The organism is Bacillus sp. CBEL-1 (genome assembly GCF_004348885.1).
Lineage (GTDB): Bacteria > Bacillota > Bacilli > Bacillales > Bacillaceae_H > Priestia > Priestia aryabhattai_A.
The window spans coordinates 173,015-228,045 of sequence record NZ_SBIM01000013.1 but is presented as its reverse complement, the minus strand read 5'-3'; the positions used below and the strand labels follow the sequence as shown (position 1 = coordinate 228,045).

At 38.2% G+C, this 55,031-nt stretch carries 73 protein-coding genes and 1 pseudogene (1 of these 74 cut by a window edge); 58 read left to right on the top strand and 16 right to left on the bottom strand.

Annotation, left to right across the window (positions count from 1 at the left end; all coding sequences use genetic code 11):
- The first annotated feature begins 161 nt into the window (after positions 1-161).
- Both EPL02_RS11270 and EPL02_RS11265 read left to right on the top strand, forming a co-directional pair.
- A complete protein-coding gene (locus EPL02_RS11270; RefSeq protein ID WP_131887751.1) occupies positions 162-791 on the top strand; it encodes a TetR/AcrR family transcriptional regulator in 630 nt (209 codons plus the stop codon).
- 79 nt (positions 792-870) lie between these two features.
- Positions 871-1,857: an aromatic ring-hydroxylating oxygenase subunit alpha gene (locus EPL02_RS11265; RefSeq protein ID WP_131887750.1), complete on the top strand. Its 987-nt coding sequence runs from the start codon at positions 871-873 to the stop codon at positions 1,855-1,857.
- 43 nt (positions 1,858-1,900) lie between these two features.
- Here the strand turns inward: EPL02_RS11265 and EPL02_RS11260 are convergent, their stop codons facing one another.
- From EPL02_RS11260 to EPL02_RS11245, 4 genes are read right to left on the bottom strand one after another with little or no spacing between them, the layout of a single operon-like run.
- Entirely contained in the window at positions 1,901-2,191 is a 291-nt protein-coding gene (locus EPL02_RS11260) for an antibiotic biosynthesis monooxygenase family protein (protein WP_131887749.1), read from the bottom strand.
- Positions 2,191-2,658, bottom strand: a complete 468-nt coding sequence (locus EPL02_RS11255; protein ID WP_131887748.1) for a heme-degrading domain-containing protein — start codon at positions 2,656-2,658, stop codon at positions 2,191-2,193. Before EPL02_RS11255 ends, EPL02_RS11260 begins: the two co-directional genes overlap by 1 nt.
- Before the next feature lie 14 nt (positions 2,659-2,672).
- Positions 2,673-3,851 (bottom strand): MFS transporter, encoded by a 1,179-nt coding sequence (locus tag EPL02_RS11250; protein ID WP_131887747.1) that lies wholly within the window; start codon positions 3,849-3,851, stop codon positions 2,673-2,675.
- A 22-nt stretch (positions 3,852-3,873) separates the two neighbouring features.
- Complete coding sequence (locus EPL02_RS11245; RefSeq protein ID WP_131887746.1) at positions 3,874-4,608, bottom strand: IclR family transcriptional regulator; 735 nt, start codon at positions 4,606-4,608, stop codon at positions 3,874-3,876.
- A 207-nt stretch (positions 4,609-4,815) separates the two neighbouring features.
- Between EPL02_RS11245 and EPL02_RS11240 the strand changes: the two genes are divergently transcribed.
- On the top strand, positions 4,816-5,262 hold the full coding sequence (locus EPL02_RS11240) for a PH domain-containing protein (RefSeq protein ID WP_131887745.1): 447 nt from the start codon (positions 4,816-4,818) through the stop codon (positions 5,260-5,262).
- A gap of 31 nt (positions 5,263-5,293) precedes the next feature.
- On the opposite strand, the gene EPL02_RS11235 is transcribed toward EPL02_RS11240, so the two are convergent.
- Together EPL02_RS11235 and EPL02_RS11230 are read right to left on the bottom strand one after the other, a co-directional pair.
- On the bottom strand, positions 5,294-5,524 hold the full coding sequence (locus tag EPL02_RS11235; RefSeq protein WP_247600339.1) for a hypothetical protein: 231 nt from the start codon (positions 5,522-5,524) through the stop codon (positions 5,294-5,296).
- A gap of 181 nt (positions 5,525-5,705) precedes the next feature.
- Positions 5,706-6,014 carry a winged helix-turn-helix transcriptional regulator gene (locus tag EPL02_RS11230; protein ID WP_131887743.1) on the bottom strand — a complete coding sequence of 103 codons (309 nt, stop codon included), beginning with the start codon at positions 6,012-6,014 and terminating at the stop codon, positions 5,706-5,708.
- 145 nt (positions 6,015-6,159) lie between these two features.
- Here EPL02_RS11230 and EPL02_RS11225 point away from each other — a divergent pair, with 145 nt between their 5' ends.
- The 4 genes from EPL02_RS11225 to EPL02_RS11210 all read left to right on the top strand — a co-directional run bounded on the left by EPL02_RS11225 (position 6,160) and on the right by EPL02_RS11210 (position 8,718).
- Positions 6,160-6,744, top strand: coding sequence for an NAD(P)H-dependent oxidoreductase (locus tag EPL02_RS11225; protein WP_094910202.1), 585 nt, complete (start codon positions 6,160-6,162; stop codon positions 6,742-6,744).
- Between the two features lie 109 nt (positions 6,745-6,853).
- The gene (locus EPL02_RS11220; RefSeq protein ID WP_131887742.1) at positions 6,854-7,633 is read left to right on the top strand and encodes a Cof-type HAD-IIB family hydrolase; all 780 of its coding nucleotides are present in this window, start codon (positions 6,854-6,856) and stop codon (positions 7,631-7,633) included.
- 22 nt (positions 7,634-7,655) lie between these two features.
- Complete coding sequence (locus tag EPL02_RS11215) at positions 7,656-8,111, top strand: GNAT family N-acetyltransferase (RefSeq protein ID WP_094910200.1); 456 nt, start codon at positions 7,656-7,658, stop codon at positions 8,109-8,111.
- Positions 8,112-8,340: 229 nt separating this feature from the next.
- Positions 8,341-8,718 (top strand): hypothetical protein, encoded by a 378-nt coding sequence (locus EPL02_RS11210; RefSeq protein ID WP_094910199.1) that lies wholly within the window; start codon positions 8,341-8,343, stop codon positions 8,716-8,718.
- Positions 8,719-9,044: 326 nt separating this feature from the next.
- Here EPL02_RS11210 and EPL02_RS11205 read toward each other — a convergent pair whose 3' ends face one another.
- The 3 genes from EPL02_RS11205 to EPL02_RS11195 are packed head-to-tail and all read right to left on the bottom strand — an operon-like array spanning position 9,045 to position 11,054.
- On the bottom strand, positions 9,045-9,491 hold the full coding sequence (locus tag EPL02_RS11205; protein ID WP_094910198.1) for an ASCH domain-containing protein: 447 nt from the start codon (positions 9,489-9,491) through the stop codon (positions 9,045-9,047).
- Between the two features lie 9 nt (positions 9,492-9,500).
- Positions 9,501-10,262, bottom strand: coding sequence for a GNAT family N-acetyltransferase (locus EPL02_RS11200; RefSeq protein WP_131887741.1), 762 nt, complete (start codon positions 10,260-10,262; stop codon positions 9,501-9,503).
- Positions 10,263-10,310: 48 nt separating this feature from the next.
- Positions 10,311-11,054: a VOC family protein gene (locus tag EPL02_RS11195; RefSeq protein ID WP_131887740.1), complete on the bottom strand. Its 744-nt coding sequence runs from the start codon at positions 11,052-11,054 to the stop codon at positions 10,311-10,313.
- Between the two features lie 179 nt (positions 11,055-11,233).
- On the opposite strand from EPL02_RS11195, the gene EPL02_RS11190 reads away from it, so the two are divergent.
- Genes EPL02_RS11190 through EPL02_RS11175 form a run of 4 tightly spaced genes read left to right on the top strand, consistent with a single transcriptional unit; the run spans position 11,234 to position 13,148 of the window.
- Entirely contained in the window at positions 11,234-11,710 is a 477-nt protein-coding gene (locus EPL02_RS11190; protein WP_131887739.1) for a GNAT family N-acetyltransferase, read from the top strand.
- Between the two features lie 21 nt (positions 11,711-11,731).
- Complete coding sequence (locus tag EPL02_RS11185; protein ID WP_025907998.1) at positions 11,732-12,151, top strand: NUDIX hydrolase; 420 nt, start codon at positions 11,732-11,734, stop codon at positions 12,149-12,151.
- Between the two features lie 15 nt (positions 12,152-12,166).
- Positions 12,167-12,547, top strand: coding sequence for a DUF5412 domain-containing protein (locus EPL02_RS11180; RefSeq protein WP_094910194.1), 381 nt, complete (start codon positions 12,167-12,169; stop codon positions 12,545-12,547).
- Between the two features lie 52 nt (positions 12,548-12,599).
- Positions 12,600-13,148, top strand: a complete 549-nt coding sequence (locus EPL02_RS11175) for a histidine phosphatase family protein (RefSeq protein ID WP_131887738.1) — start codon at positions 12,600-12,602, stop codon at positions 13,146-13,148.
- Positions 13,149-13,185: 37 nt separating this feature from the next.
- Here EPL02_RS11175 and EPL02_RS11170 read toward each other — a convergent pair whose 3' ends face one another.
- Complete coding sequence (locus EPL02_RS11170; protein WP_131887737.1) at positions 13,186-14,028, bottom strand: aldo/keto reductase; 843 nt, start codon at positions 14,026-14,028, stop codon at positions 13,186-13,188.
- Between the two features lie 107 nt (positions 14,029-14,135).
- The gene (locus tag EPL02_RS11165) at positions 14,136-14,555 is read right to left on the bottom strand and encodes a hypothetical protein (protein WP_094910192.1); all 420 of its coding nucleotides are present in this window, start codon (positions 14,553-14,555) and stop codon (positions 14,136-14,138) included.
- 224 nt (positions 14,556-14,779) lie between these two features.
- Between EPL02_RS11165 and EPL02_RS11160 the strand changes: the two genes are divergently transcribed.
- Both EPL02_RS11160 and EPL02_RS11155 read left to right on the top strand, forming a co-directional pair.
- Positions 14,780-15,664, top strand: a complete 885-nt coding sequence (locus tag EPL02_RS11160; RefSeq protein ID WP_131887736.1) for an alpha/beta fold hydrolase — start codon at positions 14,780-14,782, stop codon at positions 15,662-15,664.
- Positions 15,665-15,681: 17 nt separating this feature from the next.
- Positions 15,682-16,188, top strand: coding sequence for a GNAT family N-acetyltransferase (locus EPL02_RS11155; protein ID WP_131887735.1), 507 nt, complete (start codon positions 15,682-15,684; stop codon positions 16,186-16,188).
- A gap of 50 nt (positions 16,189-16,238) precedes the next feature.
- On the opposite strand, the gene EPL02_RS11150 is transcribed toward EPL02_RS11155, so the two are convergent.
- On the bottom strand, positions 16,239-16,619 hold the full coding sequence (locus EPL02_RS11150) for a hypothetical protein (RefSeq protein WP_025907991.1): 381 nt from the start codon (positions 16,617-16,619) through the stop codon (positions 16,239-16,241).
- A gap of 87 nt (positions 16,620-16,706) precedes the next feature.
- Positions 16,707-17,564, bottom strand: a complete 858-nt coding sequence (locus EPL02_RS11145) for an aminoglycoside 6-adenylyltransferase (RefSeq protein ID WP_157803607.1) — start codon at positions 17,562-17,564, stop codon at positions 16,707-16,709.
- Between the two features lie 107 nt (positions 17,565-17,671).
- Between EPL02_RS11145 and EPL02_RS11140 the strand changes: the two genes are divergently transcribed.
- Positions 17,672-18,103 carry a GNAT family N-acetyltransferase gene (locus tag EPL02_RS11140; RefSeq protein WP_062686879.1) on the top strand — a complete coding sequence of 144 codons (432 nt, stop codon included), beginning with the start codon at positions 17,672-17,674 and terminating at the stop codon, positions 18,101-18,103.
- Here EPL02_RS11140 and EPL02_RS11135 read toward each other — a convergent pair.
- Positions 18,100-18,540, bottom strand: a complete 441-nt coding sequence (locus EPL02_RS11135; protein ID WP_094910189.1) for a PH domain-containing protein — start codon at positions 18,538-18,540, stop codon at positions 18,100-18,102. The two genes, EPL02_RS11140 and EPL02_RS11135, sit on opposite strands and share 4 nt — an antisense overlap.
- A gap of 136 nt (positions 18,541-18,676) precedes the next feature.
- On the opposite strand from EPL02_RS11135, the gene EPL02_RS11130 reads away from it, so the two are divergent.
- The 23 genes and pseudogenes from EPL02_RS11130 to EPL02_RS11025 all read left to right on the top strand — a co-directional run bounded on the left by EPL02_RS11130 (position 18,677) and on the right by EPL02_RS11025 (position 36,910).
- Complete coding sequence (locus EPL02_RS11130) at positions 18,677-19,231, top strand: GNAT family N-acetyltransferase (protein WP_131887734.1); 555 nt, start codon at positions 18,677-18,679, stop codon at positions 19,229-19,231.
- A gap of 159 nt (positions 19,232-19,390) precedes the next feature.
- Entirely contained in the window at positions 19,391-19,816 is a 426-nt protein-coding gene (locus EPL02_RS11125; RefSeq protein WP_131887733.1) for a YwqH-like family protein, read from the top strand.
- The gene (locus tag EPL02_RS11120; protein ID WP_094910186.1) at positions 19,816-20,076 is read left to right on the top strand and encodes a DUF5344 family protein; all 261 of its coding nucleotides are present in this window, start codon (positions 19,816-19,818) and stop codon (positions 20,074-20,076) included. Before EPL02_RS11125 ends, EPL02_RS11120 begins: the two co-directional genes overlap by 1 nt.
- Positions 20,077-20,094: 18 nt before the next feature.
- Complete coding sequence (locus EPL02_RS11115; RefSeq protein WP_131887732.1) at positions 20,095-22,206, top strand: ribonuclease YeeF family protein; 2,112 nt, start codon at positions 20,095-20,097, stop codon at positions 22,204-22,206.
- A 5-nt stretch (positions 22,207-22,211) separates the two neighbouring features.
- A complete protein-coding gene (locus EPL02_RS11110; RefSeq protein WP_131887731.1) occupies positions 22,212-22,649 on the top strand; it encodes an SMI1/KNR4 family protein in 438 nt (145 codons plus the stop codon).
- Positions 22,650-22,965: 316 nt separating this feature from the next.
- A complete protein-coding gene (locus tag EPL02_RS21170) occupies positions 22,966-23,805 on the top strand; it encodes a hypothetical protein (RefSeq protein WP_286175410.1) in 840 nt (279 codons plus the stop codon).
- Positions 23,806-23,818: 13 nt separating this feature from the next.
- A complete protein-coding gene (locus EPL02_RS11100; RefSeq protein WP_131887730.1) occupies positions 23,819-24,196 on the top strand; it encodes an immunity 22 family protein in 378 nt (125 codons plus the stop codon).
- A 551-nt stretch (positions 24,197-24,747) separates the two neighbouring features.
- Positions 24,748-25,183 (top strand): annotated as a pseudogene (locus EPL02_RS21165) (recombinase family protein); the annotation flags it as partial.
- A gap of 175 nt (positions 25,184-25,358) precedes the next feature.
- Entirely contained in the window at positions 25,359-25,610 is a 252-nt protein-coding gene (locus EPL02_RS11090; RefSeq protein WP_286175409.1) for a hypothetical protein, read from the top strand.
- Positions 25,597-25,701, top strand: coding sequence for an HNH endonuclease (locus tag EPL02_RS21160; RefSeq protein ID WP_353653412.1), 105 nt, complete (start codon positions 25,597-25,599; stop codon positions 25,699-25,701). Before EPL02_RS11090 ends, EPL02_RS21160 begins: the two co-directional genes overlap by 14 nt.
- 21 nt (positions 25,702-25,722) lie before the next feature.
- Positions 25,723-26,196 carry an SMI1/KNR4 family protein gene (locus EPL02_RS11085; protein WP_131887729.1) on the top strand — a complete coding sequence of 158 codons (474 nt, stop codon included), beginning with the start codon at positions 25,723-25,725 and terminating at the stop codon, positions 26,194-26,196.
- Between the two features lie 271 nt (positions 26,197-26,467).
- Positions 26,468-27,139, top strand: a complete 672-nt coding sequence (locus EPL02_RS21040; protein ID WP_205687712.1) for a hypothetical protein — start codon at positions 26,468-26,470, stop codon at positions 27,137-27,139.
- Complete coding sequence (locus EPL02_RS11075; RefSeq protein WP_094912891.1) at positions 27,136-27,744, top strand: immunity protein Imm33 domain-containing protein; 609 nt, start codon at positions 27,136-27,138, stop codon at positions 27,742-27,744. Before EPL02_RS21040 ends, EPL02_RS11075 begins: the two co-directional genes overlap by 4 nt.
- Before the next feature lie 156 nt (positions 27,745-27,900).
- On the top strand, positions 27,901-28,752 hold the full coding sequence (locus EPL02_RS21155) for an HNH/ENDO VII family nuclease (protein ID WP_286175408.1): 852 nt from the start codon (positions 27,901-27,903) through the stop codon (positions 28,750-28,752).
- Position 28,753: 1 nt separating this feature from the next.
- The gene (locus EPL02_RS11065) at positions 28,754-29,182 is read left to right on the top strand and encodes an SMI1/KNR4 family protein (RefSeq protein WP_131887728.1); all 429 of its coding nucleotides are present in this window, start codon (positions 28,754-28,756) and stop codon (positions 29,180-29,182) included.
- A gap of 447 nt (positions 29,183-29,629) precedes the next feature.
- The gene (locus EPL02_RS11060) at positions 29,630-30,247 is read left to right on the top strand and encodes a DNA/RNA non-specific endonuclease (protein ID WP_286175407.1); all 618 of its coding nucleotides are present in this window, start codon (positions 29,630-29,632) and stop codon (positions 30,245-30,247) included.
- A 20-nt stretch (positions 30,248-30,267) separates the two neighbouring features.
- On the top strand, positions 30,268-30,723 hold the full coding sequence (locus tag EPL02_RS11055) for an immunity protein YezG family protein (RefSeq protein WP_131887726.1): 456 nt from the start codon (positions 30,268-30,270) through the stop codon (positions 30,721-30,723).
- 454 nt (positions 30,724-31,177) lie between these two features.
- Positions 31,178-32,092 (top strand): hypothetical protein, encoded by a 915-nt coding sequence (locus tag EPL02_RS21150; protein WP_286175406.1) that lies wholly within the window; start codon positions 31,178-31,180, stop codon positions 32,090-32,092.
- An 18-nt stretch (positions 32,093-32,110) separates the two neighbouring features.
- Positions 32,111-32,467 carry a hypothetical protein gene (locus tag EPL02_RS11045; protein WP_094913391.1) on the top strand — a complete coding sequence of 119 codons (357 nt, stop codon included), beginning with the start codon at positions 32,111-32,113 and terminating at the stop codon, positions 32,465-32,467.
- 630 nt (positions 32,468-33,097) lie between these two features.
- Positions 33,098-33,895, top strand: coding sequence for a DNA/RNA non-specific endonuclease (locus EPL02_RS11040; RefSeq protein ID WP_286175405.1), 798 nt, complete (start codon positions 33,098-33,100; stop codon positions 33,893-33,895).
- Positions 33,896-33,900: 5 nt separating this feature from the next.
- Positions 33,901-34,380, top strand: coding sequence for an immunity protein YezG family protein (locus tag EPL02_RS11035; protein ID WP_131887725.1), 480 nt, complete (start codon positions 33,901-33,903; stop codon positions 34,378-34,380).
- A gap of 318 nt (positions 34,381-34,698) precedes the next feature.
- The gene (locus EPL02_RS11030) at positions 34,699-35,916 is read left to right on the top strand and encodes an RNA ligase (RefSeq protein WP_131887724.1); all 1,218 of its coding nucleotides are present in this window, start codon (positions 34,699-34,701) and stop codon (positions 35,914-35,916) included.
- A 1-nt stretch (position 35,917) separates the two neighbouring features.
- Positions 35,918-36,910 (top strand): ATP-binding protein, encoded by a 993-nt coding sequence (locus EPL02_RS11025; RefSeq protein ID WP_131887723.1) that lies wholly within the window; start codon positions 35,918-35,920, stop codon positions 36,908-36,910.
- Between the two features lie 38 nt (positions 36,911-36,948).
- Here EPL02_RS11025 and EPL02_RS11020 read toward each other — a convergent pair whose 3' ends face one another.
- Together EPL02_RS11020 and EPL02_RS11015 are read right to left on the bottom strand one after the other, a co-directional pair.
- The gene (locus tag EPL02_RS11020; protein ID WP_076513629.1) at positions 36,949-37,317 is read right to left on the bottom strand and encodes a hypothetical protein; all 369 of its coding nucleotides are present in this window, start codon (positions 37,315-37,317) and stop codon (positions 36,949-36,951) included.
- A gap of 73 nt (positions 37,318-37,390) precedes the next feature.
- The gene (locus tag EPL02_RS11015) at positions 37,391-38,275 is read right to left on the bottom strand and encodes an EamA family transporter (RefSeq protein ID WP_094912895.1); all 885 of its coding nucleotides are present in this window, start codon (positions 38,273-38,275) and stop codon (positions 37,391-37,393) included.
- 268 nt (positions 38,276-38,543) lie between these two features.
- On the opposite strand from EPL02_RS11015, the gene EPL02_RS11010 reads away from it, so the two are divergent.
- The 21 genes from EPL02_RS11010 to EPL02_RS10910 all read left to right on the top strand — a co-directional run.
- Entirely contained in the window at positions 38,544-39,740 is a 1,197-nt protein-coding gene (locus EPL02_RS11010) for a GTP-binding protein (RefSeq protein ID WP_131887722.1), read from the top strand.
- Positions 39,741-39,755: 15 nt separating this feature from the next.
- Positions 39,756-40,289, top strand: coding sequence for a dCTP deaminase (gene dcd / locus EPL02_RS11005; protein ID WP_094912898.1), 534 nt, complete (start codon positions 39,756-39,758; stop codon positions 40,287-40,289).
- Positions 40,290-40,464: 175 nt separating this feature from the next.
- Complete coding sequence (locus tag EPL02_RS11000; RefSeq protein ID WP_094912972.1) at positions 40,465-40,725, top strand: metal-sensitive transcriptional regulator; 261 nt, start codon at positions 40,465-40,467, stop codon at positions 40,723-40,725.
- A 48-nt stretch (positions 40,726-40,773) separates the two neighbouring features.
- Positions 40,774-41,001, top strand: a complete 228-nt coding sequence (locus EPL02_RS10995; RefSeq protein WP_094912900.1) for a sulfurtransferase TusA family protein — start codon at positions 40,774-40,776, stop codon at positions 40,999-41,001.
- A gap of 58 nt (positions 41,002-41,059) precedes the next feature.
- Positions 41,060-41,536, top strand: coding sequence for a DsrE/DsrF/DrsH-like family protein (locus EPL02_RS10990; protein ID WP_131887721.1), 477 nt, complete (start codon positions 41,060-41,062; stop codon positions 41,534-41,536).
- A gap of 15 nt (positions 41,537-41,551) precedes the next feature.
- The gene (locus EPL02_RS10985) at positions 41,552-41,839 is read left to right on the top strand and encodes a rhodanese-like domain-containing protein (RefSeq protein WP_094912902.1); all 288 of its coding nucleotides are present in this window, start codon (positions 41,552-41,554) and stop codon (positions 41,837-41,839) included.
- A 39-nt stretch (positions 41,840-41,878) separates the two neighbouring features.
- On the top strand, positions 41,879-42,442 hold the full coding sequence (locus tag EPL02_RS10980; protein WP_131887720.1) for a sulfurtransferase TusA family protein: 564 nt from the start codon (positions 41,879-41,881) through the stop codon (positions 42,440-42,442).
- 39 nt (positions 42,443-42,481) lie between these two features.
- Complete coding sequence (locus EPL02_RS10975; protein WP_094912904.1) at positions 42,482-43,609, top strand: MBL fold metallo-hydrolase; 1,128 nt, start codon at positions 42,482-42,484, stop codon at positions 43,607-43,609.
- A gap of 15 nt (positions 43,610-43,624) precedes the next feature.
- Positions 43,625-43,846, top strand: coding sequence for a sulfurtransferase TusA family protein (locus EPL02_RS10970; protein ID WP_025907960.1), 222 nt, complete (start codon positions 43,625-43,627; stop codon positions 43,844-43,846).
- A gap of 54 nt (positions 43,847-43,900) precedes the next feature.
- A complete protein-coding gene (locus EPL02_RS10965; protein ID WP_094912905.1) occupies positions 43,901-44,677 on the top strand; it encodes a sulfite exporter TauE/SafE family protein in 777 nt (258 codons plus the stop codon).
- A 364-nt stretch (positions 44,678-45,041) separates the two neighbouring features.
- Positions 45,042-45,980 carry a heme o synthase gene (gene cyoE, locus EPL02_RS10960; RefSeq protein WP_094912973.1) on the top strand — a complete coding sequence of 313 codons (939 nt, stop codon included), beginning with the start codon at positions 45,042-45,044 and terminating at the stop codon, positions 45,978-45,980.
- Between the two features lie 163 nt (positions 45,981-46,143).
- Complete coding sequence (locus EPL02_RS10955) at positions 46,144-46,917, top strand: SDR family oxidoreductase (RefSeq protein ID WP_094912906.1); 774 nt, start codon at positions 46,144-46,146, stop codon at positions 46,915-46,917.
- Between the two features lie 31 nt (positions 46,918-46,948).
- Positions 46,949-47,521: a TetR/AcrR family transcriptional regulator gene (locus EPL02_RS10950; protein ID WP_131887719.1), complete on the top strand. Its 573-nt coding sequence runs from the start codon at positions 46,949-46,951 to the stop codon at positions 47,519-47,521.
- Positions 47,522-47,525: 4 nt separating this feature from the next.
- The gene (locus EPL02_RS10945) at positions 47,526-48,401 is read left to right on the top strand and encodes a 3-hydroxyacyl-CoA dehydrogenase family protein (protein WP_094912908.1); all 876 of its coding nucleotides are present in this window, start codon (positions 47,526-47,528) and stop codon (positions 48,399-48,401) included.
- 33 nt (positions 48,402-48,434) lie between these two features.
- The gene (locus tag EPL02_RS10940) at positions 48,435-48,836 is read left to right on the top strand and encodes an acyl-CoA thioesterase (RefSeq protein WP_131887718.1); all 402 of its coding nucleotides are present in this window, start codon (positions 48,435-48,437) and stop codon (positions 48,834-48,836) included.
- Between the two features lie 17 nt (positions 48,837-48,853).
- Positions 48,854-50,614: an acyl-CoA dehydrogenase family protein gene (locus EPL02_RS10935; RefSeq protein ID WP_131887717.1), complete on the top strand. Its 1,761-nt coding sequence runs from the start codon at positions 48,854-48,856 to the stop codon at positions 50,612-50,614.
- Between the two features lie 19 nt (positions 50,615-50,633).
- Positions 50,634-51,611: a quinone oxidoreductase family protein gene (locus tag EPL02_RS10930; protein ID WP_131887716.1), complete on the top strand. Its 978-nt coding sequence runs from the start codon at positions 50,634-50,636 to the stop codon at positions 51,609-51,611.
- A 154-nt stretch (positions 51,612-51,765) separates the two neighbouring features.
- Positions 51,766-52,731 carry an oxygen-dependent tRNA uridine(34) hydroxylase TrhO gene (trhO, locus tag EPL02_RS10925; RefSeq protein ID WP_094912912.1) on the top strand — a complete coding sequence of 322 codons (966 nt, stop codon included), beginning with the start codon at positions 51,766-51,768 and terminating at the stop codon, positions 52,729-52,731.
- Between the two features lie 126 nt (positions 52,732-52,857).
- Entirely contained in the window at positions 52,858-53,379 is a 522-nt protein-coding gene (locus tag EPL02_RS10920; protein ID WP_131887715.1) for a TcaA NTF2-like domain-containing protein, read from the top strand.
- A 193-nt stretch (positions 53,380-53,572) separates the two neighbouring features.
- The gene (locus EPL02_RS10915) at positions 53,573-54,109 is read left to right on the top strand and encodes a helix-turn-helix domain-containing protein (RefSeq protein WP_165932554.1); all 537 of its coding nucleotides are present in this window, start codon (positions 53,573-53,575) and stop codon (positions 54,107-54,109) included.
- A gap of 1 nt (position 54,110) precedes the next feature.
- Positions 54,111-55,031, top strand: the 5' portion of a protein-coding gene (locus EPL02_RS10910; protein ID WP_131887713.1) for an alpha/beta hydrolase. It continues 9 nt past the right edge of the window; only the first 921 of its 930 coding nucleotides appear in the window; its start codon is at positions 54,111-54,113; the stop codon falls past the right edge of the window.

Here is a 55,031-nt window from a genome sequence, read left to right as displayed (position 1 = left end):
CTACTTTTTTTTGAGTATATAAATTACAGCGTATATAGCTTGCTTTTGCATCGGCACATTGAAAAGGATAAAATAAATTAAGCACATTCAAAATCGACAAGAATAAAAAAATATAGTAACTTATCAGTTGATAAGCTCGAATATATATAAGGGTGAATGATATGTCAAAACAGCCAAAGACTTTAAAAAAAGAAGATGGCGAAAAGACGCGCAAGCTCATTATGGAAACTGCGCGTTCACTATTTATGGAGTATGGGTATCGTGCTGTATCAACACGCAAAATTGCAGAGGTGTGTAAGATTACACAGCCCGCTCTTTATCATCATTTTTCAAATAAGCAAGCTATTTATTTAGAAATGCTGAGGATTAATTTAGAACAAATGAAGCAGAGCTTATTAAGTATTATTAACAGCAAAAGAGATTTGCATGAATGCTTAGAGCATATAATTTATTATTTATTAAAAACGTATCCGTATAATTTAAACCAACTCTTTCATGATATAAAACATGAAATAGCTGATGAGAATCAAAAAGTACTTCGACAGTGGTGGGAAGAGGCTTGTTTGGCTCCTATCTCTGCTTTACTACAAACAGCTTCTGATGAAGGAAGTGTTCATGTGCCGGCCAATACATCAGTAAAACAATATGCTTATTTATTAATGAGCTTGGTTAGTCAGTCCGAGATGGAGAAACTAGAGAGCGAAGCAGAAGTAAAAGAAAAAGCACAGTTTCTTTCGGAATTTATAATGTTTGGCATTTCAACTACTTTCAGAGATAACAAGAAAGCGTGAATAAATCGTTCATGCTTTCTTCTTTACCCTTTACTTATCATTTGATAAGTAAGTGTAACTTCAAAGGAGGAGAATAAAGATGAAACAGAATATTGATCGAGTTTTTCCTTATGAATGGTACGCAATTTGTTACTCAAGCGATGTATCGGAAAAGCCTGTTAAGAGAAAAATTGTTGGAAAAGACGTAGTATTATTCCGAAATGAAAAAGGTCATATCTCGGCTGTTCACCCTTATTGCCCACACAGGGGAGCTGATTTATCTCTTGGTTCTGTTGTAAATGGAAAGCTGACGTGTCCGTATCATGGCTGGCAGTTTGAAGGAGATGGAACATGTGCTTGTATTCCATCTCAACCAGATCAAACCGTGCCGAAATTCGCTCATGCACGCTCATATCCTGTTCAGGAAAAAGCAGGACTTGTATGGATTTTTCCTGATCATACAAAGACAGAAAAAGAGGTAAAAGAGCTTACTATTTTTGAAGAAATCAATCAAGACGGCTATAAGCTTGTTCCTTTTCAATCCTTGTGGAAAGCACATTTCACACGAACAGTGGAGTCCATTTTAGATATCGCTCACTTGACGTATGTTCATAAGAAAACGATTGGGAAAAATATGCCGAGCGTAGTGCCGGACTACAAAGTGGAAGGAAACCTCGATTTCTTTTCTTTTTCTGGGGGAGGAGCGTATTTAGAGTACATGTTTCCTCATCAATGGATATTGAAATCCAAGGATAAAGAAAAGCAAAGCTTCTTTCAGTATTTAACATTTACACCCTTAGATGAAGAAGAGACGTTGATTTTGGGGTACGGCGGTAGAAGTTTTTTGAAAAGAGCTCCATTTATTGACTTTTTTATGCGTTACTACAATTTAAAGGTGCTAAAAGAAGATCAAGACGTTGTAGAAAGTCAGCATCCTCGACCAATACCAGAAGCATTAAAAATGGAAGCACACGTGCAGGCAGATATGGCACAAATTCAGTTTCGAAAAAGGTGGTTTCAATTTCTATCCACTGAGGAGCCAGGATTTGCTTTGGATGAACAGTTTGAAAAGAACGGGAAAATATGAAAAAAAGGCGTACTAGCTAAAGTAAGCATAGTACGCCTTTTTTCTACTGAATCATGTAGTAGTGAAGAACAGTGGGTTCCTCACTGAAAAAATGCTTAATTCGCTGTTCCCATTTGGAGAATTGTGAACTTCCGATAAATCCGTTTACATGATCTTCAAGCGTAGCCCACTGTACAATAAGTAAAAAATGATTGGGAAACTCAATGCTTTGCATAAGTTGATGAGACAAATAACCAGCGTTGTTAATTAACAAAGGGAAAGCTTCACCGATAGCTACAACAAATTCAGAGACAAGGTCTTGTTTTATAATAAGGGTTGCTTGCTCTGTTACCATTAAATTATCTCCTTGCTGGTTAAATAACGTTTAATGCCTTCAACTACGTAGTCATGGTCTAACTGTGGCGTTAACCCAGCTACAGTAACACTTCCAATTACGCCCGCCCCTTGAATTCGAATTGGAAACGAACCACCGATTGCTTGGTAATCGGCTGGAGAAAGCAGTGAGCTTTCGTCGTGGGTTGTTCCATTTTCTTCAAAGCGAGCTGAGATATAGTGCGAACTTCTGTTGTAATGGTCTACTACGCGTTTTTTACGTTGAAGCCAAAATACGTTTTCTTCGGACGTGCCGTCCATCAAGTGGGTAAAAAGAGGAACGCGGTTTCGTTCAATATGAACGGCAATTCCTTTCTTATGTTCTTTTGCATACTGAACAAGCGTCATTCCTAACTGAAGCGCATCTTCATTTGTAAATGATTGAAATTGTAGTTCATTTTCTAGTTCTTCTAATTGTTCAAGTTTCATGGTGTAAATCTCCTCTAAAATAAATTTTGTTTTTTATCCAATCGATAGTTAAGAATAGATAGTAAAAACGCAAGAGCGACCATAATGGCTCCAATCCAAGCAGTATCTAAATAAGTTAAGTAATCAACTGCGAATCCGCCTAGTGTGGACCCAGAAGCAATGCCTATATTAAATGCAGAGATATTTAAAGCAGAGGCAATATCTTTTGCGGAAGGCACAAGCTTTTCAGCTAATGCTACCATATAGGCTTGTACACCAGCTGACATCATAAATGCAAATAATCCTAAGAGAATAATAGATATAATGCTTAGAAGTTTGCTTGGCAATAAAATCATTTGCAGCAGCAGTACAATTCCTTGTAATAAGAAAACGATGCGTAGTGATTTAACAGGGTGATTATTAGCTAATTTACCACCAGTAATATTTCCAATTGCTACAGCAACACCGTAAATTAAAAGCAGCAGTGAAATCGAGCTTGAAGAGTAGCCGCTAATGTGTTCAAGGATTGGTGTAAGATATGTGAAAAGAGCAAAAGTACCTCCAAATCCTAAAGCAGTCATAAGAAGCGCTAATAAAATTCGAGGATTTTTAATTAGATTTTTAACATCTTTCACTGTCGGTGCATGTTTTTGTTTCTTTACTTTGTCTATGATTAAAGCGTTGGCAATTAAGCCTATGACACCGAGTAAAGAAACAGCTGCAAAGCTAGCTCTCCAGCCAAAATGTTGTCCGATGGACGTTCCTAGAGGAACACCAGCAATCGTGGCCACAGTTAAACCTGTAAACATAATAGAAATAGCTGTTCCTTTTTTGTTTTCAGGTACGATGTCAGCGGCAACCGTAGCCGCTATAGCAAAAAACACACCGTGTGAAACAGCTGTAACAACCCGTGAAAGCATGAGTAGCTCATAGCTTGAGGAAACGGCAGAAATAGCATTTCCAGCCGTAAATATTGCCATCAATATGAGTAAAAGTCCTTTCTTTGGTAGCTTTCCTGTTAAAGCTGTAACGAGAGGAGTTCCAACAGCAATTGCAATGGCATAGCCCGAAATGAGCGTTCCTGCTTTTGTTAATGAAATTGATAAATCATTGGCCACTGTTTGAAGCAACCCTACAATTACAAATTCTGTTGTACCAATGGCAAATGCGCTAATAGCTAATGAAATGAGTGCGAGGTATACTTTTTGTGTCATTTTTGACTCCTTCTTTGTTGTATTATGAAAGCAAAGCTGAAATCCTGGAACTACATTCAATGACTTTTTTACTCAATGCTTTATCCATTTTGCGATGTAAGCGCCAACTTGGCCCTGAAATAGCGATAGCTGCAAGGACTTTGTCTTTAACAATGACAGGTGCTGCTATACAGCGTAAGCCAATTTCAGTTTCTTCATCATCAACAGCGTAACCTTGTTCTTTGATTACTTTTAAATGCTGCTTCAGTAAATGAAGGTCAGCAAACGTATTCTCGGTTTTCTGAAGAAGGGGGAGTTCTTTTAAGACGCTGTCCAGCTGCTTTTCATTTAAGAAAGCTAAAATAACTTTACCCAGAGCACTTAAATGAACGGGAGCGTAATCCCCAACTTCTGAATGTGTTCTTATCGAGTGACGTCCATCAACGACTTGCGTTGTGACTACGTTTGTCCCATATAAAATCCCAACATAAGCAGTTTCACCAATTTCGTTGCTTAATTCATATAAAGGGGGGACGGATAGCCAATTTTCTTTTGGGCTATAGGTAGTTGAAGACATGCCGACTTTTCCTGTTAAGGTGTATGCATGACCAACTTTCTTTACATAGCCCATTATTTCAAGCGTATAAAGCAATCGAAATGCCGTTGATTTGTTGAATGAAAAAGTATGGATGACATCTGTTAAAGTCATATCTTTCTGCTGTAAAGCGTCTATTATTAATAGCCCTTTTTTTAACGTAGCTACTTCATACTGTTCCAAGAAGCTCACCTCTCTTTCGTACGTTGTTTATCCTAATTGGTTTTGATGAGTAAATCAAAAAAAGAACTAAAGTTTCTATAATTGAAACAAAAAGGAGCATTACTTTATTTTCTACATCATTTTTGGGTGTTTATTCATTTGGAAGGACTAAAAATAAGGAAGTTGTTTTCTCAAAGTGTCAAAAAAAATGAAGGGAGAGGACACGCCATGTACTTTCCATCCAAAAAAGATTGGTGGATGTCATGCTTAATTTGGGGAGTGGGTATCGCTGTTTTAATAGATGGAATCTTTGTGATGGGTTGGGGTGTGTTTGTGGTTCCGTTTATTCAAGATCATTATTTCATTCGACTAGCTGCTTTAGCGTTTTTTGCAGCTTTCATACTTTCGATTTGGTTTCGCACAGGGTATTATCTCACAGACCAAACGTTAACCATTTATTATGGTCCTTTTAAGAAAAAAATAAATGTAAAAGAAATTCACAGTATTCGCTTCGTCAAAATGCCTTTCATTGCCCCCGCACTTTCGATTCAACAAGTTCAAATCAAGTACAGCAAGCGTAAAACAATACGAATTTCACCTCGTGATCCAGAGGTGTTTGTCCAGTTTCTGAAAGTAAGATCAGGACTTACGATGAAAATATCACAAAAGGCGTAGCAAGCTTAATCAGCTTAGTACGCCTTTTCTTTTAATGTAAACATTTGCGAATACCTCCGTATTCCACCAGCGGTTTTGACACATAGCCGTCTGCTTCAAGTAAATAAATGATTGTTGTGGTAACGTATGGTACGTGGGCAGGGTGAAGGTCTAAATATTTTGAGAGCTGCAAGGAAGTAACGTCTCCTTTAAAAATATCGTGGCGGTTTACACAGACAAACGGGTATACGTGTTTTACGATTTGCTTAGCAGTTTCTAACATCAACAAATCAATCAGGCCTCCTAATTGTATTTTAATATAAAGATATTCATGAGTTTGTGTATTGATGACACGTATTTTTATAAGATAACGCTTACATTTGTTGATTTTTAATTTATATGAAGATAATAAAAGAAAAAAGTAACCTGTTGAATAACTTCTTATACAGAAGCTATTCAGCAGGTTACTGCAAATGTTTCTTGCTCCAATCCCCCATGCTGTGAAGAATAGGTACAAAACTTTCGCCTAAAAAAGTGAGGGAGTATTCTACTTTAGGTGGTACTTCATTGTATACTTCCCTGTGAATCATACCATCCTTTTCAAGCTCGCGAAGCTGATTGGAAAGCGTTCCTTTGGAGATGCCAGGAAGCAGCCGCTGAAATTCATTAAAGCGAATGGTTTTTGTGCTTAAATGCCACAGAATAATAATTTTCCACTTTCCGGCGATAATATTGTGGGTTTGAGTTACGGGGCAATTTTCTCTTTGGGCCATATAAGACAACTCTCTTTCTTTTCTTAAAGGTCACTTTTTTACGACTAGGTCATAAAAAAGTGACTACTTTTCAGAATTCCTCTATCCCTATAATATGAAATTATCGCTTGAATTTAAATATAAAAAAACATGGGAGGAAGAAAACATGAAACATTTAATTATTTATGCACATCCACATCAAGAAAGCTTAAATCACTCTTTATTGGAAGCGACGGTTAAAGCTTTAGAAAAAAACAATCATGAGGTGGTTGTTCGAGATTTATATGCGCTGAACTTTCAACCTGTATTTACAGAAGAAGATATGGAAGCAATGAAGGCAGGGAACACTCCTCAAGATATTAAAGTAGAACAAGAGTATATTACACAAGCAGACGTTATTACGTTTATCTATCCAATCTGGTGGGCAGGCCTTCCGGCTATTATTAAAGGGTATGTAGACCGTGTTTTTGCGTACGGCTTTGCATATGCTACTGGTGAAGAAGGTATTACTAAGCTACTAGCTGGAAAGAAAGGTCTTATCATTAATACCCACGGAACACCAAGCGCTGTTTATGATGAGATAGGCATGACGGCAGGATTAAAAATCACGTCAGATGTAGGGATTTTTGATTTTACAGGAATTGAGCCTGTTGATCATTTATTATTCGGAAGTATCGGCTATTTAGATAAGGAAGGCTACAAAAAAATCTTTACTCAAATTGATGAGACGATTGATCGTCACTTCTCATAATTGTAAGCTAAGCACTAGAACCAACAGGGTTTTGGTGCTTTTTCTATTATTTGCTTTTTTTAAATGCGTATATGGATTAAAATGGAACTAAAAGAAAGGAAATGGAAATATGAGCTGCAAAATCATTTTTTTCGACGTTGATGGTACGCTAACGCATCACAAGAGCGGCGAAATACCTGAGAGTACAAAGCGTGCCATCAGTTTATTAAGAAATCTCGGCATTATTATTGTAGCAGCTACTGGACGCCCACTCTCTATGTGCGAAGAATTAAAAGAGTTAGGTATTGATGTGTTTATTACTGCAAATGGTGGTTACGTGACTTATCAGAATGAAGTTATACATAAAGTAAGTATGAGTAAGGCTAAAGTAAAAGAGCTTGTAGAATTCTCAGATTCCAAACAACATGCTCTATCTTTTTACACGAAAGGCTTTCACATGAACGGAGTACAGGAAGAGGGTGTTTTAGCTGCTTTATTCGAAACCTTGTCGCTTCAAACCTATCCAGACACTCATCCTTCCATTTACGAAGAAGAAATCTATTTACTTTGTCTGTTTGGAACAGACGAAGTGGTGGATCAATATAAGATGAGGTTTCCTCACTATACGTTTCGCCGCTGGCACCCATATGTGGTAAACGTATTGGAAACAGACGTATCAAAGTCGCAGGCGATTGTAAAAGTGTTAGAGTACTTTAAAATACACCCTTCTGAGGCGATGGCTTTTGGGGATGGTGACAATGATATTGATATGCTTGAAACTGTAGGTATTGGTGTTGCGATGGAAAATGGTAGTCAACGCTTAAAGGAAATAGCTGATTTTGTGACGAAAAAATCAGATGAAGATGGCGTGGAGTTTGCCCTTAGACATTATAACCTCATTTCACAATAAGAAAGAAGAGAGGACGTGTACAATGAACCAACCAATTCGAAAGCTTACTATAAAAGATTTAAAGCCTGCAGCTAAGCTGTTTGCGCGTGTATTTAACGAGGAACCTTGGAATGAACCATGGACGCTTCAAAGCTCTTATAAGCGGTTAATGGATATTAGCTTAACGCCTGGCTATCTAGGAATTGGTTATTTTGAAGAAGAAAATGGTCCGCTTCTAGGCTTTATCGTGGGAAATGAAGAACAATGGATAAACAATAAGCATTTTTATCTTAACGAAATTTGTGTGGATACCGATGCTCAAATTAGCGGTATTGGGACAAGCTTATTAGAATTTCTAAAAGTACAGGTAAAGCAGCAAGCAGTAACACAAATCTATTTATCTACTGAAAAAGGTCACCGAAAGCCAGCTGCTTTTTTTCAAAAAAACGAGTTTGAATTGAATGAAGAACGTGTTGTGATGAGCTTAGAGTTAGAATAATACAGATGGGAATGAAACGTACCTATGCATTCTGACTTATAGGAGGAACCGGCATGAGAAAATTTCTCCTGTTAATCAACTTCTGTTTTGCTATATTACTAGCAGGCTGTAATGGTAACGAATGAATTGATAGCTATGTAGTCATAAATAATACCGAATTAATTGTAGTTGAAAGCCCTGATGGATAGAAAAATGTTGTAGAAAAGGTAACGGAATAGGACGATTGAAAATGAAGAAAAAAGTAGTAAAGATTTTACTGGTTATTAGTTTAGGAATGAACGCTTACTGGCTGGTCAAGCATTATGCTTTTGATAGGATGTATGATCCCGATGAAAAGGAACAGAACATTCTAAATGAAATGATTCAAAAAACAATTGAAAGTAAAGACTATCAAGAGATTGCTAAAACAAAAGATATTAAAGCTATAGAAAGCAGCATGGATAAAAATAAAGGTGGCAGGTATCCATATTATTTTAATGTAAGCGTTCAAACAACTGAAGGTACATATTTATTTGGCTGTAGTGATGAGAAGTGTACAGATGTCGAAAAGTATGGAGAAACTTATTCAATTTATCAGGATGAAAAGCCGAGACTGCCTCTAGAATAGTGTTCACGAAACCATAAGAGTATAGAGAATAATTGTTTAAGCCAATGGTTTATTCAAACAATTAGAAGTGGGTGCTTTTTGTAACTCTGATCTTTTAGTAAGTTGGAAAACAAATTTAGAGGAAGAGTAGTATAGAGCTGAGAAAACTCAACTTCTGCAGAAAGCGAGCTTTATATGAATGTAAACAAAGAAAGTACTAAAGGTTGGTTTAGAAAGTATGAGCTGTTTTTAGAAAAGATGTTAAAGTTGTTTTTCGTGAAGAAATGATAGAAAAAAAGCTTTTAAGAACTTAGTTCTTAAAAGCTTTTTTACGTACTCTGAACATGTTAATAACTTTTCAAACTCAAGTTTACAAAACGCTCACAAACCACAATTAAATCAGGAGAAAACGTCTTTCCATAAGGCTTTAACTCGTTTGTGAAAAATTCTTCGTGCGCGTGCCACCAGAAGTTATAGTCACCTTCACCTTCAGCTAATGCGAATTCTTCTGATACCTCGTTCATCGGCAAAACGTCTACCGATTGAACTTGAATAACGGCAACTGGCTGATTGCTTTCGTCTAAAACAATTGAATAATCTCCTTTTTTCGGTAACTCTTCATTTTCAAGTTCATAGAAAACATAGCCGGATGTGGTAGCTGTTTTTTTACCTTCAACAACTAAGGAAGCAAGCCAGCCAGGAGATGCGCCGAACTGAAATGCTTCTTTGTACGATACGTTCGTAAGATTGTTCTTCCGGCAAAACTCCTGCCAAAATTGATCGATTTCATTCATCTTTTTCACCTATTTCTTCAGAATACGATAATGATGAGAAGACACTGCTTTAAAACCAAGCTTTTCATACAAATCAACTGCTGGCTGATTACCTTTTACAACCTGCAGGTAAACATAGTCAGCTTCTTGTCTTTGAGCACATTGAACGAGCGCGCTCACCAGCTCTTTGGCAATGCCTTTTCGGCGATGTTTAGCGTGTACAACTACGTTGCTGATGCATCCGTACCCTTGTTCAACTACCACGGATCCTAAACCGATTGTTTCATTAGTGCCTGATAAGCGCAGAAACGTCTTAGGAGCGTGAATGCTGGAAAAGATATGAGTATAAGCGTCAAAGCGATCTTTTGAAAAGTCTTCTAACGTTAGAAACTCATGAACCCAAGCTGAAGTTGCTTCGGATAAGTAATCAGCATCATACTGAATATCGAGCTTGACGTTTTGGAGCACATCTTCACATGCGGCCATCATCGTAAAGCATTCATCGATTTTCTGATAGCCTTTTAACGCCAGTGTTTCATCTAACTGTGCAGGTGAAAGCTGAGAGATATGAAAACATGATGATGCGTTTTTGCTTTCATAAAAATTTTCAACTTTTTGAAGCCAGTTTGGATCAAGAGGCAGTGAACCCACTGCATGGACGCTATTGGCGCGCTTTGTATAGCCAAACGTGTAGCGCAGCGTCCAATCACCAAGTTTTTCATTTGTATGAGCTGGCCAAGCATTTGGAGCCAGCTGTTCGAGTAAGCGAAGTGTATCTGTTTTTGTATGCATGCTGCGCCTCCTAATCTGTGAAACTTCTATATTTTTACAATTATACACTTAATAGCAAACAGGTGGCAACCGTAAATCCTGCAGAATGCTGTGCTGAAACTCAGGTGTGTGCACCAGAGAGAGCTGATAATCATGCCATACAAAGCATTGATTTGAATCTGTTAATGTAAAAGGCGTACCGAGCGTTACTTTTATGTTAGGAGGTAGAGCTTTCATGGCGATAGGAATCCATGGCCGCTTTTCTGAGACAACTACCGTATAGGCTGTTCCACCAATCACAAAGTTAAAGTAGTCATTATCTTCGACTGTTTTCATGTTGAAATTTTCTTTTAGCCAGCTTCGAAACTTTCCAACGTCTTTTACTGGAAAGCCTATTTCTCTTATATATAACGCATTCAGCTTACCATACCCCTTTAACTTATTTTCATGAATATAGTCATGCGCAATTAGCTCGAGTAAATGACCGTCACAATCGCGGAAATATACGTTTTTTCGACCATTATGTTCATCAATAGGATTTTCTTCGTTTTGAGCTAACAAAAACACCCCAGATTCTTTTAAAAGTGTAACAGCATTAGTAAACGACTGATAGGACACTTGAATGGCAAAGTGTGCTGGCTTAATTGGTTCGTAGGATTCTTTGAAACTAAGCGTGCTATATGGAGTTAGTCTGAATTGAATAAAGTCAGTTGTTTCATTTGTAATTTCTAAATGTAGTGCTTTTTCATAAAATTGCTTCACACCTTGAATGGATAAGGTACGTAGTTCGAGATTGGCATAGTGGGTAATCATCTTCATTCACTCCTTTTATCGTCAGTTTACGATGAATGCAGTTAAAACAGCGACGGTACAACGAATGAAAAGGAATACATCTTTAGTCGTAGAAAGAATAAATATAGATGTTATTTATTTACTTTTGGGATGTAAAAAAATAGAACAATAGTATAAAATGGGAATAGGGGTGTTGAAAAATGGAAATTCGCCGCGTTGTTATGGAAGACAGAGAAGAAGTCAGTCGATTCTTAGAAAAGCATTGGGGAAGTACAAAAATGGTTACTTCTGTTGGTGCGTATGACTGTTCCTCTCTGTGTGGGTTTATCTTATATGATGAGCATCATAACATCATTGGATTAGTCACCTATGAAATACGAGAAAAAGAGTGTGAAATAATCTCGTTAGATAGCTTGCAGGAAAACAGCGGATACGGCACGGCCCTCATGAAAGCAGTAGAAGAGAAAGCAAAATCCCTAGGTTGCACGAAGGTAACGCTCATTACAACAAATGATAACGTAAAGGCTCTTCGGTTTTATCAAAGACGTGGTTATCATTTAGCTTACCTATTTCCAAACGCAGTTCAAGAAGCAAGAAAACAAAAGCCAAGCATTCCTTTGGTTGGTTATGATGAAATTCCAATTCGAGATGAACTGTTGTTAATGAAGAAGCTATAACTGAATGGAGGAGGATTTTGCATGTCAAACTGGAAAGGCGCAGCAGCGATTTGCATCAATGAAAATAACGAATTATTAATGGTGGCGCAAGAGAAGCCAAATCACCCAGAGCTATGGTCTGTTCCGTCAGGTGGGCTAGAAGGCGGTGAAACGTTTGAAGAATGCTGCGTTCGTGAAGTTTTGGAAGAGACGGGATACGAGGTTGAAATCCTAGGTCAAGTCCATGAATACGATACGGTCACATACGGTGTTGATGTGCATATTAAATATTTTGCTGTTCAGTTAGTAGGTGGAGAAAAGAAGCTCCAAGATCCTGATAACCTCATTGTTGATGTAGCATGGAAGCCTGTAGCAAAAATGGATGATTTATTTATGCTGTTTGAAGAAGAGCGAAAAATTTTACTGAGATACATTGAAGATGGAGTTTTAAAAGTGAACTAAAGCGGAGGATGGAAGTTGTTAAAGGTCATTAAAACAAAAGAGAAGCTTGCGAAGTGGGTATTAATCGGGTGCTGTGGTTGCATTAGTCTTTTTGGATACGGCATATATCGAACATTCTTTGATATGAGCCGTCTTCCTGAAGGAGAGTATCTTACCGAATCAACATCACCCGATGGTACCTATACGTTAAAAGCATACCTCTCGGACGGAGGAGCCACTACCGGCTATGCTGTTCGAGGGGAGCTTGTTTTTAACAAAGGAAGGAAAGAAAAAAACATTTACTGGAACTATAAAGAAAGCAGTGCAGATATTCATTGGCAAAGTGAAGATATGGTCGAGATTAACGGTCACTCCCTGCACGTTCCAAATGACATTTATGATTTTAGGCGCGAGTAATAAACGAACACTGTGAATTTATGTGAGATTAATAGTTTTTCAGGAGGAGAAAATGAAAACAATCTATTTACTCCGGCACTGTAAAGCTGAAGGACAAGAACATGATGCCCCTTTAACGAGAGAAGGAAAAAGAGATGCCCTATCGTTAGTAGAGTACTTAAAGCCCTTGGAGATTTCAACTATTATATCAAGTCCGTACATAAGAACGATTCATACGATTGCCCCTTTTTCAGCAGAGGTTGGAGTTTCAATTAGGCAAGATGAGCGATTAGCTGAACGTGTTTTAACGGGACATCCTGTAGACAATTGGCTAGAGCTATTAAAGCAAACATTTCATGATGAAAATCTCCAATTCAAAGGTGGAGAGTCATCAAAAGAAGCAACTCAGCGTGTGCTAGCTGTTGTATACGAAGAGGTGGATAATCTAAATGAAATCTCATTATTGGTTACGCACGGTAATCTAATGAGCTTGCTGTTACGACACTTTGATGCTAGTTTTGGATTTCAAGAATGGTCTAATTTATCGAATCCAGATTTATATCGAATAGATTTGTTTCCTGCAAAAGGAGTTATGAAGAGGATTTGGAGTCAGAGGGAATGAAAAGAGGATAGACAATTTGTCTATCCTCTTTGTTTACTTAAAAGTCAAAGTTGTCTGGATCTGGACCAACTCGATGATTTTGGTTTAGTGCATCAATTTCTTGCATTTCGTCAGACGTTAGTTCGAAATCAAAAATATCAGCATTTTGGATAATGCGGTGCTCTTTTGTTGATTTTGGAATCGTAATAACACCGTTTTGAACATCCCAGCGCAAGATTACTTGAGCTGTAGATTTATTGTGCTTAGCAGCAATCGCAGACAGCACATCGTTATCAAGCAGTTCGCCCTGCATAAGCGGAGACCAAGCTTCTAGCTGAATATTTTGCTGTTCACAATAAGCACGAAGCTCTTTTTGCGTTAAGCGCGGATGATATTCGACTTGATTGATAACCGGCTTCACTTCAGCATTTTGTAGCAAGTCTTCTAAATGATGAATTTGGAAGTTGCTCACGCCAATTGCTTTTACTTTGTCTTTTTTATAAAGCGTTTCTAGTGCACGCCATGCGTCCTTATATTTTCCTTCAACGGGCCAATGAATAAGGTAAAGATCTAAATAGTCTAATCCCAGCTTTTGAAGACTAGTTTCGTAGGCTTTAAGAGTTTCTTCATACCCTAAATCACTATTCCATACTTTTGACGTTACGAATAGCTCTTCGCGTGAAAGACCAGTTTCTTTTAAACCTTGTCGGATTCCTTCACCAACGCCTTCTTCATTTTCGTAGATGGCTGCTGTATCAATGCTGCGGTAGCCATTTTTAATCGCAGCTTTTACCGCTTCAACTAACTCAGGTCCTTCTTCCACTTTAAATACGCCTAAACCAAACCCGGGCATCTTTACGCCGTTATTTAGTGTTACTGTATCTTGTAAATGAGTAATCATATTATCAACCTCCAATAGTAAATACACGACTTATAATACGGGAGGAGTGATAAAATAAAAAGTACGCACTTTAAAGTGATATAGGTACTTCAAAGTGCCTATATAGCTTATGAGTAGACGTGTACATGCTCTTTAATAAAATTTCTTAAACTGTCAATCTCAAGCATTTCTTCTTTACAAAGTCGACCAAGATTCGTTAATTCTTCAATTTGCTTACTAGACACACGTTCGTAGTAAGCGTGCTGATGTGGCTTTTCTTGTACAATTCGTTTGTGCGTCACGTAGCCTCTTGCATCCAACCATTGATGATTCGGTAACACGCAGTATGCATGAATAAGCACAACTCTTGGTGCGCTTTCATCTTTAAATCTAAATTCCTGATTCCACATAAGCTCTATAGGATAGCCAAGTTCTTGGTGTAAAGCAATCGCAAATAAGTGAGAGCGGGTAGTTATGTAGTCGAAAAGTTGAAAAGATGTATGTGGAGGATTTGCTTTTAACTGAAGTTTTGTTTCAAAGTGAGACACGCTGCATTACCTACCTTTTCTAGCAATATACCAGTATATTGTAATTTTTTCTTTCTTTTTTCTAGTTTAACTTATTTGACCATTTCAGTGTAAAATGATATCTGGAAGTATAGGGGTATTTTAACAATCTTCTGATGATCAGAAAAGGAGAAATAGAAGAATAAACGAATATTGATTAGTATTCTTGGCTATCTTGTAAAGAATAGAAAATGGAGGTGAAGCAGTTGGAACGAATCATTTATCATATGGAAGTCGATGGGCACCTGCTTGAGTATTCAGTTGTTGGAACAGGAACTCCAATCTTGCTGTTTCACGGAGGGCACTCGAACTGCCGTGAAGAGTTAGGGTATGAACGTCTTGTGAAAAGCGGCTTTTCAATTATCACACCGTCAAGGCCAGGATACGGAGCTACTTCAAAAGAACTCGGCGACACGCTTGAACTAGCTTCTCGCCGCTACGGGAAGATGTTAGATCAGTTACATATTAAAAAAGTACATATCATTGCAGTTTCAGCAGGGGGACCAAGCGGGATTAGCTTTGCGTCAATGTATCCAGACCGTACAAATAGCTTAATTCTACAAAGTGCCATTACAAAAGAGTGGCTGTCTAAAAGAAGTCTCAACTATAAGCTAGCGAAACTGGCATTTCATCCACTTACTGAAAAGTGGACGTGGAAGCTCGTTGCTCGTTTGTCAAACCGCTACGTACAGTTTATGTTTAAACAGTTTGTGCCGTCTTTTAGTAAACTTTCTGTAGAAGAGGTTATGAAGGAGATGAAAGATTCTGATCTAGAAGCATTTCAGCGTATGAATAATCGCTATCGTTCAGGAGAAGGATTTATCTTAGATCTTCAGCATACGTCCAAGGGGTTTAATCATTTGCTGACGACGGTCCAAAGCCCAACTCTGATTCTGCACAGCCTTAACGACCAAGCTGTCTCCCTGGAGCATGCACATCACGCAAAAAAATCAATTCCAACGTCAACGCTTTGCCTCCTTGATAATTGGGGACATTTGCTGTGGATTGGAAAAGATGCAGAAGATATTCATAATCAAGTTGAAGCGTTTATGAAAAAGCATGACCTTGTGAATGGGCATGTTACTTTATAATTTGGGAGAGAAAATGAATGACTAAAACGATTGATTTACAAGTAGTAGACAACGTAGCCGACTATATATCAAATCTGTCAGAGCTTTTAGTGACGTGCGTGGAAGGAGGGGCATCAATTGGCTTTTTGCCTCCTTTGTCTAACGACCAAGCAAACATGTACTGGAGTGGAGTCGATCAAAATGATACCGTCCTGCTTATCGCAGCTAGTGAAGGCAAAGTAGTGGGCACCGTTCAGCTATATTTAGAAAGAAAAGAAAACGGAAAGCACCGAGCTGAAGTTGGAAAGTTAATGACGCACCCTGGTTTTCGAAGAAAAGGAATTGGCCGCTTATTAATGGAGGAAGTTGAAGCCCAAGCGAAAAAGCATGGCATTTCACTGCTTGTATTAGATACAAGAGAAGGTGATCCATCAAACGAATTATACCAAGCAATGGGGTACACAAAAGCAGGGGTAATCCCCAACTATGCATTGTCAGCCAACGGCAATCTGGATGCCACCGTGTTTTATTATAAGCTAGTGTAATAGAAAAGAATGATGAGCATGATAAAAGGAAAGAAGCATAAGTCCGATACCTATGCTTCTTTTTGTTTGACTTTCTTCCATCTTGAATAAATTTCAAACAGAGAAAGAGAGAGAACGCCCCAGAAAATCCAGTTGCTAAAAGAGACACCAGAAGTAGACTCACCGCCTAAAAGCGACAATATTGTCATCACTACAACAATGTAGACAGTAAGAATAAGTTGTCCTATTAAGCCTTCAGCTATTTTTTCTTCCGAGCGGATTCTAATTATGATACTAAGTATAAACAATAACCCAATCACGCTAACGAATAAAACAAAAGCAGCTTGTGGTAGGATTTTTGTAAACATTGGGTTAGGAAAATAATCAAAAACTAAAATAATAGTTAGAATTAGCATAAATAGTAAATCTGGCCACTTTATATATTTCACCAAAAAGCACCGCCACCTTTTTTCTTTATTATACCATTTTAGTAATTATTTTCTATAAAAACCATTGAATAATGTTTACCTGTGTTCTCATCACGCATACACTCTCTTATGTTCACGCGTATAGGTAAGGCTATTAGCTACTTCCTGCTCATTGATTTGAAAATCAAGCGCTTTTGCCACTTTCGTAGACTCGCGAATAAACATCGTTTGACTAGCTTGGAGTGCATGCCAAATCTTTTCATTGGTCGATACGTCATAGGTGCTTTGAAGCTCAAGAAACTCATGCTTTTCGAGATAGTTTGGCAGGTACTTATTGTTTTTTCCTAAACTAAACGTAAAGCCACGCTCGGTGCCGATGCGCCAGGACATCATGCGAAGAAGTTCTGTTCGTGTGTGAAAAGTAAGATGGTCTACCGCATATAAAAATTCATTGCGGCAAAGGCCTTTGACAACGTACGTGCAAACCCACCAAAATTCGTTGCAACAGTCTAGAAAGTTAGCTTCGGTTGGCATTTGAAGATGATACTGTTTATCGCTTAGAAGTTGTGGTGCCCTAAATAAATCATCTTTATCTAGCAATATGGTTGAAATACCTTCATCACCACGGTTCCAGTCTTCTTTAAGTGAAAGCGGACAAAGAGTTAAATCAATTCGCGTATAGTCTTGAAACAGCATGAGATAGCTGAACTTTCCTCCTAATGAAGGCGGAAATAACGTTGTTTGTTCCGGCATTTGGGTCAAAAAACGTTCTCCGAAATAGTCAACCCATGTCGGGTCACTTAAGAAGCTTTCCATCTCAGATACAATAAAAACAATATCGTAATCTTGAAAATGGTCACGAGGTGCCTTGGGATTGACACGTGAACCACACATCCCAACTGCGCGTACGCGGCCATCGTTTTTCGCATAGCTCAAAATAAGATTCATTACTTCTTCTTTACTGCGCACGTTCATTCTCCTTTCTTAAAAACGTTTATTTCCCATCCGCTTTTTTGATAAAATGGAATTATTAGGGTTTGGTTTTATTATTTCATAGTGTAAAAGGGAGTGCAAAGATGAAGGTGCGATCTCTACAAGACCATGATGTTAAAGAGCTAATTCCGCTTATGGAACAGCTTGGTTATCCAACGAATTTTGAAGATCTGCAAGTGAGGCTATCCGCTATTCAAGCTTCGTCAGATTATCATACGCTCATCGCAGAGATAGATGGTGAAGTAGCGGGAATGGCTGGCTTATGTAAAAGCTATTTTTATGAATACGATGGCTCTTATACTCGTATTGTTGCATTTGTTGTTCATGAGAAATTTAGAAGAAAAGCCGTCGGGAAAATGTTGATCAAAGAAGCAGAAAGGTGGGCGAAGAGTCAAGGCTGCATGGCAATTGGATTAAATAGCGGCAACCGAGATGAGCGGCTGGCTGCGCATCTTTTTTATCAAAAAATGGGCTACCAGCCGAAAAGCACTGGGTTTATAAAAGAGATACGTTAAAACTTAAAGGAGCTACTGTTGCAGCGTGCTTTCAACTCTGAAAGAAAAAGATCACGCTTAGCCGGTGAGATTTTTACGCTTCCTAAAAGAGAAGATGTATAAAAGATTTCAATAGCATCCTTTGAAGCGAGAACTTTATATCCCGTAAAAATATTACGAGTTGGGGCTATCTTTGTGATTTCTTCATATGGAATACGAATCTTAAATACCCCCCCTTTAACAATAAGATAATCAGAGTGAAGTTCATACGTCGCAAAAAAACTAGACCATAGCATGACGCCTCCACAAGCTAAAAATAATGCAATAGAAATAATAATATCAAGCAGAATTGTTTCACTGTCTAAAAAAAGAGGAAGAAAAAATACTACGCCAAGGGTTGCTAAAGAAGTGGTTATTAACATACCAAAAAAGCGGTCGATATGAGATCGGAATTTCAAGAAAGCACCTCCGTTCATTTTTTGAAAACGACTTAGTGCTAGTTTATACGCTTAATGTAAGGATTTGGTTTCGCTTTTTACTAATGTGAAGTGAAAAAATTAGATTTAGTATATTAGCTAAGAAAGGAAGAAACACATGAACATACCTACATTGGATACGAAGCGGCTCACTCTCCGTGAGTCAAAAGAAAGTGATGCCGTTCATATGCTAAGGTATTTATCTGACCCTGTAGTAATGAAGCATATGGGGTTAGAGCCTTTTCAAACGATTGATGATGTGAAAAACGAGCTCAGCTGGTACAGAAATATAGTCAATGAAGGTACCGGGATGAGATGGGGCATTACATTAAAAGAAGAAGGCGTCATAATTGGAAGCTGTGGTTTTTTAGATTATGAATCTAGTCATGAAAGAGCGTCAGTTGGATACGAGCTTCATCAGGAATACTGGAGGCAAGGCATTGCAGCTGAAGCTATGAAAGCAGTCATCGAGTATGGATTTTCAAACTGGAAGCTACATCGCATCCAAGCCCTAATTGAACCAGAAAACATATCATCGCAGAAGCTTGTTGAAAAGCTTGGATTTCATCAAGAAGGATTGCTGAGAGAATATGAGCACACGTGCGGAAAATTTGATGATTTGTATATGTATAGCTTACTAAAAAGGGAATGGAAAGAAAGAAGAGCTGACTAAAGAGCGGCTTTTCATTTGTGATTCTTTATACCTATTATTTTGGCGGATTTAAGGGACCGTTGTCTTACTGTGGAAAAAAGAGAAAAATTTCCTATTTCTCTAATCAAGAGCAACTTTTAAACTATAAATATTGGAAAAAGTGGTAAAGAGGTGAACCTCATGGGATTTGAACAAATGCTTCAAAATTTTTCAAGCACAATCTCAGGAAACGTTGCGGATGCTGAAGAGAAAATTCAGCGTTTAAAAACCGCAAAAACAGAGATTGAAAACGAAAAGACACGGTCATTAGTAGAAATAAAAGAAGTAAAGGAACCAGACTTAGGAGATCACTGGAAAGGTGATATATCCACAGACTTTGATGATAACAGAAAGCAAGCATACAACGAAATCAACGATATTATCACGAACGATTATGACGACTATATAAATGCGATTAACCATAAAATCACGTGGTACGAGGCTCAAAAAGGCTTTTATAGCGGTGTTAGCTACCTTGTAAACGAAGCGGAATCTCTTTTAAATAAAGGGGAAGATGCAGTCGCAGATTTAGAGAATAAAATTAGTGAGATTAGGAGAAAGCTATAATGACATCAATCAAGCTCAACTATGAAGACGTCATGCAAAAGCTTGAAGACGTCGAAACAGCCATTCAAAAATTATCGCTCCCAGGAAACTCCGATGTCGGGGATAACAATCTTTCAACCACAAATGAGTGGAAGTCACAGGAAGAAGAGCTGGGAAAGCTTTTAAAAACGTACATCACAGCCTTAGAAAAAAGCGTACAGGACACCAAAGCTAACGTGAAATTATTAAAAGAACAAGACGAAGCCATTGTGCGTTCATAATGAAAAAGGGTGAATCAAATGGGGAAAATATACGATGCAAAGGGCATTTCAACCTTTTCCAAAGAACGAGAAAAAGCGTATAAAAATCTTGAAGACCAGCTGCAGACCCTGCACAAAGCGCTAGCTGCCGTGTCTAAGCTGGATGATAGCCTTCAAGGAAAAGGTGCCGACAACATTAAGAAGTTCTATGAATACCAAGTTGATAACGCAAAGTGTTGGATTGATTTAGTCCAAATGACCAAGTCATATTTCTCAGCGCTGTACGTAAAAGCAGAAGACGCGAACCTAGCAGGAAACACAGTAGTTGACCTATCGTTTTTAGAGCATGATCTTAAACAGTCCGTAAGCCAAGCGAAAGAACTCGTTGCTCAGCAGCGAGAAGATCTTCAAACGATTTTGCATAAAGTGGACGACTTAGTGTCACTGTCTGCGTTTTCTGCCGAAGATTTTAACGATTCAATCGATAAAGCAGAAAAAAAGCGGGATGAAACGGTTGAAGCAGTTGAAAAATTGGATGCAGAGTGGTTAGAAGGTTATAGGCAAATGGAATCAAATTATTTGCTGACACAAGCTGCAACCAACAGCTTACACGGAGCTACGACGCAAGGCGGACAGGCGTATCCAGTTTTATTTGATCAAAAAGCGTATCATGCAAGTGAGTTGTATAAAGTTCAAAAAGAAGCAAGCGAGTACGCAACGAACTACGTGACGTATCATGAAGAAATGAAAAATGTTCACGAGCTGAAAAAAGAAGCGGAGCGCCAAGCGGTTGAAGAAGCTAATAAAAAGTGGTATGAAAAAACGTGGGATACGGTTTCAACCTTTACAGGAGAGGTAACAGGATATTATGATTATAAACGAGCAGCCGAAGGCGTAGATCCCGTTACGGGACGTGAGCTTTCAACATCGGAACGCGTAGCGGCAGGGGCAATGGCAGCGGCTGGATTCATTCCCGTTGTCGGCTGGGCAGGTCGCGCAGCTAAAGGCGGAAAAGCCATCTATGTTACCGCCAAAGGTGTCAACGCTGCTGATCATGCGCTTGATGCGTACAAAACGTCCAAATCGTTTAAAGCGCTTGAACAAGCAGAAAAAGGTCTCTACGGCCTAGTCGCCGCAAACGGCATGTACGAATTCACAACGGGAAAAGACATGTTCGGCAATGCGATCTCCGAAGAGCAGCGCCAAAACAGCCTGTTCCAATCGCTCGGCATTGCAGGCGCAGGTGCCCTATCGACGCGCTACGCAGCCAATATGGGTCAAGCCGTGGTGACAAAAGGAACCGAAAAGCTCACGCAAATGCGCAATACGCTTCGCACAAGTGCGGTTGCCAACGTCACCAAACAAGCGTACCATAGCGTCAAAACCGCGCCCGCATCGTGGACACAGTCATTACATAAAACGTATACGAGTATTTTAGACAGCACCATGCCAAGGTTCATGCCTGAACTAGCGCCAGCCGGTCCAGCGCTTGCCCAGCAGACGGTAAGGGAAACCTTGCAGAACGTGAAGCAGCAAGCGATGCAGATGATTACGCCCATTTACAACCCAAAAGTCAAGCGGTACCAAGACCCAGGGACAGGGAGATTTGTGGCTAATCCGAATGTGGAGCGTGTGGAGAAACCTGTTGGAGTGGAGAAGAAGGGTAAAGAGGTTGAGCTGGTTCGGAATGTTGAGAGTGTTCAGGATGTTTCTAAGGGTACGGTAAAAATTGATTACGATTTAGCTAAAGAGTATATTAGAGATGTTGAGTCAAAAACTGGGTTGAAACTTCATAAATCACAAATAGAAAAATTAAAGGATACTTTAAGAGAAAATAAATATGAAAAAATGACACCATTAGAAACTTTAAAACACAGGAATACATTCAATAGTGTGAAAAATAAATTGATTAAAGAATGGGAAGAAAACACGAGACAAACTTGGCCAAGATATACTGAGGAGATTTATGATAAAAAAGGTAGATTAGCAAGAGATATAGGTCAACCATATGATGCTCATCATATTATAGAAAATAATTTTGGCGGTCCTCACGAATGGTGGAATATACATCCTGCTAAATTCCCTGATGAACATCAGGCGGGGATTCATGGTAAGGGTGCGCCATCAAATAAGTTATTTCCAAGGAGGTAGTTTTAATGGCTACATTTGATTTTGTGAAAAATGAGAAACATAAATTTATTAGACTACAAGAAAATGAACTATTAGATGCGGAAGAAAGACTTGGGTTTGAGTTACCTAATGAACTTAGAGATTTTTACTTAGAAGTTGGGTATGGTTTTATCAAAGGAAGGGATGGGAACACAATAAATAGAATTATGGATCCAGATACTATAGCTGATATTACTTTGAGAGAAGGTATTTACGAGTTTGATCCAGATTTAGAAGGAATATATGAGGAGGATGATAAATTAGTATTTTATGAAGTAAACGAGGGTGTATATTTAACTCTTGATTTAAATACTCCTCAACAAACTCCTGTATATTTTCTTGAAACCCAAATTGCTGGTTCATTGGGGGAATTCATAAGAAAGGTTAATGAGGATCCAGAGTACTTTATGGATATGGCTAATTAATACTTCGGGCTCTCAGCAATAAAATATAGAAGTAAGCGTAAAATAGTCCACACATACTACTCACGTATGGGCTGTTATGCTTGAAAAGTTGTTTTAGAGGTAATGAAATAAAAGCAGTATTAAACGAAAATGATGCAGATGTTTTTAAGAATCTTTATAGATTTTATTTATGGAAATCTTAAGTTACGCAACTAAATTATATAGAAAGTAAAGCATTAAATAGAGCACTTGATTGTCTACTTATGGCAACAAGTGCTTTCTTTATGAAGACTTACAAATTAGAATATACATAATCACTTAGGCTCAAATCAACATTTTGCGCACAAGCACCGTTGCCAACGTCACCAAACAAGCGTACCAAAGCGTCAAAACCGCGCCCGCATCGTGGACACAGTCATTACATAAAACGTATACGAGTATTTTAGACAGCACCATGCCAAGGCTCATGCCTGAACGAGCCCTAGCAGGTCCAGCGCTTGCCCAGCAGACGGTAAGGGAAACCTTGCAGAACGTGAAGCAGCAAGCGATGCAGATGGTTACGCCCATTTACAATCCAAAAGTCAAGCGGTACCAAGACCCAGAGACAGGGAGATTTGTGGCGAATCCGAACGTGGAGCGTGTGGAGAAACCCGTTGGAGTGGAGAAGAAGGGTAAAGAGGTTGAGCGCGTTCGGAAGGTTGAGACGGGTCAGGCGGTCTCTAAGGGTACGGGTGAAAAAGATATATCTAAATTAACTACAGAAGATATTCCGACTGCAAAAAGTGGTAAATTTAATGATTTCTTTAACTCTCTTTCTACTAATGAATTGAATGAATTATGGCAAGATAAAAAGATTAGAAAGAAAATTGAGCGTCAGCTTAGAGAGCCTGGTGGTTTGCATGAATGGCATTTAGTATCAAGAGCTCCACAATTCAAATTTTGGGATATTAGTGCTGAAAAAATTAAGGATTTAAGAACGGCAATATCTGATGTTAAATTTGTAAATCCTAAAGGCGTTCATGGAGGGTTAGGTTCTACAAAAGCACATAATGAATTATTGGCAATTATTGATACATCAAATGACTATAACACATTTATTAGAAAACTTAATAATTGGGCTTACTATAGATTAGAGGGTGGAATTTCATCATTGCCAGAAGGATTAAGATTAAAATAGGAGTGTGTTATTTATGGAAAAGCAAGGAATGGTTTCAATATGGTTAGGTAATATTAAAACACAAAACCAGTTAGAGAAATACGTCAATTTAATATACGATGAAGACGGAGAGTCTGTACCTTCTAAATTTTTTGTAGATTTCAATATTGATATGGATGAAACAGATGAAGATTTTATTGAAAAAGCTGTATTAGAAGAAAAGAGTGATAATATCTCTGTTTTATTAGAGGGCTGTTCATATGAAGAGATTATACTACCTAAAATTAGAGGATATACTAACTTAAATAAGTTGTATAACGCTGTTATTTTAATTTACAATTTTGAGTACGAGAACATAGTTAATTCTTTTGAGGATTTTGATTATATTACTTCTACTAGTTACCTACAATAGTAATCTCTAGATTGAAATTTGAATAAACTGTTGAATAGCGAAGAGCGCTAACCTTATATTAATTTGAAACCTTGATGGGCTATATGCTTCTCAAGGTTTTTATAATTTATGTTTAAATTATAAGTTTATAGTAAAAAGTAAAGCGCACGAGAGTTGTTACAATGAATTTATAAGTATTACACTTATTACTTGCTTTCTACTTTACACATGAGAATGAAAAAGATTGTGGTGTTAAACTTAAATATATATAAGCATATATACGAATGGGAAATAAAGTATATGTGAAGTGGATAGAAAAATGATAGGGTGTTTGAAAGTACAGACCTCATGATGGTAGTGCCATCATGAGATTATGTTTTAATACTTGGTTTGTGAAAATAAAAAGATAATTAGGCGAGAGGACATTTTACATTGCAGGGATAGTTATGATTTGGAATAGCTTACAAACTAACGAGATTGACAAAGCTCATGGCGATAAACAATGGGTAACGTAAAGAGATGATGTTTTATTGCATTGTAAAATTAACTTATGATTGTATTTTTACTAAAGACGGTCGGATATTGTAAAGGTCTTGATACAACGAGAGTTGAAGAAATACGGCTGTGACATTAAGAGCATCGAACAGCCATTTTACAGTATCCATAAGAAAGACCCGAATGATTTCTTGGTAAACGGCTTGATGGAATTATTAGACCAATACCAACGGCTTGAAATTGCCCTCAAACTAACGAAAGGGCGAAATAAGAAAGCGAAGGAAGGTGGATATGCAGGCGGAAAGGAAACATTTGGTTATACAAAACAAAAGAGTGAAAAGGAATTAAAGATACATAACGGTCATTTGAGCTGAAACACTTACATAGAAAAGGTCACTATCTAAGTTGGCAGAAGTATTAAATAAGGAGGGTTATCAAAAAACACAAGGTAAAGTATTTACGAAAGTACAGGTGAAGCGAATATTAGACCGAGAAAGTTCAAGTAGCTACTGAGGGTACGGTCAAAGGTAAGGGAGTTAGTGAAACTAATTTAAGAAATATTGATGATTTTATCAATGATAACAAGAAATTTGATGAAGTCATTGAAGACTATGCAAAAGTATATAAAGAACATGTTGATTTAAACAAACCTTGGTCTTGGGATGATACTATTCCGGGTGGGGATAGCTTGTCTTCTGCTCAAAAAAGAAAGATAAAAGAAATGGCTATAGAAAAAGAACATATTCCTGAAATAAAAGTTACAAAAGCAGATGGTATGAGGTATGGATTTGCCGACTTTGCAAGTGCAGGTGTTGTAGAAAAGACTGTTCAGCTACCAGAGAGATTTTGGAAGTTATCAGATAAAGAACAGTTTAAGTGGTTAGCCGAACAAATAGGTGGTACAAGAAAAGGGATGACGTGGCATCATGGAGGTTCCTAGTAAAATGGAGCTAGTCCCCTTTGGTATTCATAATATTACACCTCATAATGGTGGAAGGACAAAAGGTATGTGGGCTGACGCTCCAAGATAATAATATTGAGGAGGTATAGAAATGGAATTTAAGGATGGGTCAATAATTTATCCCTTGCCGGACGATACTTTGCTTTCTGAAAAGGAAGCTAAGTGGAGAATAAAATTACCAGAAACGTATAAAGAATTTATAAAAAAATATAATGGTGGAACTCCTATAAAGGATAGTTTTAAGTGTAATAGCCATATTTATGCAATTGATAGATTTTTATGTATTTTAAAAGTAACCGGGGAAAGAGATGATGAGTATTACGATATAGGAGTAGTTAGAACACAACTAGACGAAAGACTTGTTTTTGATGAAAATTTAATAGGTACTGAACTGCTACCGATAGCTGTTTTATTTGCAGGTGACTTTGTTTGCTTAGACTATCGTAACAATGATAAAGAGCCTATTGTATGCGTTTGGAATCATGAAGAGTCTTCAGATTTAAACCCTATAACATATATTGTAAGTAATAGCTTTAAAGAATTTTTAAATATGTTAACAAAATAGATACTTGTTGGTAGTATCTAAACATTGATAATTAACTTTAAGCACTAGATTGCCTAAATAGACAATCAAGTGCTTTCTTTATGTAAAAGTACAAATTAAAATATATAATGCTTAGATTTACCATTCAAACAAACAGAAAAAGCTCAAGCAAATGCGCAATACGCTTCGCTCAACCACCGTTTCCAACGTAACCAAATAAGCGTACCAAAGCGTCAAAACCGCGCCCGTATCGTGGGCACAATCCCTACATAAAACGTATACGAGTAGCACCATGCCCAAACTAGCCCCAGCCGGTCCAGCGCTTGCCCAACAGACGGTAAGGGAAACCTTGCAGAATGTGAAGCAGCAAGCGATGCAGATGATTACGCCCATCTACAATCCAAAAGTCAAGCGGTACCAAGATCCAGAAACAGGGAGATTTGTGGCGAATCCGAACGTGGAGCGTGTGGAGAAACCCGTTGGAGTGGAGAAGAAGGCTAAAGAGGTTGAGCTGGTTCGGAATGTTGAGAGTGTTCAGGATGTTTCTAAGGGTACGGGTAATGGCATTACAAAAGACGAATATAAAAATTTGAGGAAAAAGACACCAAGTAACGATGTAAGAAAAATGGTTAATCCAGATGGTCCTAAAGTAGACCCGGTATACGGGTATGAAGTTGATAAGTTTGAAGCAGACCATATTGTTTCAATGAAAGAAATAACTGAAATGGATGGATTTAGTAGGTTAACTAGAGAACAACAAATAGAAATTCTAAATCTAAAAGATAATTTTGTTGGTCTTGGAAAATCTTCGAATGCATCTAAGGGAGCTCATAGTTGGGCTGATTGGAAAGGACATTCTAAGATGGGAGAGGTTCCTGTTAATGTTAGAATGGAAATGCTAGAAAAAGAGAAACAAGCTAGAGAATCTCTAAAAATAGCTATAGAAGAGAGGTTGAAGAAATGAAGAAATTTGAAAAGATTATTATGGGCAAAACCATTATAGTGACTGCCGAAAAAGAATTAGAACCTCAAATAGAAATTTTGTTTGCTATATTAGAACAGGTAGATCGTAATAAATTAATTCATGGATTCTCTTTACAAGTTGGTTGGTCCGTCTATTATTTACAAGAGAGAGAAACCGGGAATTTTATATTGACTACTCCTGATTACTCTAGAAATCCATTTGAAGATATAACAGAAGATTTAACTTTAGCATTGTGGGTACAACTAGAACAAGGTCATTTTTTGAGAAAGATAAATGTCGATGGTTCATCAATAAAATTTAGTGATAAAATCATACTTTCTAAAGGTGTACTAGAACTCGAGAAAATATATTTACAAAGAAATGGAGATGTTGAAAAAGGAGATTCAGGTTGGTATATAGGTCCTATAGAGGATGATAATACTACAGAGTTGTATGCTCTATATGCTTATCAACTACTAAAAATTAAACCGGAGATCATACAAGTTCTTGCTTTACCAAATGACTATATAGTTGTTTTTGAAGGTAATGAAATAAAAGCAGTATTAAACGAAAATGATGTAGATGTTTTTAAAGACTCTTTATAGATTTTATTTACGGAGATCTTAAGTTACACAACTAAATTATACAGGAAGTAAAACATTGAATAAAGCACTTGATTGTCTATCTAGGCAATGAAGTGCTTTCTTTATGAAGATTTACAAATTAAAATATATATAATCACTTAGGTTCAAATCAACATTTTGCGGACAACCACCGTTGCCAACGTAACCAAACAAGCGTACCATAGTTTCAAAACCGCGCCGGCATCGCGGACACAGTCATTACATAAAACGTATACGAGTATTTTAGACAGCACCATGCCAAGGCTCATGCCCGAACTAGCGCCAGCTGGTCCAGCGCTTGCCCAGCAGACGGTAAGGGAAACCTTGCAGAACGTCAAGCAGCAAGCGATGCAGATGATCACGCCCCTCTACAATCCAAAAGTCAAGCGGTACCAAGATCCAGAAACAGGGAGATTTGTGACGAATCCGAATGTGGAGCGTGTGAAGAAACCTGTTGGAGTGGAGAAGAAGGGTAAAGAGGTTGAGCGCGTTTGGAATGTTGAGAGTGTTCAGGGTGTTTCTAGGGGTATGGGTAAAGAAACTTATCAACATCTGAAGGACTATAAAAATAATAAATATTTTACTAGAAGTGTAGAGTATAATGCAGGTAAAGATGGCACAGGATTTACTTATAAGGTATATCAAAGAGGAGATATTAATTGGGATATGGTTCGAACAAAAGGTGCTAAAAAAGGTCGCGGGCTAACAAATGCTGAAGCATCTGCGAAATACGGACTTGCCCCTATTCTTGATGAAGCAGGTAGTGTTGCAACATTGCATCATTCACAACAAAAAGGTGTTGGACCATTATATGAAGCTTCAACAAGGTACCATAATATCGCTAATGCTAAAAGAGCTCCACTACATCCTTATAAAGGAAAGTTAAACCCATTTTATCCAATGGATGAGACAACTAGAGGAGCTTTTCAAAAAGTAGGTTCTATTAATTATTGGAAAATACGAGGAGAAGAAGTTTTAGGAGGAGGATAATATGAGCATATTGCCTGAGAGACTAGATGAAGTTCTAGGAGAAGAAATCTATAAACGTGAAGATAGCAATCTAGTACAGGATGCTTTAATAAGGCTAGGTGTAAACGCATCGGATACTTTCCAAGAATTTTATATCCAGTATGCAGGACCTTTTTGGGAAGAGCATGTACCCTTTGAATTATTAGATATAGCAGATGAAGAAAACAATATTGAATCATACACACTCATTTCTAGAAAAGAACATGGTTTTCCGAAGCAATATCTGGTTTTAAGTGAAATGTTAGCAAATGCTGTATTAGTACTGGATACTGTAACAGATAAAGTTTATATAGTTAATTTTGAGGGTGGAGATGAACTACTTATTAAAGGCGAGTTAAAGGAAAGTTGGTCATCGTTTTTTGATTTCTTGAAGGCATATTTTAATTGTTAATTAGGGTCCAATAAAAGTTTAATTCAGCGAAACTTAAAACCTTGATTAGCTTAATGTACCTTCAAGGTTTTTTGACTTTAAGAACTTTATGGTTAAAACTATATCACTTTGGAATCAAAAACTCATGATGGTTAGCAAACTTACGAGATTGGTTGCAGTGACATATAAAAAATACAACCACACATACTACTCACGTATGGGCTGTTATGCTTGAAAAGTTGTTTTAAAGGTAATGAAATAAAAGCAGTATTAAACGAAAATGATGCAGATGTTTTTAAGAATCTTTATAGATTTTATTTATGGAAATCTTAAGTTACGCAACTAAATTATATAGGAAGTAAAGCATTAAATAGAGCACTTGATTGTCTCCTTATGGCAACAAGTGCTTTCTTTATGAAGACTTACAAAAAAGTCAAGCGGTACCAAGACCCAGAGACAGGGAGATTTGTGGCGAATCCGAACGTGGAGCGTGTGGAGAAACCCGTTGGAGTGGAGAAGAAGGGTAAAGAGGTTGAGAGCGTTCGGAAGGTTGAGCCGGTTCAGGGCGGTTCTAAGGGTACGGGTAATCGTTTAGCTGGAGAAAGTGATGTTAAAATATTAGTGGGAAGAGGAGAACAGTATACAAACGGAAGAAAAAATAGATTAAAGCCTAATATTAGATATCAAACAGGCGAATATGATTACTTTTATGAAACTGATGGTGCTGGTAGGCTTGTGAAATTTGAAACGGAAAATTTACAATTAACAACTAGAACAGATAGATTGTCACACAGTAAGAATACACCAGGAAAAGTAAAGGGGCAGGACCATGCAGGCCATTTGGCGGGTGATAGATTTGGAGGATCACCTAAACTTGATAACCTAGTATCGCAATTATCGGATGTTAATTTGAAGGAATATAAGAAGATTGAAGATACATGGGCTGCAGCTTTGAAAGAAACACCTCCTAAAGAAGTAACAGTTGATGTTGAAATAGTTTATGATGGAAATAATATGCGACCAGAGAAGTTTATAGTTAATTACGCTATTGATGGTAAGTCGGAATTCCAAGTTATTAAAAATTAATTTAAGGAGTGAAAAGTAGGATGAAAGAATTTGAAGATAGATTTAGTGAGTTACAAGCAGATATGATATCTATATGTATGGATTACGTTGAAGATAGAGCAGATAAAGTGTATGTTTATGCTTCGTGCGAAGCAGGAATGATTTCGGGAGGTTTCTTTTATTGCATTAACAATAAGTATGTAGAGCGTCATAAAGTAAATGATGCATTGGAGGATGGAGATGAAAGATATGATGTGGCTCCAAAACGACAGTCGATGGTATTGCGTATAATATGTGAAGATATTGAAAAAATAGAAGCATTGTGCAAAGAATATGAAAGAGACATGCCTACGGAAATGAAGTTAATATATGATGTTAAGAGTGGGAATTTTAAAGCTGAGTATAAGTATGATTTAGTATATACGAATGATGATGTTAAAACAGCTAGCCATATTGCAGATGAGTGGTTTGAGGAAGTAAAGAGTAACAACCTTTAAAAAATTTACAGTAATAGATATATCTAAATTGAATTAATAACTTATGAAAGTTGTAGCATCAATTTGTAGAATAGCATTTGCATACAGGAGTAACAAAGTATTGTTGTAATTAATTTAAAACATGTTATGAAGTGTACAGAAAAATAATAGGCTGTTAAAAGTATATACTTCATGATGGTTAGCATCATAGAGTATTACGTACAACGATAGAATAGAAAAGGAAGTACGAGTTTAGGCGAGATGACATTTTAAACATACGCTGTATTTATTACAGGGAACAAACCAAAAACTTACGAAATTAAAGAGCCTCGTGGGTTTATAGATAGAATTAGTAATGAATTACGTTATAAAATTAAAAGAAAGCACTTGATTGTCTATCTAGGCAATGAAGTGCTTTCTTTATGAAGATTTACAAATTAAAATATATATAATCACTTAGGTTCAAATCAACATTTTGCGGACAACCACCGCTTCCAACATAACCAAACAAGCGTACCATAGCATCAAAACCGCGCCCGCATCGTGGACACAGTCATTACATAAAACGTATACGAGTATTTTAGACAGCACCATGCCAAGGCTCATGCCTGAACGAGCCCCAGCCGGTCCAGCGCTTGCGCAGCAGACGGTAAGGGAAACCTTGCAGAACGTGAAGCAGCAAGCGATGCAGATGATCACACCCATCTACAATCCAAAAGTCAAGCGGTACCAAGACCCAGAAACAGGGAGATTTGTGGCGAATCCGAACGTGGAGCGTGTGGAGAAACCCGTTGGAGTGGAGAAGAAGGGTAAAGAGGTTGAGCGCGTTCGGAAGGTTGAGCTGGTTCAGGGCGGTTCTAAGGGTACGGGTGAAGCTCTGGGTAATAAAGAGGTAGCAGTAGGAGAAGAGATTATTGCCCAGAGGGTACTGAAAGCAGAACTTGATTTAACACCAAAACTTACACCATACAAATCTTTAAGTAGGGGTCAACAGAAAAAAATAAAAGAAAAGATTGAAAATCGTACAGTAACAAAAGAAGAATATAAAAGATATCAATGGGATAAAAGATTTTCAAAAAGAAGAGCTGCAGGGGTTAATGAATTTTGGAAGCAAGAAAAGAAAAGGATTTTAGATGGAGAACCTACAACAAGGGATTGGACTAATGAACAGATACAAGAGATTTTAAGAGGAAAAAACCCTCAATATAATGGGCAATCAATAATTGGACATCATACTTACAATGCTATGAATTACCCACATATATGTAATAGAGGAGAATTAATTTATCCTGTAACTAGCAGGGAACATTTAAGGGGTTGGCATGAGGGAAGCTATAGTAAAAATGCACCTGGTAGACCTGTTAATCCAAATTATTTAGAAGAATTTTAATGGAAAGGAGAATAATAGATGAGTAAAATGGCAATTACAATAAGCTCTAATGGTCCATTTAGTAAATGTGTAGTACCATTAAGAAAGTACACTGGTTTAGGAATTGCAGAGATAAAAAATAAAATTGAAAACAAAGATTTTTTTGCCGAAACAAATGCAAATGATATTGATGATATGGAAAATTTAAAGGGATTAGTTGATAACTTGTTGAAGTTAGGTGCGGAAGTGAAAATATTTGATAGTGATGAATACGGTGAAGGAATTTTCGATTACCAAGAAATTTCTTACGGCGAATTTATAAATAATATTGACCGGTTAAAAGAAATTATGGAAGAATTACAGGATTACGATGATGTTTTGTCTGACGAAGTTTAATTGGTCTTAATAATTATTATTTTAAAAATATATGTTAAGAGCTTGTGTTAGTAAAGCAACATAAAAGAGTGATAAAGCTCATGGTTCTAAAACGATAAATACAAAAGCACATAAGAAAAATTGATGAAAAAGAATGTATTTTTGAAGTGGATAGAAAAATATATGGTGTTTGAAAATATATACCCCATGATGGTTGTACCATCATGGGGTACTGTGTGCAATGATAGAATAGAAAACGAAGTACGAGCTTAGGCGAAATGACATTTTACATGGCGGTGAATACAAACAACATGGAATGGGCATGAAACTAACGAACTCGTACAAACTCGTAAGTTTTAACGTAGTAGTTGTCATGACAACTACTACAAAACTTACAAATTTATGCTACTTAAAAACATATGTACTTAAAGCACTTGATTGTCTATCTAGGCAATCAAGTGCTTTCTTTATGAAGATTTACAAATTAAAATATATATAATCACTTAGGTTCAAATCAACATTTTGCGGACAACCACCGTTTCCAACATAACCAAACAAGCGTACCATAGCATCAAAACCGCGCCCGCATCGTGGACACAGTCATTACATAAAACGTATACGAGTATTTTAGACAGCACCATGCCAAGGCTCATGCCCAAACGAGCCCCAGCCGGTCCAGCGTTTGCCCAGCAGACGGTAAGGGAAACCTTGCAGAACGTGAAGCAGCAAGCGATGCAGATGATTACGCCCATTTACAATCCAAAAGTCAAGCGGTACCAAGACCCAGAGACAGGGAGATTTGTGGAGAATTCGAATGTGGAGCGTGTGGAGAAACCTGTTGGAGTAGAGAAGAAGGGTAAAGAGGTTGAGCGCGTTCGGAATGTTGAGAGTGTTCAGGATGTTTCTAGGGGTACGGGTAATGGTAATATAGTCAACGAAGTTAAAGAAGTTAAAGAAATTGATTTTGGAAAGCACATAATAAAAGGTGAAAATGGTAAGAAACAACTACTCCCAAATACTAAGTACCTAACCAATGATAACTACAAATATACTACCGATGAACTTGGACGTATTGTAAATGTAGATGCTCCCGAACTTGTATTGAAAAAGGCTAATAGAAATAAATACGCTCAGGCAAATGTAGGGGGAAGAGACAGATTACCAGATGATGATGGCGGACATTTAATAGGAGCACAATTTAATGGTCCTCCTGATATTGATAATCTTGTACCACAAAATAGTCAAATTAATAGGAGGGGTGGAGTTTGGTACGAAATGGAGACTGAATGGGCCAATGCATTGAAAGAGGTACCACCCAAGAAAGTCTCTGTTAGTATTGAACCGATCTATTCTAATAATTCAATGCGACCAGATTCCTTTATGGTCGAATATGAAATTGAAGGCCAATTTCCAGTGATTCGCGAGATTGCAAATAAATCAGGAGGCTGATATTGATGAGTTTTGAAACAGAATTAAAAGAGTTATATAAAGAAATTGCACAACAGGTTAATGATATGATTCCAACTGAATGGGATAATTTCTATTTTAATGGTGAAGTTAAGGAAGGAGAAGGAGGAGTTTTCTTCTTTTTTACGCCAAAAGGTGAGGAACAACACATTTTTTCACATTATATTCCAAAATTATATAGTGTAGATAAGAGGGCTTATAATAAAGAACTACATAAATTATTTCAACTTACTGTTGAACTCCAAAAAGTTTTTACTGATAATGACCAAGAACCTTGGTTTTCAGTGACATTATTACTTAATTCATTTGGAAAACTAAATGTACATTTTGATTACTCAAATTGGCATGATAGCGAATTTGGTCCGGCAGCTAGAATTGAGTATTTTGAATATAAATATGTAAGTCAAAATAAAGAACAGCTAGATTTAGATTTAATAGAGAGAATGAAGAAATTTGAAGAAAAGTAAACAATTAAGCACTTGGTTACCTTTTAGGCAACAGGTGCTTTTGTTTTTGGTGAAGTAAGAACAACATGAATGAGACCAGGTTGGACTTCAAATTTCATAAAGGTGTTATCATAATGGAATGTTGATTTAATATTTAGGTTTCATGAGAAGCACGAAATAAGTGAAAAAACAATCTAACCTTACCAGAAGAATATAAAAAATTTATAAAACAGTATAATGGCTAAACACCTATAAAGAGCAATATTCTATTAAATTAAAAATATGTTATTATTTTCATAACGAAACAACGGAATGATTTAGAATAAGGGAGAGAAGAACATGGCTTCTTGGAATCCAGTTTTACAGCTAGTCACAGAGATTAAAAGAAAGTACGTAGCTTCGTTTGGCTTGGATACATATGATTTTAAAACGTGGATTGCAAAGCTTGGCAAGCAGGAGTATCACGATATATTTGACTGTTTGCATATAAATCAAAAAGATGAGTTTATGCTCATTCGCTACGACTTAACGGAAGTTCAACAGCAAATGTGGGAAGATCCCAATTCAATTTACCGAGAGTGTCGCAGCGTTGTGATTGATGTAAAAAGAGAAGAGCTGGTGTTAACGCCTTTTCGCAAGTTTTTTAACTTAAATGAGGTGGAGGAAAATCAGCTAGAGAGGATTGCTGAGAAATTTCGTTCAGCACAGACTGTTGAAGTAGCCAATAAGCTGGACGGTTCGATGCAAAATGCGCGTTGGTATGACGGTCAACTTTTCGTAGCGGGAAGTATGGCGCTTGATGCAAGAGATTCTTGGCGATTGGCTGAAGGCTACGCGATGCTGACTGAAAGCTATGTTCGTATGATTCAGTCTCGTCCGGATTTAACGTTCATCTTTGAGTACATTTCCAAAAAAGATGCTCATGTGGTGGTGTATGAAGAAAAAAATAAAGGCATGCATTTAATTGGAGCAAGGAGCGTAGAAACGGGTGAGCACCTCCCTTATTACAAGTTGATTGATCTAGCCAGCGCTTATGAGATTAAAGTGGTGGACCTTGAAAGAAAAACGCTAGAACAGCTGCTTGTAGACATGAAGCAGATGAAATCAAATGAAAAAGAAGGCTGGGTTATAAACGTAGACGGTCACTATGTAAAGGTCAAATGCGATGACTATGTGAACATTCACCGCTTGTTAGACCGAGTTTCGTCTGTGAACGTCATTATTGAAGCCATTGCGAACGAAGCGTTTGATGATTTAGTGTCAAAGATTCCAGATAGCTACAAAGAGCGAGTGAATAACGTCGCAAACCTTATTTTTACCTATTTAAAAAAGACAAAACAACAAATTAATGAGTGGTACGCAAAAGCTCCCAAGAAGACGCAGAAAGAGTTTATGATTTGGGTAGAACAAAATGTTCCTCAGCACATTAAGCCGTATGTGCGAAGCGAGTATTTAGATGTGAAATATAACTTGCTGAAAAAAGGCAAGCTTGGCTACAAGAAAATGTCAGAGTTAGGGTACCGTGAATTCGTTTCAGAAACAAAAGAAGGTGAGTAAGATGGAAAATAAGCTCGGGGAATTAATTATGCTGGTGGGTCTTCCCGGAAGTGGGAAATCCACATTAGCTGAAGAACTAAGGGCCACTAAAAAATATGTTCACTTATCTTCTGATAACATCAGACAAGAGGTGACGGGCGATGTGAATAATCAAGACGAAAATAGAAGGATATTTGAAGTAATGAATGAGCGAGCCATGGAGCTCTTAAAAAGCGGTCAGCATGTGATATATGATGCGACAAACGTTCATCGCAAACGGAGAAAGCATTTGATTACTCAAGTGTTCAAAGCAAGTAAAAAAAAAGCGTACTATTTAAATGAACATATTGACGAAGTGAAATCACGCAATCAACAACGTTCGAGAGTGGTGAAAGAGGAATCTATTAACAGGATGTATAAAAGTGTTCATATTCCTGTTGAAAACGAAGGTTGGGACGAAGTGGTCTATGTTTCAGCTAAGGAGCGTCAACTTAATGAACATAAAGAAGCTTGTGAAAAGCTTTTTATCCAGTACTTGCCCCATGATCAGTTATTTTCAGAACTAGCGCGCTATATACCAGACTTTAACGCGATTATTGGTTTACCGCAAGACTCAAAGTATCACAGTTTTTCTGTTAGTCGACATACGTATTATGTTTATCAGTATATACAAGAGCACTATTCAGGCCCTAACAAGCTGGTTCTCTTGTGGGCAGCCCTGTTTCATGATCTCGGAAAAGGGACGTGTAAGTCATTTGTGAACTACAAAGGGGAAGAAACAAAATATGCGAGCTTTATCGGTCATGACTATGTTTCTTCCCAGCTGGCAGCTTATTGGCTGACGATGCTTGGGTACGAAGACGAGCTCGTTAAACATGTGTCTGCACTCACTCAGTTTCATATGTATCCGATGGATATAGGCGATAAGAAGCTAAAGGAATTGAATGAGCTCCTTGGAGCGGAGCTTTTTCATCAGCTCATGATTTTGCATGAGGCAGATATACAGGCTAAATAAAAATAAGCAGCGAGGCAGAAGCCAGCTGCTTATTTCTATTAACCTTTAATCCTATCAAACGGCGTTTCTTTACCATTTATAAAGACTTTAAGCGTATGATTAGGCGAATCTAAGCTAAGTTTATAGATAAACGGCTTTTTTGTTTTGCTTTCAGATTCTGACTCATCCAGCTCAATGGTGATTACGTCATCTTTCTGTTTAAGGTCTGCTGATACTCGTTTAGATGTTTGATAAACAAGATACGTTTGATTGTCACCGTCTTGAATGAGCTGAAGATCATATGCAGCCTTTGCTTCTTTTTCAATAGACTTTGGAGCGCCTTTCACTTCACTTATGCTTACTGTAGAGCTGTTACAAGCTGAGAGTATAATGGCAGTAAGCAACCCGAGCATCATGTTTTTTCTCAACAACGCACCTTCTTTTTACCTTTGTTTTCCAATTATTATAAGGGAAGGGTGAGTATTTGTAAATATTTTCTTTTTATAGACGAACTTCATAGCGCTCTTTACGCTTTAAACTTGGAAAAGCAATGCCAACTAAAATAAGAATAACGCCCATCCATTGAATAGAAGCAACCGATTCATGTAACACAAAAGTGGACATAAACACAGCGGTTGGCAGTTCTGAAGCACTTAAAATAGCACCAAGATTTCCACCGACTTTTGGCATGCCGATATTAAACAGAATCGGAGGAAGCAATGACCCGAATAACCCCATTAATAGCCCATACATCCATAGATGTGTAGATACGAGTTCTTCCACCATAAACGTCGGTGGCATAACAATAAAGATAAGAAGCGCAGCACCGGTTGTCATGATGGCACTTTTGCGGATTGGATGAATCGAAATAGACGTGCGTCCGCTAAAAAAGATAAAAAATGAAAACGATACGGCAGCAAGCAGACCAAAGAGTATTCCTAGACCTGAAAAAGCAATCGTACTTTCAGCAACGCCGGATGCTAAGAGTGAACCTACCATAATAATAGCCGCTGCTACTAGCTGCTTAGAAGTAGGTGCTTTCTTGTCAAACACGTATTGTAAAATCATGCTGATCCATGTGAACTGTAGTAAAAGAATAATGGCAAACGACGCGTTGATGTAGCTAAGCGCGTAGTTGTAAAAAATCCCTGTTAGTCCCATTGGCGTCCCGCTGAGCAGTAAAACAGCCCAATTTTTTTTCCGAAGAGGACTTTTGGGCACAAAGCTAGCCAGTATCCAAAGCAGAAGTGCACCTAGTAGATACTGACTTCCTGTTAAGGCATTCACACCAAACCCCGCAGCGTATCCAAGCTTCACAAAAGTTGAGACAACACCATACGAGCACCCACCTAAAAAGACAAGGAGAGCATAAAACCATAAATTCATAAAAATCCTCCTTTAAACAATACAAAAGCCACCCATCTCCGAGGAGATGGGTGGCGAAAAATAGCAGTAAAAAATCCACCTGCTGCAGGAATTGCAGCTTTTGAGGTATGTAACTAGTTTTATTATAAAATGATATCATGCAGCTATCAATAGACATTCGATTAAGAGGTTTATATAAATATATCTCTTGCATTCCACAAAAAAACCATAGTATAGTATAATTTAAATCGTAATGGTTACGATTTAAATTAATGAGGAGGTATTTGATATGAAAAAAATACCGGTAACAGTACTAAGTGGTTATTTAGGATCGGGGAAAACCACGTTATTAAATCACGTGCTCCAGAATCGTGATGGCCTTCGCGTAGCGGTGATAGTAAATGACATGAGTGAAGTAAATATAGACGCAGAGTTGGTGAAGCAAGGTGGAGATTTATCGAGGACAGAGGAAAAGCTCGTTGAAATGTCAAACGGATGCATTTGCTGCACGCTTCGAGAAGATCTGTTAGTTGAGGTTGAAAAGCTTGCTCAAAGAGGAAACATTGACTACATATTAATTGAATCAACAGGAATTAGTGAGCCGGTTCCAGTTGCTCAAACATTTTCGTATATAGATGAAGAGCTAGGCATTGATTTAACACAATTTTGTACATTAGACACGATGGTAACCGTTGTAGATGCCAATCGCTTTTGGCATGACTTTCAATCTGGAGATTCATTGTTAGACCGTAAAGAAGCGCTCGGTGAAGAGGATGCGCGTGAGATTGCAGATTTATTAATTGATCAAATTGAGTTTTGTGATGTATTGATTTTAAATAAGTGTGACCTTGTTGATGAAAAAGAGCTTCAAAAGCTCGAAGGAGTGCTTCGTACACTTCAGCCAACTGCCAAAATCATTCGCACAACTCATTCAAAAGTTGATCCTACCGAGATTTTAAATACGGGCTTATTTGATTTTGATACGGCAAGTGCATCAGCAGGATGGCTTCGTGAATTAGAAGGAGGACATCATGAGCATACGCCTGAAACAGAAGAGTACGGAATTGGTTCATTTGTATATGATATCAAGCGTCCGTTTCACTCTGAGCGCTTTGTGACATGGGTTAATAATCTGCCAAAAGAAATTGTCAGAGCAAAAGGAATTGCTTGGTGTGCTACGCAAAATAACGTTGCGCTTCTAATGTCACAAGCGGGTCCATCTGTTAGTATTGAACCCGTGTCATATTGGGTAGCGTCGCTTCCAGCCCTTGAACAAGAGCAGATTATTCGCGCCAATCCACATTTGCTAGACACGTGGGATGAAACATATGGTGATCGCCATACAAAGCTTGTTTTTATTGGAATTGATTTAAACCCTGAACAAATTATGAAGCAAATTGATGCATGTTTATTGACAGAAGAAGAAATGAAAGGGAACTGGAAGGATTTAAAGGATCCCTTTACATGGGAGCTACAGAAAGCATAAAAAGGAGAATAATGCGTGATTTTATCAGATAAAACGATTAGTGAAAAGCTGCATAGTAAGAAGCTATCCATTGAACCTCTTACAAGTGAGCAGATCCAGCCTGCATCTGTTGACTTACGCCTGGGATTTAGCTACTTAAAGGTGAAAGAACATCAAGTTGGACTTATGTCTTTAGATGAAGAAATACAGTATGAGCATTTTGAAAATGAAGAGGTGATCATTCCACCCCATTCCTTCTTGCTGGCAACAACGCTTGAATACATTCGTCTTCCTGAGAACGTTACTGCTTTTGTAGAAGGAAGAAGTTCCATTGGAAGAATGGGCTTGTTCATTCAAAATGCAGGATGGGTGGACCCAGGGTTTGAAGGTCAAATTACGCTGGAATTATATAATGCCAATCGGTTGCCAATTAAGCTTGTGAGCGGTCGGCGTATTTGCCAACTTGTGCTTGCAGAGATGGATCAAGCAGCTCAACAACCTTATAAAGGAAAGTATCAAAAACAGCGCAACGCAACCGGAAGCCGTATTTTTTTAGATGAAGACGTTTAACCTAGAAGCACTTATATCAATGATATAAGTGCTTTGTTTTATGGATGATCAAGCTTTAACAAAGGTGTAAATGGTCGGCACATTTATCATTTTAAAAAATATGTTGACAATTATACCTGTAGGGGTATATTATGTGAGTAACGAAACACAGCACTTCAAAAAAGGAGGAACGCTGATGGAATATACGACTCAAATTCAAAATCGTGTTAAGCGTATAGAGGGTCAGCTTCGCGGCGTTTTGCGCATGATGGAAGAAGGAAAAGACTGCAAGGAAGTTATAACGCAGCTTTCCGCAGCACGATCAGCGATTGACCGTACAATGGGTCTTGTGGTGAGCACAAACCTAGTAGAATGTGCGCTTGAAGCAGAAAGAACAGGCGAGTCTGTAGATGAAATGATCCAAGAAGCCGTTGGATTACTAGTGAAAAGTCGCTAATTTTTTTAGAATAAAATATACCCCTGTAGGTAAATGGAGGAATGGGAAATGAACGTAACAAAACAATTAGACGCAAAAGGTTTAGCATGTCCAATGCCAATTGTACGAACAAAAAAAGCAATGAACGAATTACAAACGGGTGAAGTACTAGAAGTTATTGCGACTGATAAAGGAGCAAAAAGTGACTTAACAGCGTGGGCGAAGTCAATGGGACACAGAATCGTTAAAGCAGAAGAAACAGATAACGTACTATCATTTTGGATTCAAAAAGGCTAAATTTTTTTAGAATAAAATATACCCCTACTAGTATTAGTAATTTAAGGAGGACATAGAAATGGTAAAGAAAAGAACAACAATTGTATTATTCAGCGGTGATTACGATAAAGCCATGGCTGCTTATATTATTGCAAACGGAGCAGCAGCATATGATCATGAAGTAACCATCTTCCATACGTTCTGGGGGTTAAACGCTCTTCGTAAAGAAGCAATGGTCCCAACTAAAAAAGGATTTATGGAAAAGATGTTCGGTAAAATGATGCCTCGCGGCGCAGATAAGATGGGTCTTTCAAAAATGAACTTTGCAGGAATGGGACCTAAAATGATTAAAAGCGTCATGAAAAAGCATAATGCAGTTCCATTACCAGACCTAATTGATATGGCAAAGGAACAAGATGTGAAACTTGTAGCATGTACAATGACGATGGACTTATTAGGATTACAAAAAGAAGAGTTAGTAGATGGAATCGATTATGCTGGTGTAGCTGCTTATTTAGCAGATGCTGAAGAAGGTAATGTAAACTTATTCATTTAATGAGGAGGACTATTCATGAAAGAGATTCTAGCAAAAGATGTTGAAAAGAAGTTAAATCAGTTAACGGTACTGGATGTGCGTGAAGCAGCTGAGGTAGCGGAAGGCAAAATTCCTAACGCTCTTCACATTCCTTTAGGGTTAATCGAATTTCGTATGAATGAGCTTGATAAAAACGTTGAGTACACGGTTGTGTGTCGCTCAGGTGGGCGCAGCTCTCAAGCAGTTCGCTTTTTAGAAAATCAAGGATTTAAGGTTCAGAACATGACGGGCGGTATGCTTGCATGGGAAGGACCAACAGAATAAAAAAATTTACAGGTTAATATACCCTAGGAGGTAATAAAGATGAAAGCCAACGTAGTTTTAGATGCAAAGGGCCTAGCGTGCCCAATGCCGATTGTCAAAACAAAAAAAGCAATGAATGATGTAGAAGCAGGACAGGTGCTCGAAGTGCAGGCAACGGATAAAGGTTCAAAAGCGGACATACAGGCGTGGGCAGAGCGTACAGGTCATCAGTACTTAGGTGTCATTGAAGAAGGCGATGTGTTAAAGCACTTCTTGCAAAAATCATCTAATGAGGAAGCAGTTGAAAAGAAATATCCATACCTCGTTAGTAACGATGAACTAGAAGCAAAATTAGCAGCTAACGAATCGATTCTTGTAGTAGATGTGCGAGAAGAAGCAGAATATGGATTCCGTCATATTCCGAATGCAGTTAATATTCCACTAGGAGACCTAGAGACGCGTATGAATGAGCTTGATAAAGGTAAAGAGGTATTTGTTGTTTGCCGTACAGGAAGCAGAAGTGATTTAGCAGCTCAAAAGCTAAGCGAAAGCGGATTTACAAGCGTAAAGAATGTTGTACCTGGTATGAGTGAATGGTCAGGAGAAACGAAATCATTAGCATAAATTTTTTTATCAAGATAAATACCCTGGGAGGTAATTCGGATGACAGTAAATCAAATGAGTGCTGCTGAGGTAGCCAAAAAAGCAATTAACAAAGAGGCTTTATTTATCTTAGATGTTCGTAACGAAGATGCATTCCAAGATTGGAAAATTGAAAGTGAAAACTTTATGTATTTAAATATTCCCTACTTTGACTTATTGGACGGTGTAGAAGGTATTCTAAATCAACTTCCACAAGATAAAGACATATTAGTTGTCTGTGCAAAAGAAGGCTCATCGATTATGGTAGCAGAAATGCTTTCAGATGAAGGAAAAGACGTATTTTATTTAGCTGGTGGTATGCGCGCTTGGAGTGAGCATTTAGAGCCAGTTAAGCTAGGCGAATTAAAAGACGGGGGAGAGCTATATCAGTTTGTTCGTATCGGTAAAGGCTGTTTATCATACATGGTTGTTTCAAACGGTGAAGCAGCAATTATTGATTCAACACGCATGACGGATACGTATTTACAGTTTGCCGATGAGCTAGGAGTGAAAATTACTCACGTATTTGATACGCACCTACACGCAGATCACATTTCAGGTGGACGCATGATTGCGGAAAAAACAGGAGCTGCTTATTGGTTGCCGCCAAAAGACGCAACAGAAGTCACTTTTGCATATGAAGCGCTTGAAGACGGTAACGACGTGACAATCGGAAATACAACGATTCACATTCACGCGCTTTATTCACCAGGTCACACAATTGGATCTACATCTTTCATCGTTGATAATCGCTACTTATTATCAGGAGATATTTTATTTATTGATTCAATTGGTCGTCCTGACTTAGCTGGTATGGCTGAAGATTGGGTAGCTGATCTTCGTGAAAGTCTATACGCTCGCTATCGTAACCTATCAGATCAATTAATTGTTCTGCCGGCTCATTTTATGATTATGGATGAGCTAAATGAAGATGGAAGCATAGCAAAACCGCTTCATGAGCTATATGCAAACAATCACGGCTTAAACATTGAGGATGAAGAGGAATTCCGTAAGTTAGTAACGGAGAATCTGCCTCCTCAGCCAAATGCGTATCAAGAAATTCGTCAAACAAATATGGGAAAAATGACTCCAGATGAAGATAAGCAGCGCGAAATGGAAATTGGACCAAACCGCTGTGCCGTTCGATAAAGAGGAGGAGAAATAATGGGAACTTTTGTAGATGCGACAGGATTAGCATGTCCAATGCCAATCGTAAAAACAAAAAAAGCAATGAATGAGCTAAATTCAGGTGAAATTCTAGAAATTCATACAACAGATAAAGGAGCAAAAAGTGACTTAGCTGCTTGGGCAAAATCAATGGGCCATGTGCTTGTTAAACACGAGGAAGAAGGATCTGTCTTCAAATTTTGGATTCAAAAAGCGTAACAAATAGAGGGGAACCACGCACGGTTCCCTTTTCTAATGAAAGGAGTCTATCACATGGATCTTTGGTTTATAACGGTTATCTTTTTAATTGGGTTTATTGGTTCATACTTATCTGGAATGCTTGGAATTGGTGGTTCAATTATTAAGTATCCGATGCTTTTATATATTCCTCCGATACTTGGTCTTACAGCTTTTTCAGCACATGAAGTCTCAGGAATTAGCGCTGTCCAAGTGTTCTTTGCGACAATTGGGGGCGTATGGGCGTATCGAAAAGGAGGTTATTTAAATAAGAATCTAATCCTCTACATGGGTGCTAGCATTTTAGCTGGTAGTTTTATTGGCGGGTTTGGCTCACAAATGATGTCAGAAGAAGGAATCAATCTTGTATATGGCATTTTAGCACTGGTGGCTGCCATTATGATGTTTGTTCCGAAAAAAGGCATTGATGACCTGCCACTTGATCAAGTAACGTTTAATAAATGGTTAGCTGCTGGCTTAGCTTTCATTGTGGGAGTAGGATCTGGTATTGTCGGAGCAGCGGGAGCCTTTTTATTGGTACCGATTATGCTTGTTGTTCTTAAAATTCCAACACGTATGACAATCGCCTCTTCTCTAGCCATTACGTTTATCTCATCAATTGGCGCAACGGTAGGAAAAGTAACGACTGGGCAAGTTGATTACGGTCCAGCTCTTATTATGGTTATTGCAAGCTTAATCGCCTCTCCTCTTGGAGCAAAGGCAGGGCAAAAAATCAAGACAAAGGTTTTACAAATCGCTCTTGCACTATTAATTTTAGCAACGGCAATTAAAATATGGATTGATATTTTGTGAGCGTAGAAATTATTCTGCGCTTTTTTCTGTTATGAAAATGTGAACAAAAGTCGAATTTTGTCATTAAATGCTATGAATACCTATCCGAAATGAATATTTTTATGATAAAATAAAATCATTATGTTCGTCTTGCTTCATTAGACCTGCTTTGTGACTAAGGGTTTGTTAACGTTGAAAAGAATAGAAAGATTAAAATAAGTTAACACTTGTACAAAAATGTATTTTTTGTGAACTTCTTCTTAGAAGTTAGTCAAATAAATAGTGAGTTGTTATTATTTAAGAAGAGCATGGAGTAGGAGACTACTTAAAACTACTTTTTTACTGCAAAGGCGGTAAAATTGACAAAGGAATGAAACAAACAATCATGCAAAGTACTACAAAAACAAATCATCATGCTGAACAAGCATCGTTACCAAAGCAAACGTTTGTGGCGATTTTATCCCAAACCATTAAAACAGGCATTATTAAATCTAATTTAATACCTATGTTTGCCGGGTTAACCTTAGCTTTGTACACATATGACATGAGTCTGTTTGATAATATTCCTGAAATTATTTTAGCTTTTATTGGCTCTTTCCTTGTGATCGGCGCAGCTGGGGCTTTTAATAACCTCTACGATCGCGACATCGATGCTATTATGGAAAGAACAAAAAGCAGACCGACTGTAACCGGTGAAGTGAAACCAACATTTGTATTAGCACTTGCAAGCAGCATGGCCATTCTGGGAATTGGAGCTCTTGCATTAACGACACCACTCGCTGCCTTGCTAGGATTTCTAGGGCTGTTTTTTTATGTGGTTCCGTATACAATGTGGACAAAGCGCCGCACAATTTATAATACAGAAGTCGGAAGTATTTCAGGGGCAATGCCTCCGTTAATCGGATGGGCAGCTATTTATCCAGACGTGACTCATCCAGCTATTATAGGATTATTCGTTGTAACTGTAATTTGGCAAATGCCACATTTTTATGCCATTGCGATTCGTAAACACGATGAGTACAAAGCAGCTAATGTACCAATGCTTCCAGTAGTTAAAGGGTTTGAACGCACGTACATTCAAACAAATATTTACCTCGCAATTTTAGTTGTCATTAGCTTTTTATTCGGAACGTTAAGCATAGGTTTAATGCTCGTTGCCTTGCTATTAAGCGTAGCTTGGTTTGTGCTTAGCATTACGGGGTACCGAAAAATGGATAAAGAAAAATGGGCAAAATCAATGTTTATTTTTTCACTAATTCATATGACGGTGTTATTTTCAACAATTATTATCTATTCATTAATAGGTATTTTCTTTAATATTTAAATCGAAAAGCGACTCCTTATCAAAAAGGAGTCGCTTTTTTTAAATAATAACTGTTTAAATTTTCTAAAAAATACTTGCTGTTATAAAATGATTCGGTATATGATAAATATGAAACATACCAACCGGTTAGTAAGTATAGCCAATTCTGCGAGGAGGGAAAGAGATGCATGTGAAAGAGCTCTTTGACCTAACAGGTCAGGTCGCAATCGTAACGGGAGGAGGCCGAGGCCTTGGTGAACAGTTTGCAACCGGATTAGCTGAAGCGGGCGCTCACGTTATCGTTTGCTCTCGAAAGTTGGAATCTTGTGAAAGCGTATCCAAAAAACTGAGAGAGCTAGGCGTTGAGTCACTAGCAATGCAGTGTGACATTACAAGTCAAGAAGATGTTAAAAACGTTGTGGATACGGTTGTTGACCGATTTGGCAAAATTGACATAGTAGTCAATAATAGCGGAGCAACGTGGGGATCAAAGGTGGAAGAGATGCCTTTAGAAGCTTGGCAGAAAGTGCTTCAAACAAACGTAACAGGCACATTTTTAATGGCTCAAGAGGCTGGAAAACATATGATAGGTGCTAAAAAAGGGAAGATTATCAATATCGCATCGGTCGCTGGATTTGGAGGTTCACATCCCGAATATATGAATTCTATTGGCTATAATACAAGTAAAGGAGCACTTATTACGTTCACGAAGGATTTAGCCGTAAAGTGGGGACAACATAACATTCAAGTAAATGCAATCGCTCCAGGCTTCTTCCCCACGAAAATGGCGGCGATGACGATGAGAGAAGGAAGAGATTACTTTTTAGAACAAACGCCGCTCAAGCGTTTTGGTACAGACGTTGATTTAAAGGGAGCAGCTGTTTTTCTAGCATCAAGAGCCTCTGATTACGTCACAGGTGATGTTTTAGTTGTAGATGGTGGTTTGCTCGCAACATAATTTTCTAAAATCTTAAAAGGCGGCGGAGAAAATGAAAGAACGCATCATGGAAATAAGCATTTTACTATTTGCGAAAAAAGGCTTTAAAGAAACGTCCATTCAAGATATTGCAGCTGAATTGAACGTGACCAAAGGAACCTTTTACTATTATTTTAAAAGCAAAGAAGAAGTGCTGCTTGATATTCACCGCTCGTATATTGAGCACTTAGTTGAAAACCAAGAAACCATTTTGCGTGCTGATGAGCTGTCTTGCGGAGAAAAACTCTATGAGATGATTTTTAAATTAATTTACGATATTGAAAAAGAAGGACTGCGAGCTAAAGTGTTTTTTCGCGAAATGCGCCATTTGAGTGATAACCACCTTTTAAGCATTGTGCCAAAGCGTGATCAGTTTAAAATGAATCTTCAAAATTTAATTGAAGCGGGAATAACAGCCGGTGAATTTAGAAATGACTTGCCAGCTGATATCGTAACGCTTGGAATTTTAGGCATCACAAACTGGAGCTATTTCTGGTTCCAGCCAAGCGGAGAACGTTCAGCAAAAGAAGTAGCAGCGATTTTTTATAAGATGCTAGTAGATGGACTACAGTCGAAAGGGGAATAGAAAGATGATTATTAAGCATATAACAGTTGTAGGCGCGGGGCAAATGGGTCATCAAATTGCCATCTTAGCGGCTTTAGGAGGATATGAAACGACGATTCATGATATGAATGAACATTCACTCAATAATTCAAGAAACCAGCTTCATATGCTGTTAGATCGCTGGATTGCTAAAGGTAAATTAACCGTAAAGCAAAAGGATGAAGCGCTTGTTAAGCTATCGTATACGACCGATTTAAAAGAAGCTGTTGCTGCTACTGACTTTGTAATTGAAGCGGTTGTTGAAAAGCTTGAAGTAAAGAGAAGCGTATTTGCCGAACTTGATGAGTATGCGCCAAAGCACGCTATTTTAGCTTCCAATAGCTCAACAATCGTTAATTCATTACTAGCTTCCGCAACGACTCGACCTGATAAAGTCGTAAATATGCACTTTTTCTTCCCGCCAGTTGTCATGGACTGCGTAGAAGTTGTCATGAGTGAAGAAACAAGTCAAGAAACAGCGGCGATTACCATGAACGTATGTAAGCAAATGAACCGTACGGCAGTTCTGCTTCAAAAAGAGATCTCTGGTTTTGTCGCTAATCGTATTCTAGGCGCTCTTCATAAAGAAGCGATGTTTCTTTATGAAAATGGTTATGCGGACTTCAAAGATATTGATTTAATTTGTAAAAAAGCACTTAATCATCCAATTGGACCATTTGAATTGATGGATTTATCCGGTATTGATGTTGGCTACTACGTAATGAATCAACGTTATACAGAAACGGGAGATCCAAGCGATTTGCCTCCTCAATTCTTAAAAGAAAAAGTAGAAAAAGGAGAGCTTGGGCGTAAAACAGGAAAAGGGTTTTATACGTATGAAAAAGAGCATATCAAAAAATAACGAGCAATCACCAAAGAAGAGGAGAGGTTAAACATGAGCGATACGAAAATTAAAGTGAGATTTTGCGAGACGGATGCACTGGGGCACATTAACAATACAAGCTACTTCATTTATTTAGAGGAAGCTCGAATTGATTTCTTTGAAAAAATGGGCGTGAAAATGGATTCAAGCAAGTGGGCATATTTAATTGCCTCCACTAAATGTGATTTTATTGCTCAAGGGTATTTTAATCAAACTCTTGCTGTTTCTACGTACGTAACGCGCATCGGTCATAAAAGCTTTACGATCGGTCACGAAATTACGGACAGTAAGACAGGTGAGTTAATTGCTAGAGGCGAAGCAGTTCTTGTCCATTTTGATTTTGAGTTACAAAAAAGCGTACCGCTTCCAGATGATGTGTGTGCGTTTTTACAGAATTATTTACAAACTGTTTAGGAAAGGGAGTGGAAACAATGTTTCAAGACGTAAAATTATCGTCGTTTGGCGGTACGTTCATAGTGAAGGCTGCGTCTGATGCATGCACCCCAGAAGACTTAACAAATGAGCAAGAGCTAATTGCGCAAACTGCTAGTCAGTTTGCCGAAAAAGACGTATATCCCTATAAACAAAAAATCGATGAACAAAACTTTGAGCTAGTGGTAAGGCTGATGAAAAAAGCAGGAGAGATTGGCTTATTGGCTCATAGCGTGCCCGAAGCATACGGAGGACTTGGTCTTGATAAAGTAACGAAAGGAATCGTGGGTGAAGCGCTTGGGAAAACGGGTTCTTATGGCGTTGCTCACGCAAATCATACGTGCATTGCAACGCTTCCGATTACGTATTTTGGAACAAAAGCGCAAAAGAAACGCTACCTGCCAAAGCTTGCAAGTGGTGAATATATCGGTGCTTACTGCTTAACGGAGCCAGAAGCTGGGTCAGATGCGCTTTCCGCTCGAACCACAGCAGTGTTAAATAATGAAAAAACGCACTACATTCTAAACGGAACCAAGCAATACATTACAAGCGCTGCGTTTGCAGACACGTTCATTACGTATGCAAAAGTAGACGGCAAGCATTTTACAGCTTTCATTGTCGAAAAAAACTTTCAAGGTTTATCTATTGGACCCGAAGAAAAAAAGATGGGCATTAAAGGGTCGTCCACTTGCCCTGTTATTTATGAAGATTGCTTAGTTCCTGTTGACAACGTACTAGGTGAAGTTGGCAAAGGGCACGTCATTGCATTAAACGTGTTAAATCTCGGTCGCTATAACCTTGGGTTTGCGTGTGTAGGAGGTGCAAAACATGCGCTAGAGCTTACGCTTTCTTATACGAAAGAACGGAAACAATTTCAAACGGCTATCGCTCATTTTCCTGCAACGAAAGAAAAGCTAGCTTTGATGAATGCCCGCATTTATGCTGCTGAATCATTACAATATCGAACGGGCGGCTTATTAGAAAGCGTGCTGGCAGGTGCTTACGAAAACAATGATCCGAAAGAAGCCGCAAAAAGCTTAGCACAGTTTGCGATGGAGTGCTCAGTGTGTAAAGTATATAGTTCTGAAGCATTCGACACGGTGGTGGACGAAGCCCTTCAGCTTCACGGCGGAGCTGGCTTTATTCAAGACTATGAAATTGAATCGGTTTATCGTGATTCACGTATTAATCGAATTTTTGAAGGAACAAACGAGATTAATAGACTGGTCTTACCCACGCACTTTCTGCGAAAAGTGAAAAGTGGTGAGCTGGTTTTAAATCAGGAAACGGTTGAACAAGCATATAGTGCTATAAAAGAAGGAAATCACCTCCTTCCTCTTGAAAAGAAAGCTGTTCACACAGTGCGCTATCTTCTTCTATTACTTTTAAGTGAAGCATTAAAAGTAGCAAAAGAGCATATAGTCCACGAGCAGGAAGCCTTAATGAAGCTTTCAAACCTTGCTATTGGTTTATATGCAATGGAATCAGCCGTCATCCGAACGGAAAAAGCAGTCAGGAAGAATGGGAAAGAAAACGAACAGCTGAAAGTTGATCTGACAGAGCTAGTAGTGGATTTAACGATGCGCCAGGTAAGAGATGAAGCAACGCAGCTTATTAACGGTATTGCTACTGCTAAAAAGCATCAAGCTCTTCATTATGAACTTCAGACATTAATGCGCGATTTTCAATACGAAGGCACGTTTACTAAAACGCGAAGAGTCGCAGATGAATTAATTGAAAGCGGTCGTTATACGTGTTAACTAAAAAGGAGGAGTAAAAATGAAAGCGGTTCAATTCAAACAATATGGTAGTCCAGATGTGCTTAGAGTGATTAACTTGGCAAGACCTGTGCCAAAAAAGAAGGACGTTTTAATAAAAGTAGAAGCAATTGGTGTTAACTACGCTGATACTGCTAGAAGAGAAGGGGCATACGTTGTTGATACGCCGCTTCCATTTATTCCTGGTTCTGAAGTGGCAGGAGAGGTTGTTGAGCTCGGTGAAGAAGTAGAAGGAATAAAAGTTGGAATGAAAGTTGTTACGCTGCTTGGGTCACACCGAGCAACTGGATATGCTGAGTATACGCTTGCAGATTCAAGAGGACTTATTCCGCTGCCAGATGGAGTTGACCTTAAGCAAGCAGCTGCTTTACCGCTTCAAGGCTTAACGGCGTATCACATTTTAAAAACGATGGGGCGAATTGAAAAAGGAGAAACCGTTGTGGTACACGCTGCTGCAGGAGGCGTTGGCACGCTTGCTGTGCAGCTTGCGAAAAAATTTGGTGCTCACGTAATTGCTACAGCAAGCTCAGATGAAAAGCTAGCTATTGCCAAGCGTCTAGGAGCCGACGTTCTTATTAACTATACGGAAGCAGGTTGGCAAAACAAAGTGATGGAAGAAACAAAACACGGAGCCGATGTAATTCTAGAAATGGTTGGAGGGTCTATTTTTTACGATTCTCTGCAGTGTCTTGCACCGTTTGGCCGCCTTGTATTCTACGGAATGGCAAGCGGCCAGCCTGTGAAATTTAATCCAGGCAGGCTGATGGAGAAAAACCAGTCCGTAATGGGGTTCTTTTTACCACAAATGATGGCAAAGCCTAGTTTGTATCAGCAAAGTTTACAAGAGCTGTTAACTTATATGAAAAACGGAGAGCTTGAATTGCTGATTGGTGGAACGTATCCACTTGAAGATGCAGCGCATGTTCATCGGTTATTGCAAGGAAGAAAAACGACAGGAAAACTTATTTTAGTACCATAAATTTTCGAATTAAGAACATTTGATTTTACAGATGTTCTTTTTTTTAGTATTATATATAAGGTTACACATCGTAACGTAAATGTAAGATTTTCAATGTAAAACAACCTATATGCATTATATCTTGCAAATATGAACAGATAGGTGGAAACAAAAAATGAGTACTAACAAACCTTATAGAGTTCTTCTCTATTACATGTATGTTCCAATTGAAAACGCAGAGGAATTTCGCGATGAGCAGTTTGCGCTATGCGAAGAGCTTGAACTAAAAGGAAGAATTTTAGTAGCTTCTGAAGGAATTAATGGAACAGTTTCAGGAACAGTAGAACAAACAGATCGCTACATGGAAGTAATGAAGCAAGACCCTCGCTTTAGCGAAATGGTCTTCAAAATAGATGAAGCCGATGAGCATGCGTTTAAAAAATTACGCGTTCGTCATCGTCCAGAGCTCGTAACATTACGTCTTGAAAACGACATAAACCCACTTGAAACAACAGGCAACTATTTAAGTCCGAAAGAGTTTTTTGAAGCAATGCAGCAGGAAGATACGATTGTAATTGATGCGCGAAACGACTATGAGTTTGACTTAGGTCACTTCAGAGGTGCAGTACGCCCAGATATCCGTAATTTCCGCGAGCTTCCAGAATGGATTCGTGAAAACAAAGAAATGTTTGAAGATAAAAAAGTCTTAACATACTGCACAGGCGGTATCCGCTGCGAGAAGTTCTCAGGCTGGTTAAAAGAAGAAGGCTTTGAAGATGTAGGTCAGCTTCATGGCGGAATCGTAACATACGGTAAAGACCCAGAAGTGCAAGGTGAACTATGGGACGGACAATGCTACGTATTTGATGAGCGTATCAGCGTTCCGGTAAACCAAAAAGAACACGTAATTGTTGGTAAAGATCACTTTGACGGCCAACCTTGTGAGCGCTATGTAAACTGCGCAAACCCAGCGTGTAACCGTAAGATTTTAGCTTCTGAAGAAAACGAGCACAAATATTTACGCAGCTGCTCTCACGAGTGTCGCGTAAATCCTCGCAACCGCTATGTAAAAGAGCACGGCTTAACAGACGAGGAATTTGCACAACGAGTAAAAGAAGTACAAGAATTAGCAACAACATAAAAAATAGCATTCATTGAAAGCCCAAATCTCACATGATTTGGGCTTTTTTATTATTTCTTACCTTCGGAAGCAGGAATCAAATCACGTAGGATGGAAAATAATGAAAAAGAAAGGAGTGTGCAAAGAATGAAGCACTTTATAGGTATCTTCACTCTAGCAGCTGTATTGACCGGATGCCAAGATCAGGCAGATGAGAAAAAGCAAGCTCCACCCACAAATTCTAAGGAAGAAGTTGAAGAAACGGTGACTGCTCCGAAACCATCACAACCAATTAAACAGCCTCCAGTTCAAGCAGCGGATGAAAATATCCACTCGTATATAAAGCAATATGCAGAAGCTTATGCCAAAGCCGTGACAGCAGGGTCAATTGAAGAAGTAAGTTCTTTTTTAAAAAAAGATAGTGTTTTATACAATGCAGAGCTTGCAAAAATCAATAAGCTAAAGTCAAAGAAAATCTCGTATAAACTTTTGAATGTGAAGCTAATGGACCTCCAAAAAACAGATAATGGTTATGTAATTAAAGTAGAAGAGTCTTTTGAACAAACAAAAGAGGGGAAAAGTTTACAAACAGTGACGTTTAACAAGTCATATACCGCAAACTATGAAAATGATCACTTAATAATTGTAGATATGAAAGAAACGTCCTAAACCCATTAGCACCGTTAGCTAACGGGTATTTTTTGAAGTATATTTATTAATAAAACTATGTTCTAAATAATCACTATAACAAAAAGAAGCGGATTAACGAATTAAAATGTTCTCATAAATGATAATAATCATTGATTATTATCATAGATGTGTTATTATTATCATATATGATAATAATGAAAGGAAGATTAAGATGGGTTCATCAAAAGCAGATGCGATTTTACATCCAACCCGAATGCGAATTATACAGGAGTTAGCCAGTAAACCTTGTACAGTACAAGAGCTACTTCAGTATCTTCAAGATGTTCCTCAAGCAACCTTGTATCGCCACTTGAACACGTTAAAAAAAGCAGAAGTTGTTGAGGTAATTAAAGAACAAAAGATTAGAGGAACAGTTGAGAAAACGTACGCATTAGCACAGGCGAGTGCTATCTTATCAGGAGATGAAGTCCAGCATTTAACAAAAGAAGAGCACTTACAGCACTTTATGAACTTTTACACAATGCTCGCCAAAGAGTTTGAAGCATATTTAGAAGGCAACGTTAACTTTGAGAAAGATGGATTTGGATATCACCAGCTTCCCCTTCATTTAAGCGACAGTGAGCAGCAGGCGTTTTTAGAAGACTATAAAAAGCTGGTAGGTAAGTATCAGTTTAAGCCGCGAGAAGATCGCCGTAAGCGTACGATGGCCGTTTCATTCATTCCAGAACGTCAAAGAGGAGAGAACTAAGATGCGGGAAAAAGAACTTCAGCTTACAGCTGTTAAGGCCATGCTAACAATTCCTGAGGAGAAATTAGGTAAGAAACCTGCTGTATTAATTATTAGTGGGAGTGGTCCAGTAGACTATAACGGAAACACCAAAAAGTTTGCGAGCAACGTGTATCGTGATTTAGCAGCTGTCTTTACAGAAATGGGCTACGTTACGCTTCGTTATGACAAGCGAAATCTTGATGCGTTTTACAAAACAACGCTAACGGACCTCATTCAAGATGCAAAAGAAGCTTTTCACGTTTTACAAAATCAGGATGAAGTAGATGATAAGCAACTATTTATTGCAGGACACAGTGAAGGAGCAATAATTGCGACCGTGGTTGCTGAAGAGCTTCAGGCTAGCGGATTAATCCTGCTAGCTGGTGCAGGACAAAACCTCATCGAAGCAACTGAGTATCAGCGGGAACGCGCTTATAAAGAAATTGCAGCTCAAAGCGGGTTTAAAGGTTGGTTATTTAAAAAGCTAAAGGTTATTGAAAAAGACCGACAAAAAGCTGATAATCTTTTAAAGCGTTTTAAAGAAGCAAAAGAAGACGTTGTGCGCGTGCAGCTTGTTCGCATGAATGCAGCATGGTGGAGAGAGCATATGATGGTAAATCCGCATCACTATTATGAAAAATTATCGATACCCATTTTAGCTATAACAGGCTCAAAGGATGTGCAGGCAGATCCTAACGCACTTCAAGCTTTGGATGAGTATCCTACGATTGAAACAACAATCATTAAAGATATGAATCACGTATTAAAGATACAAACACAAGAGCCTTCCATGCTGAAGCTGATGAAGCAATATAAGAAGACGTTTTCAGATCCAATTGCTCCAGAGTTACGGGACGTAATCAAAAGATGGCTTACGAAACAAACACAGGGAAGTAAACTC

Coding starts and splice junctions, on each gene's coding strand:
- EPL02_RS11130 (WP_131887734.1), top strand. CDS start 18,677: ATGAACATACCTACATTGGATACGAAGCGGCTCACTCTCCGTGAGTCA.
- EPL02_RS11225 (WP_094910202.1), top strand. CDS start 6,160: ATGAAACATTTAATTATTTATGCACATCCACATCAAGAAAGCTTAAAT.
- EPL02_RS11255 (WP_131887748.1), bottom strand. CDS start 2,658: ATGAAACTTGAACAATTAGAAGAACTAGAAAATGAACTACAATTTCAA.
- trhO (WP_094912912.1), top strand. CDS start 51,766: ATGAGTACTAACAAACCTTATAGAGTTCTTCTCTATTACATGTATGTT.
- EPL02_RS10965 (WP_094912905.1), top strand. CDS start 43,901: ATGGATCTTTGGTTTATAACGGTTATCTTTTTAATTGGGTTTATTGGT.
- EPL02_RS11185 (WP_025907998.1), top strand. CDS start 11,732: ATGTCAAACTGGAAAGGCGCAGCAGCGATTTGCATCAATGAAAATAAC.
- EPL02_RS10930 (WP_131887716.1), top strand. CDS start 50,634: ATGAAAGCGGTTCAATTCAAACAATATGGTAGTCCAGATGTGCTTAGA.
- EPL02_RS11030 (WP_131887724.1), top strand. CDS start 34,699: ATGGCTTCTTGGAATCCAGTTTTACAGCTAGTCACAGAGATTAAAAGA.
- EPL02_RS21040 (WP_205687712.1), top strand. CDS start 26,468: ATGCCCAAACTAGCCCCAGCCGGTCCAGCGCTTGCCCAACAGACGGTA.
- EPL02_RS11085 (WP_131887729.1), top strand. CDS start 25,723: ATGGAATTTAAGGATGGGTCAATAATTTATCCCTTGCCGGACGATACT.
- EPL02_RS10950 (WP_131887719.1), top strand. CDS start 46,949: ATGAAAGAACGCATCATGGAAATAAGCATTTTACTATTTGCGAAAAAA.
- EPL02_RS10920 (WP_131887715.1), top strand. CDS start 52,858: ATGAAGCACTTTATAGGTATCTTCACTCTAGCAGCTGTATTGACCGGA.
- EPL02_RS21160 (WP_353653412.1), top strand. CDS start 25,597: ATGGAGGTTCCTAGTAAAATGGAGCTAGTCCCCTTTGGTATTCATAAT.
- EPL02_RS10990 (WP_131887721.1), top strand. CDS start 41,060: ATGGTAAAGAAAAGAACAACAATTGTATTATTCAGCGGTGATTACGAT.
- EPL02_RS11075 (WP_094912891.1), top strand. CDS start 27,136: ATGAAGAAATTTGAAAAGATTATTATGGGCAAAACCATTATAGTGACT.
- EPL02_RS11140 (WP_062686879.1), top strand. CDS start 17,672: ATGAAGGTGCGATCTCTACAAGACCATGATGTTAAAGAGCTAATTCCG.
- EPL02_RS11175 (WP_131887738.1), top strand. CDS start 12,600: ATGAAAACAATCTATTTACTCCGGCACTGTAAAGCTGAAGGACAAGAA.
- EPL02_RS11190 (WP_131887739.1), top strand. CDS start 11,234: ATGGAAATTCGCCGCGTTGTTATGGAAGACAGAGAAGAAGTCAGTCGA.
- cyoE (WP_094912973.1), top strand. CDS start 45,042: ATGCAAAGTACTACAAAAACAAATCATCATGCTGAACAAGCATCGTTA.
- EPL02_RS11220 (WP_131887742.1), top strand. CDS start 6,854: ATGAGCTGCAAAATCATTTTTTTCGACGTTGATGGTACGCTAACGCAT.
- EPL02_RS11110 (WP_131887731.1), top strand. CDS start 22,212: ATGGCTACATTTGATTTTGTGAAAAATGAGAAACATAAATTTATTAGA.
- EPL02_RS11000 (WP_094912972.1), top strand. CDS start 40,465: ATGGAATATACGACTCAAATTCAAAATCGTGTTAAGCGTATAGAGGGT.
- EPL02_RS11195 (WP_131887740.1), bottom strand. CDS start 11,054: ATGATTACCCACTATGCCAATCTCGAACTACGTACCTTATCCATTCAA.
- EPL02_RS11035 (WP_131887725.1), top strand. CDS start 33,901: ATGAGTTTTGAAACAGAATTAAAAGAGTTATATAAAGAAATTGCACAA.
- EPL02_RS10955 (WP_094912906.1), top strand. CDS start 46,144: ATGCATGTGAAAGAGCTCTTTGACCTAACAGGTCAGGTCGCAATCGTA.
- EPL02_RS11115 (WP_131887732.1), top strand. CDS start 20,095: ATGGGGAAAATATACGATGCAAAGGGCATTTCAACCTTTTCCAAAGAA.
- EPL02_RS11235 (WP_247600339.1), bottom strand. CDS start 5,524: ATGTTAGAAACTGCTAAGCAAATCGTAAAACACGTATACCCGTTTGTC.
- EPL02_RS10975 (WP_094912904.1), top strand. CDS start 42,482: ATGACAGTAAATCAAATGAGTGCTGCTGAGGTAGCCAAAAAAGCAATT.
- EPL02_RS11125 (WP_131887733.1), top strand. CDS start 19,391: ATGGGATTTGAACAAATGCTTCAAAATTTTTCAAGCACAATCTCAGGA.
- EPL02_RS11120 (WP_094910186.1), top strand. CDS start 19,816: ATGACATCAATCAAGCTCAACTATGAAGACGTCATGCAAAAGCTTGAA.
- EPL02_RS10945 (WP_094912908.1), top strand. CDS start 47,526: ATGATTATTAAGCATATAACAGTTGTAGGCGCGGGGCAAATGGGTCAT.
- EPL02_RS11250 (WP_131887747.1), bottom strand. CDS start 3,851: ATGACACAAAAAGTATACCTCGCACTCATTTCATTAGCTATTAGCGCA.
- EPL02_RS11265 (WP_131887750.1), top strand. CDS start 871: ATGAAACAGAATATTGATCGAGTTTTTCCTTATGAATGGTACGCAATT.
- EPL02_RS10995 (WP_094912900.1), top strand. CDS start 40,774: ATGAACGTAACAAAACAATTAGACGCAAAAGGTTTAGCATGTCCAATG.
- EPL02_RS11045 (WP_094913391.1), top strand. CDS start 32,111: ATGAGTAAAATGGCAATTACAATAAGCTCTAATGGTCCATTTAGTAAA.
- EPL02_RS10940 (WP_131887718.1), top strand. CDS start 48,435: ATGAGCGATACGAAAATTAAAGTGAGATTTTGCGAGACGGATGCACTG.
- EPL02_RS11170 (WP_131887737.1), bottom strand. CDS start 14,028: ATGATTACTCATTTACAAGATACAGTAACACTAAATAACGGCGTAAAG.
- EPL02_RS11205 (WP_094910198.1), bottom strand. CDS start 9,491: ATGAATGAAATCGATCAATTTTGGCAGGAGTTTTGCCGGAAGAACAAT.
- EPL02_RS11260 (WP_131887749.1), bottom strand. CDS start 2,191: ATGGTAACAGAGCAAGCAACCCTTATTATAAAACAAGACCTTGTCTCT.
- EPL02_RS11025 (WP_131887723.1), top strand. CDS start 35,918: ATGGAAAATAAGCTCGGGGAATTAATTATGCTGGTGGGTCTTCCCGGA.
- EPL02_RS10915 (WP_165932554.1), top strand. CDS start 53,573: ATGGGTTCATCAAAAGCAGATGCGATTTTACATCCAACCCGAATGCGA.
- EPL02_RS11230 (WP_131887743.1), bottom strand. CDS start 6,014: ATGGCCCAAAGAGAAAATTGCCCCGTAACTCAAACCCACAATATTATC.
- EPL02_RS11200 (WP_131887741.1), bottom strand. CDS start 10,262: ATGCATACAAAAACAGATACACTTCGCTTACTCGAACAGCTGGCTCCA.
- EPL02_RS10985 (WP_094912902.1), top strand. CDS start 41,552: ATGAAAGAGATTCTAGCAAAAGATGTTGAAAAGAAGTTAAATCAGTTA.
- EPL02_RS11015 (WP_094912895.1), bottom strand. CDS start 38,275: ATGAATTTATGGTTTTATGCTCTCCTTGTCTTTTTAGGTGGGTGCTCG.
- EPL02_RS11240 (WP_131887745.1), top strand. CDS start 4,816: ATGTACTTTCCATCCAAAAAAGATTGGTGGATGTCATGCTTAATTTGG.
- EPL02_RS10970 (WP_025907960.1), top strand. CDS start 43,625: ATGGGAACTTTTGTAGATGCGACAGGATTAGCATGTCCAATGCCAATC.
- EPL02_RS11055 (WP_131887726.1), top strand. CDS start 30,268: ATGAAAGAATTTGAAGATAGATTTAGTGAGTTACAAGCAGATATGATA.
- EPL02_RS11155 (WP_131887735.1), top strand. CDS start 15,682: ATGACTAAAACGATTGATTTACAAGTAGTAGACAACGTAGCCGACTAT.
- EPL02_RS11010 (WP_131887722.1), top strand. CDS start 38,544: ATGAAAAAAATACCGGTAACAGTACTAAGTGGTTATTTAGGATCGGGG.
- EPL02_RS11065 (WP_131887728.1), top strand. CDS start 28,754: ATGAGCATATTGCCTGAGAGACTAGATGAAGTTCTAGGAGAAGAAATC.
- EPL02_RS10935 (WP_131887717.1), top strand. CDS start 48,854: ATGTTTCAAGACGTAAAATTATCGTCGTTTGGCGGTACGTTCATAGTG.
- EPL02_RS11215 (WP_094910200.1), top strand. CDS start 7,656: ATGAACCAACCAATTCGAAAGCTTACTATAAAAGATTTAAAGCCTGCA.
- EPL02_RS11100 (WP_131887730.1), top strand. CDS start 23,819: ATGGAAAAGCAAGGAATGGTTTCAATATGGTTAGGTAATATTAAAACA.
- EPL02_RS10980 (WP_131887720.1), top strand. CDS start 41,879: ATGAAAGCCAACGTAGTTTTAGATGCAAAGGGCCTAGCGTGCCCAATG.
- EPL02_RS11040 (WP_286175405.1), top strand. CDS start 33,098: ATGCCCAAACGAGCCCCAGCCGGTCCAGCGTTTGCCCAGCAGACGGTA.
- EPL02_RS11270 (WP_131887751.1), top strand. CDS start 162: ATGTCAAAACAGCCAAAGACTTTAAAAAAAGAAGATGGCGAAAAGACG.
- EPL02_RS11210 (WP_094910199.1), top strand. CDS start 8,341: ATGAAGAAAAAAGTAGTAAAGATTTTACTGGTTATTAGTTTAGGAATG.